We start from the raw sequence: 57,671 nt of genomic DNA, 5'->3' as shown, positions 1-57,671 counted from the left end.
TAGATTGTCGGTTTTGGGGTTGTAAATAATACCCATTATACTTTTTCCAGCTTTATTGACTAAAGCAATAGAAACCGAAAACCCATCATTACCTTCTATATAGGATAAGGTACCATCCATAGGGTCAATGCACCAGAAAAAATCTTTTTTTAATCTACTTTCATTGTCTTGGCTTTCTTCAGTAAGCAAACCAAGATCGTATTTTAAGATCGTTGGGGTAAGTATTTCTAAAATTTTCTCCTGGCTCTGAAAATCAACTTCTGTTACTACTTGAGTAGCGTAACTTTGAAATTCATCTTTTTTCTCTACTTTCAGAGCTTTTCTGTCAAAATTAAGAATTAGCTTTCCTGCTTCTATTGCCGCTTCAATACCTTTTTGAAGAAGTAAATTGTAAGTTTTTTCTGAGAGTCCCATTTTATTGCAGTTGTTGAATTACGGATTGGGATAATTTTTCGCTGTATGAGTTGATTTTCCAATGTCCGGGGCTCCAACCTTTAAGAAAACGGTGAAAGTCGGTCCAAGCCACTTTGAATAAACCTTTCCATTCCTTTATGACTTCAGATGGATCAAGTTCGGGATGGTAGAGAGTTATTCCCTCTTTTAAATTTGAAAAGTAGATGTCTAGAAAATCTGCCTCGTACTTTTCACACTCTTCTTCAGACATACAACTACCAATAAAGTAAATTAGATCCTTCATTCCAACTCCTCCTCCAATATATTGAAAATCAATGGCTGAAACATTCTTTCCGTCTGCGGAAAAGCAGAAATTAGCGAGTTTGGCATCACCATGAACAATGGTTTTATATTTCGCTTGATTTAGAGTTTGGTCTATTTTTTCGGCTGTATTTTTTAAAGGCAGATCTTCTAATGCCTCCAATTCATCGGGCCTTGTATCAAGGTGCCAATAAGTCCCAATTTCCCAAAGTCCTTCGGTTTGATGATTCAAGAATTTTGCATGAAAATAAGCTAACCATTTTAAGCATGCATTAATCTCCGTCCAACCTACCTGATGTAACCTTTCCGGAAAACCAATTTGATCCAAGTCTTCCATAATGATCAATACATCACCATTGAACTCATCAAAAGCGAGACATTTAGGAATAGTCATGTTATCATCACATAAATGACTATAGTGCTGATACCAATAAGTCTCAACTTCATAAGACTTTACTTTCCTAAGGTGAGAAAGGTTCGTGTTCCAACCTCTTGGATGATTTTTTTGTGAAGATAGTTGTACATGTTTCACCACAACACTTTTCATTTCACATCCTTCTACACTGTATCTTTTAATACTTCCATAGCCACTCCAAAGCTGTTGAATCATTTCCACTTCTTCAATATGAGTAGCATGAATAAGTGCTTTAATTTTTGATAGTAAATCCATAAGGTTGTTGTGTTAATTTAGAAGGTTGATTTCGTAAATGTCTAAAAATTCAGATTTCGAAACACCCCCTGGGTTTAGTCCTGCTTTACCTTCCGGTATTTCATACTCCAAAGTTTTAAAGTAGTCTACCCATATAGGAAAGAACTCATTGGTGTCAGGATCTTTATAAGTCATAGGGTAGAGTTTAAAAACCTCTTGATCATTATTTGCCTCTTTGTAAGTCTCATAAATCAATTCAGAGCAATAATACTTGTCGTTTTTGATATCAAAAACTTCATCATATGATTTCCCAAGGTACTGGAAGGCATTTTTAGCGGCTTTTGGTGCAAGATCACTATACTCTGCTTTCATTCTTCCAACCAATGTTCCTCCTTCTCCAGTTTGTTTTGCAAAAAAATCGTCAAAAGAAGTTTTAACAACACCTTTTCCAACAGCCTCAATAATAAAGAGAGAATCACCCTCTTGAGCCACTATGGCACAATGAGAGAAGTTTTTTCCATTCACCCCAGAAGTTACTTTGTTGATAGCATCACAAAAAGGACCACAATCAACGTCTTGAAATAGGATATCACCTTCTTGTAGATGAGCAATATTTAGAGGATCTTTTTCAGCGGTACAAGAAAAAAATGCCACCAAAACAATGATGGAGAAGAAATGTCTGATCATGGTTCTTGAATATTTTTTTGCAAAAAGAATAAATTCATGGCTATATAACAAAAAAGCATCTACCTTTTCAGATAGATGCTCAAATATATAAACTTGTTAAGTTTTATTTTGTCCACTTTTGGTAAGGGTAAACACCGTTTGTTCCTCTTTCCAGTTGTTTTCCTGCTTCCACTTTGTTGGCTTCTGCCAAAGTATTGACACCCGCTTTGTTTTGAATGTGGTAAGCACCCTTACGTTTTTTAGCTGTTACTTTCACGTCGCTATTTGTTTGAATACGTGCCTTTTGAACAGTCGTAGTCTTATAGCCTTTACGCAGCTGATTTTTGTTTTTAATTGGATTATCTGCAAATGATGCTACAGAAAAGCTTGCAACTAATAAAACAGCGCCGATGAATTTTTTTGTTAATGACATAAGTATTAATGTTTAATGTGTGATTGATATGTAATTGTTATGGTTTTATATATGTGAAGCAGTTATTATTTTGCCCACTTTTGGTAAGGGTAAACACCGTTTGTTCCTCTTTCCAGTTGTTTCCCTGCCTCTACTTGATTGGCTTCAGCTAAAGTGTTAACTCCTGCTTTGTTTTGTATGTGGTAAGCACCTTTACGTTTTTTGGCTGTAACTTGCATATCACTATTTGTTTGAATATTTGCTGTTGTTACAGTCGTAGTTTTATAATTTTTACGAATATTATTTTTCTCTTTAATAGGGTTGTCATTGGCAAATGAAACAACTGAAAAACTTGTAGCTAATAATAAAGTTCCGATGAATTTTTTTGTAAATGACATAAGTATTATAATGTTTATTGTGTGATTGATATGTAAAGTGTATTGTAATTATGAGCAATTATTATTTCGCCCATTTTTGGTAAGGGTAAACACCGTTTGTTCCTCTTTCCAGTTGTTTCCCTGCTTCTACCTTATTTGCTTCCGCTAAAGTGTTTACACCTGCTTTATTTTGAATGTGGTAAGCACCTTTACGTTTCTTCGCTGTAACTTGTACATCACTATTCGTTTGAATATTTGCTGTTGTTACAGTTGAAGTTTTATAATTTTTACGAATATTATTTTTTTCTATAATTGGATTATTAGTTGCAAATGAAGAAATAGAAAAGCTTGCAATTAATAAAACTGAACCGATAATTTTTTTTGTAAATGACATAAGTATTATAATGTTTATTGTGTGATTGATATGTTATTGTTATGGTTATATATACTGTTAATTCCGGCTTTGGTTACCCTCTAATTCTTAATGATATTTAATAATTTTATTTATTCAAATATAGTGATTTAAGTGTGTTTGTTTTGGTGATGTAGGTCAATGAGTGCAACGTGTTAGTAATGTTTTTGACCCTATTAGGGTATATTTATATAATTTTCACAAATTGACTTTAATGATTTTTAACTATTCGGTTTAAGTGAGATTACCAATTAATTTATGTCGATTTTCATAAAAATGTGTTAAAAATACACTTTTAGTAAATAACAATAGTGTTAAGAGATAAGTTTCAGCCATTATTCTTTATGTGAAAAATAGTAATTCCCTGTATTTTGAATGAAATGTTTTGTGATTTTACATTTGTACATATTAAAGATAATTTCAAAACATGTTATTTAGCCTATTATTTTTCCAAAAATATCATTATTGATTTAAGTGTTCGAAATCTAATGGCATTTAAAAGTCATGAGGTTTCTATTGAGAGATAGAACACAAATGATATCCCTACCAATGAGTTCTTTTAGTTTGATAGCTCTTAATTCAGTCTTGAAAGGAGTCGTGAGGTGAATTACCAGGAGAGAAGAAGAGTGTCTCTATTCTAATCTAAGTTTTCGAATATTTATGGTGTTTAGAAATCAGGAGATTTCTGATGATCAGTGGGACACGAATAACGCTTATGCTTAACATCCGCGCCAGTAGGCTTTCTATCATTTTAGTTTATTAGTACTCCTTCTCTCCGGCCTTGAAGGGAAAAGCGTGAAGAATTTCATGGATTGAGCCGTTAAAATCATTTAGGCGAGAGAAATGGAATTTAGCTTTTGCCTTCTAAGCCTAGGTTTTTTGCTTCGTTTTTCATCAATAGAAAAATGAAAAATAAGGAAGCTTGAAAGTAGACCTTATTAAATTTAGTAGAAATATGGGTTGAAAGTTAATTGTAATTTAGTCAACAATGTTCTTAGCGTCCTATTTACTTATAGTCACATAAGAAAGTAAATAAGGGTTGACTTGATGTAAAATATCAACTAATCAATGTGTTAGTGTTCTTTCAATTGTTGCTCTAAGTATTGCTTGATTCAAAATGTTGCTTTGTGTACGGATTGAAACATTATTTTAATGGAAAACAACCCCTCAAGATACCCTCTGCCATAGTTTTGTAACTGTTGATTACGAACTGAATTTTTTTAATAGAACTAACTTCTTGAGTGTAATAGGCAATGTATTTATTCATCTTAAATGAAAATGAGTGATCCATATCAAAATGCAATTCAAGAAACAGTAAAAATGAAATAGAAATGAAAAAACTAATAGCAGTGGCTTGTGCAGCATTACTTTCGCAGTGGTCTGTTGCACAAGATAAAGGGATTTTAGGGCAAGAGAATACACCTAATGTAAAACTGAAAAGCATCAATATAGGAGATTGTAAGTGGACCGAAGGTTTTTGGGCCAATAAGTTTCATGTAGCAGAGCACTCAATGGTGCCTTACATGGGAGAAGTATTAACGGGTGATGTTGGACATGCATTAAATAACTTCAAGATTGCTGCAGGCATGAAAGAAGGTAAACATAAAGGAATGCGTTGGCATGATGGAGACTTCTATAAGTGGATGGAAGCTGCAATGTATGTTTATGCTCAAAATGGAGATCAAAGTATTTTAGAAGAGATTGACGGTTATATCGAAATCATTTCAAAAGCTCAAGAAGAGGATGGATACCTTCAGACTTTTGTGCAGTTGACAGATGCAGTGGATCGTTATGAGAATCGTAAATACCATGAAATGTACAACTCAGGTCACTTGTTGACATCAGCATGTATTCATCATCGTATTACAGGTCAGCGTAACTTCTTGGATATTGCAATCAAGCATGCGGATTTATTGTATTCGATCTTCAGTCCTGAAACAAAACAATATGGTCGTTTTGGTTTTAACCAAACACAGATCATGGGATTGGTGGAGCTGTACAGAACAACGAAAGATAAGCGTTACCTAAATCTAGCAGAGGTATTTATTAATAATAGAGGAAAGTATAAAGTTGTAGATCATTCAACCACTGAGGGGTACCCAATTGGTGATATGGTGCAGGAGAGAACGCCTCTAAGAAAATCATCAGAAGTGGTTGGTCATGCTGTTTTAGCACTTTATTATTATGCAGGAGCAGCAGACGTTGCAGCAGAGACAGGAGAACAGGCCTTGGTTGATGCTTTAGATAAACTTTGGGAAAATGTAACGGAACAGAAGATGTACGTTACAGGTGCTGTAGGACAGGCCCACTATGGTGCCTCATCGCATAGAGATAAAATTGAAGAAGGTTTTATTGATGGATACATGATGCCAAACATGACAGCCTACAATGAAACATGTGCCAATGTTTGTAACTCAATGTTCTCTTACAGAATGCTGGGTTTACATGGTGAGTCTAAATATGCTGATGTAATGGAATTGGTACTTTATAATTCCGCACTTTCAGGTATCTCTATTGAAGGAAAAGATTATTTCTATAGTAACCCTTTAAGAATGGTACATGGCTCACGTGATTATTCACAACATAATACAGAGACTCCTCACCGTTTACCTTACTTAGAATGCTTCTGTTGTCCTCCAAACTTAGTGAGAACGATTGCAAAATCTTCAAATTGGGCATATAGTTTATCCAATAACGGTATTGCAATTAACCTTTATGGAGGAAATCGTTTAGATACAAAACTAGAAGATGGTTCTGCTTTAATATTGAATCAGGTGACGAATTACCCTTGGGAAGGTTTGGTGAATATTTCTGTAGAGAAATGTAAGAAAGAGGCCTTTGATATTATGGTCAGAATTCCAGATTGGGCAAATGGAACAACCGTGAAGGTGAACAATGAGACTGTAAATGCTCAAGTGACTCCCGGTAATTTCGCGACCATCAATAGAAAGTGGAAAAAAGGAGATATCATCTCTATTGACATGCCTATGAAAGCAACTTTAGTGGAAGGGCATCCAAGAATTGAAGAAGCAAGAAATCAAGTGGCTATTAAAAGAGGTCCTGTAGTGTACTGTATGGAAACGCCTGACATTCCAAAAGATGCAGGAATCCTAGATGTATATATACAAGGAAATGCACCATTATTGGCTTCTTACGATAAAGATTTATTAGGGGGTGTGACTACGATCGAAACTACATTGCTGTTAAGAACGAATCAATCGGACAATAAAATGTACAATACAGTTGACAAACCAGTTTTTAAGCCATACAAGACCAAATTGGTACCTTACTTTGCTTGGAGCAACAGAGGAGATGCTGAAATGACGGTCTTTATGCCTGTGGTGTGGAACGACTTATAAACAGTAACATGCAAGTTGGCCTTTTACTTGGGCAACTGCTTTAATAAGAATAGTGTGAAAGAACTGCCACTCTTGTGGCAGTTTTTTAAACCCCAATTGGTTTTTAAAACTGATTTTTTGAAATGAATAGATAACTATTATGAAACTAAAATTTATTACTGTTCCATTATTACTCCTTCTCGCTCAAGCACTCTACGGTCAGACCAATGACTGGGAAAATGAATTGATGTTTGAGGAAAATAAATTATCGTCAAGGGTGCCTACTTACTCTTATTCTTCCACTGAACTAGCTTTAGAAGATGATAGAAGCAAAAGTAGAGTACTATTTCTGAATGGTCAATGGAAGTTCAACTTTGTCGAAAAAGAAGAAGACCGCCCATTGGACTTTTATCAAAACAATTACAAAGCAAAAGACTGGGCTGAAATTCCAGTGCCTTCTAATTGGGAACTTCAAGGCTACGGTCAGCCGATCTACACTAATATTATTTACCCTTTTACTCCTAACATTGTAGAGTTGGCCAAGAAGTCTATTAAACAGTCAACTTATTTAGGCCCTCAACCTCCAAAGCCTCCTTATATCTACAGAGATAATCCAGTAGGGAGTTATCTAAAGGAATTTGAAGTGCCAGCAGCATGGGAAGATCAATCCGTTATTCTGCATTTTGGAGGTGTATCTTCGGCTTTTTATGTGTGGGTCAATGGAGAGAAAGTAGGCTACAGCCAAGGAAGTAGATTGGCGGCAGAGTTTGATATTACATCTTATTTGAAGGAAGGCAAAAACCGTTTGGCGGTGCAAGTATTCAGATGGTCTGATGGCAGTTACCTTGAAGATCAAGATATGTGGCGTTTGAGTGGTATTCATAGGGAAGTAATGCTTTTGGCACAACCCAAAATTGCAGTCGATGATTTCTTTGTCAAGACAAAATTTGATGCTCAATTACAAGATGCTACGCTATCCATCCGTCCAAGAGTATGGGTGAAATCTCCAACCGCTTCATTAAAGGAATGGACCGTTAAGGCACAGCTTTATGATGAACAACAACGTCCTGTATTCAAAGAGAAATTACAGATTTCTGTAGATGAAATTTATAATGAAAGATGGCCTCAACGAGATATCAATAAGTTTGGAATGTTGGAAGCCAACGTTCGTCTTCCTCATAAATGGTCAGCAGAAGATCCCTACCTCTATCAATTGGTTTTTGAAATGACAAATCCAGAGAATGAGGTTGTTGAAGCGAGAACTCAAAAGATTGGTTTCAGACAAGTAGAATTCGGAAAAAATAATGAATTATTAATCAACGGTGAGGAAGTGAAAATTATGGGTGTCAATCGTCACGACCATGACCCTGTCAGAGGAAAAGCTTTGACGAGAGAAGATATCAAAAAAGATATGGAGTTGGTGAAACAGTTCAACTTTAACGCAGTCCGAACTTCACATTACCCTAATGATCCTTATTTCTATCAGCTTTGTAACGAATATGGTATTTATGTGATGGATGAAGCCAACGTTGAAGCACATGCTTTGGGTTCTTATATTCCTCAAAACCCTAGATGGCCTGCAGCTATTTTGAATAGAGTGATCAGAATGGTAGAAAGAGATAAAAACCATCCTTGTGTGATTTCTTGGTCGCTGGGAAATGAAGCGGGAACAGGACCTGCTTTTGCAGCCGCTTCTGCTTGGGTGAAAGATTATGACCCTTCAAGATTTATTCATTATGAAGGAGCACAAGGAGACCCGACACATCCGAATTATAAAGACGATAAAAAAGCCATTAAAGCGATCAATAGGGCACCGTTTATGGCCAACCCAAGAGATCCTTCTTATGTTGATGTAATCAGTAGAATGTATGCTCGAATTGATCAAATTGAAAACTTGGCCACTTCACCTTATATCAATCGACCAATGATTCTTTGTGAATATGTTCACGGTATGGGGAACTCATTGGGAACGTTGGGTGATTACTGGGATGCTATACGTTCTCATAAAAATCTGATCGGTGGATTTATTTGGGATATGATTGATCAAGGTTTGGTGAAAAAGGATAAAGAGGGTAACGAATTTTACGCTTATGGTGGAGACTTCGGTGATTTGCCAAACGATACTAATTTCTGTATTAATGGAGTTTTCTCTCCAGATAAAAAGCCTAATCCTCATGCTTGGGAAGTAAAATATGTCTTCCAGCCTATTGTATTTGAAAGATCTGAGTTAGCGCTTCAATCCATTAACGTGATCAACCGATTTGATTTCACCAACTTAAATCAATATGAAATCAGATGGGAGTTACAAGAAGAAGGTAAAGTCGTTCAATCAGGCAACTTATTGAATATTGACCTTGCTCCAAAACAAAGCAAAGCTATTGAAGTGCCTTTTGATGCGAACAAAATCAAACCGAACAAAGAATATTGGTTAAGATTAACGTTGCACGAAACGAAGGATAGAAAATGGTGCAAGAAAGGGTATGAAATTGCTCATGAACACCTGCAATTACAAAGTGTAGACGTATATCAACACGTTTCAAAAAGCAAGTCTGCGTTAGAAGTACAAAAAGCAGATCATGGAATTACATTCTCTGGGAAGAATTTTAAGATTCAATTTGATGCTGAAACAGGTCATCTTAAAACATACAACAAAGAGGGTATTGATGTGCTTTTAACACCACTTAAACCTAATTTCTGGCGTCCATTAACGGATAATGATTCCCGTTTTAGAAAATTTCAATACAAGATGAAAGTATGGAAAGAGGCCTCTAATAAAATGGAAACAGAAAAAGTGGAATTAGTGAAGGTTGACAATAACACACAACAAGTAATTGTACATCAAAAACATACTGAAAAGATCCATTTGACAACAACCTACACTGTTTTCAACGATGGAAACATTGGAGTAAAATTGGATTTGCAAGCAGATGAAAAACTTCCAGAACTTCCAAAATTTGGTGTAACAATGGGTGTTTCAGGACAGTATAACAGCACTGCTTATTTCGGAAATGGTCCTTGGGAAAGTTATGAAGATAGAAAACGTGCGGTGAAGGTTGGTTTATATTCTCAACCTACAGATGAGCTATTCTATAACTATGTAATGCCTCAAGAAAATGGAAATCACACAGATGTAAGGTGGCTAAAGCTTTCTGCTCAAAAAGGAAAGAGAAACTTGATGGTCAAAGGTTTATTCAACTTCTCAGTATGGCCTTACACCATTGAGAATATTGACGAGGCAAAACATCCTTTTGACTTACAGAAACAAGATTACTACACTTTAAATATAGATTTGTTTCAAGCGGGAGTTGGAGGCATGCAGGCCAAACCTCTTGCTTATCAGAAACATCCGTCAGGGAACTACACTTTAGAATTTACTCTTGGAAGTAATTTAAACACAGACCGATTAAGTCAGTAATTGGAGCTGAAATCGGATCAAGACAAACATTTTTTAAGCAAAAAAGAACATTGAAATGAATTTACTAGCAATTATTCTTATCCTTTGTGCCAGCTTTTTTCAAGGTACATTTGGTTTGGGCATGAAACATATTTCTCCATTGAAATGGGAAAATTGGTGGATCCTCCACGCTACTGTAGCAATGATCATTTTCCCTATGGCATGGTCAGTAATCGCTATACCTGACACGTTTAACATCATTATGGAGACCAGTAACGACGTTTTAATGATCGCTATGTTCTTCGGTTTCTTGTGGGGAATTGGAGGTATCCTATTCGGAATGAGTGTTGAGTACACAGGAATCAGTATCACTTACGGTATTGTGATGGGATTAGCAGCTTCAATGGGTTCATTGATCCCGTTAGCACAGATGGAGACTTTGCCAGAAAACTATACCATCGTTTTAGCAGGTGTTGCCTTGTTGTTAGTGGGAGTTGCAATTACTGCTTATGCTGGAGTACAAAGAGATAGATTGTCGAAAGTGGAGGAAGTAAAAGAGGTAGAAGATTATGAAGATGGCGATACGTTAGTTGCTCCTGAAGTGGCAGTAACCACAGTCAAGAAATCGATCAAAGTAGGAGTTATGATTGCAGTGGCATGTGGTGTTCTTTCAGCCTTGTTGAATGTAGGATTCTCCAATGCCTCACCAATTGTAGACATCGCAGTCAATAAATATAATGCAAACGCTACAGATGCAAGTTTAGTGGCATGGGTAGTGGTATTAGTTGGAGCTTACATCATGAATGCAGGTTATGCCATTTATCAATTGGTAAAAAACAATTCATGGTCTGGTTTCAGTGTAAAAGGAAGCGGAAAAGCTTACATGTGGTCCATTCTAGCAGGCTTATTCTGGTTTGCTGCATTAGGAGTGTACGGTCAAGGTGCTGCTTTGATGGGTAAGCTTGGAGCTGTAATCGGATGGCCAATGATGCTGGGTATTTCTCTTATCATCAGTAATGTCTGGGGTTATAGAATGGGAGAATGGGATGGTGCTCAAAAGCCATTCAAACAATTATTAGGTGGATTAGCCGTGTTGATTTTCGCAACATGCATTTTAGGCTACTCCAACATTTAAAACGAAGCCAATATGAAAATAGTAGATATTATACCTTATGTAATAGCACAGGACTTAGAGAAGCCTTTTTACTTCTCGCAGTGGGATTACAAAGCAAGAAAAATCTGTTTAGTAAAGATCATTTTAGAAGATGGTACTTACGGTTGGGGGGAAGGCTACGGACCTGCTGATATGATTGAAACAGGGATCAATTTCTTAAAGCCATTTGTGATTGGGGAAAATGTTTTGGAGAACGAGAAGATCTGGCAAAACATGTATTTGAGAACGTTGGATTTTGGTCGAAGTGGAATTTTCAATGCGGCGATCAGTGCCATTGATGTAGGAATTTGGGATTGTAAAGGAAAGGTTTTGAATCAGCCTGTCTCAGTGTTATTGGGAGGCGTAAAAAATGAAATTATCCATCCATATGCAACAGGATTCTATTTCACAAATTCACCCACTTTGGATGATGATCTGAGAGAAGAAGCTCAATTCTATAAAAGAGAAGGGTTCAAAGCAGCCAAGATGAAGGTTGGTTTAGGATTAGAAAAAGACCTGCATTATATCCATCTCTTAAAAGAAGAATTAGGAGATGATGTACGCTTAATGATCGATTCCAACCATGCTTACAATTATAGAGAAGCATTGGAATTGTGTAATAAGATAGAGCATTTAAATATTGGGTGGTTTGAAGAACCAGTTCACCCCGAAGATTATAAAGGGTACGCTAAGTTGAGGGAAAATACTTCCATTCCAATTGCAGGAGGTGAATGTGAGTACTTAAAGCACGGTTTCAAAAGATTGTTTGATGCCAATGCTGTAGACATTGCTCAGCCAGACTTGTGTGCAACTGGTGGACTGACAGAAATGAAGCGTATTGCTACACTAGCATCAAGTTATCACAAAGATATTGTACCTCACTCATGGGGCACTTGGATTGCCATCAGTGCGGCGATTCACTTTGTTTCCAACTTAGATCAAAACCCTGGGAGAATGTACAGAAACGCTCCAATGATAGAGCTGGACCGTACGGAAAATCCATTACGTGACGATGTAGTAACGCACGCCATTAAAGTGGAAAATGGGGAAATTAAAGTTCCTCAACTTCCAGGATTAGGAATAGATGTTAACCAAAATTATTTAGAAAAATATGCAATCAACAATAGAAGAGAAACAGCTACAGTTTGGTCATAAAAAACTATATATAAACGGTAGATTGGTAAACGGACATTCCAATGAAGTATCTTCATTAGTATGTCCTGCCAATAACCAACCGGTGGCTACTTTGGCACAAGCTACTTTAGAAGATACTCAATATGCATTAAAAACAGCACAAGAAGGTTTCAAGTCTTGGTCTCGTTTGTCAGTAGAGGAACGTGTGGGATGGATGATGAAATTGAGACAGCAACTGATAGATAATGCGGATTTATTGAGAGAAGCTGTTTGTCATGAGATGGGTAAAACATGGGCGGCATCAGAAGAGGATATCAATAGTATCACTGACGCGTTGGAGTTTTATGCAGAGGAGATTAAAGTAAAAGAAGGATTTGAGATCAAAGACAGACAAGGTACACACACGCATCAAATGGTCTATCAGCCATTGGGTGTAGTTACTGCATTTTTAGCATGGAACTTCCCTTTATTGAACTTAGGGTTCAAATTGGGACCAGCTTTAGCGGCAGGGTGTTCTATCATTATTAAAGCTTCTGAATCTTCGGCCATTTCAGCTTCCATTATTGCTGAATTAGCTCATGAGATTGATTTCCCAAAAGGTGTCATTACCGTATTGCATGGCAATAGAAAAAATGTAGGTATTCCATTGTGTGAAAGTACAATTCCACAATTGATTACTATGATTGGGTCAACTTTTACAGCTCAGAAATTAATCGAGCAATCTATCAAAACATCTATCAAAAGATACTCTATGGAGTGTGGTGGCAATGCACCGTTTATCCTTTTTGAAGATGGTAATATGCAAGATGCTTTAGATATTACAGCAGCGATTAAATTTGGTGGGAATGCAGGTCAAGTATGTGTGGCGCCTAACCGTTTTTACATCCAAAACAGTGTATATGATAGCTTCAAAGAGCAATTAGTACAACGTGCAATTGACACGAGAGTGGGTTATTATAAAGAAGAGGAAGTGGACATGGGACCATTAGCGAATAAAGCCCAATTAGAGTCGGTTCAGCATTTTGTGAGTGAGTGTGTAAAAGAAGGAGGAAAGATTTTAGCAGGAGGAACAACTCTTGATAAAGCAGGATGTTATTATGCGCCAACAGTGATAGAAATGACAGACAGAAATGCTTATATCTTACAACATGAAGTTTTCGGCCCAGTGTGCGTAATCATGAAGTTTGAAGGCAAAGAAGAAGTTCTGGAATACGCTAATGACTCTACTGCTGGTTTGGCTTCTTATATTTTCTCTGAAGATGAGGCTATTTTAGATGAATTTGCTCAAAAGCTTGAGTTTGGTGAAGTACAGCAAAATGGTGTGAAATACGATATCAATCTTCCTCATTTAGGTGTGAAGAATAGTGGTATAAGCATGGATTGTTCAAAGTATGCTTTGGATGATTATTTGATTTTGAAACGTATTTCTAAAAAGATATAGGCCATGAGTAGTTTACCTAAACAGTTTGTGAGTTGTGATTGGGGTACTTCTAATTTTAGATTACGTCTGATTGATACAGACTCTTTGGATGTCGTAAAAGAGCACAAAACGAATAAGGGGGTAAAAGCATTGTATCAAGAGTTTTCTGCAAATTCGACCACGAGTCAATCTCAATTTTTTTCAGAGTATTTGACGAAGCAATTAAAGGAAATTGATGAGGAAAGACAGAGTAACTACATCGTTGCTTCAGGCATGGCTTCATCATCGATTGGGTTGCAGGAATTGAGTTATGCTCAAATGCCTATTGATGCGTATGGTCAGAACCTATTCAGTAAGTCCATCACTTTAGAAAAAGACCTTTCATTAGTATTAGTTTCTGGTGTGAAAACCAAAACTGATGTGATGAGAGGGGAAGAGATACAAGCTGTAGGTCTGACGGATTACTTGCCCATCGAATCCAAAGGGGTTTTATTACTGCCGGGTACGCATAGTAAGCATATTACATATGCAAAAGGCATTTTTAATGATTTCAAAACGTTCATGACAGGAGAAATTTTCGACTTAATTTCTTCTCAAAGTATTCTGAGTGTTTCCATTCAAAGAGCTTCTTTTGATCAAAAATACAAGCCTGCATTTGTTGCAGGGGTGAAAAAAGGAATGGAGGGTAATTTGTCTTCCTCACTCTTTTCAATTCGAGCAAAAGACTTAATGCAAAACGACTACTTTGAGCGTAATGAAAGTGTAAATCCTCAGAAGGTTAAAATTGAGAATTACTACTTCTTAAGCGGATTGATGATTGGCGAGGAACTGACTTATTTGAAAGAAGTAGAGGAACACATCAGCATGGCGGCAAATGGTGTTTTAGGTAAACTATATCGCATTGCTTTAGAAGAAGTAATGCAAAAAGAGATTCAATTCATCAAGGATGAAGTACTCGAAAAAGCATTACTAATTGGTCAACGAAAAGTTTTAAATAATTATGTCTAATACTCAATTTTCTCAAGAACGATTTCAACAGGCACCTGTAGTGGGCATCTTAAGAGGTGTGGATCATGAAACCTTAGACAGAATCATTCCGATCTATATCAATGCTGGTTTTTCAACAATTGAAATCACAATGAATACGGAAGGGGCTACGGAGATGATCCAAAAGCTTTCTGCCGAATATCCTCAGCTAAATGTTGGAGCAGGTACCGTTTGTGATATGGAAGGCTTAAATAAAGCTTTAGAAAGTGGAGCTCAATTTATTGTGACTCCAGTTACGAATGAAGAAGTCATCAAAAAGTGTAAATCGCTTGATATACCTGTTTTTCCTGGGGCACTAACACCAACGGAAATTCATAAAGCATGGACAGCCGGGGCTACTGCCGTAAAAGTATTTCCAAGCTCTCAATTTGGGATAGGGTACATTAAAGATGTGATGGCACCACTGAATACAATTCCGTTGTTGCCTACAGGAGGAGTAGATTTAAATAATATTACCGATTTCTTCCAATTGGGAGTTGTGGGCGTTGGGATGGGAAGCTCTCTCTTTCCTAAGCAATTCATGGCAAAGGGGTACGAACAACAACTATACGATCATTTGAAGGCAGTGAAAAGTGCTTATGAGTCTGCTTTTCAAACTGCATGATATAAAATACTACAACAATGCATCAATTTTTATATAAAGCTTTACTCTTTCTTTTATTAGGTCTTTTAGGGGCTTGTAGCTTCAAAAAAATCGATCAAAAAACGGAAGTACAGCAACCAAATATTCTTTTTATTTCATTTGATGACCTCAGACCTGAAATGGGGACGTATGGTTCTGAAGTGGCAAAAACACCTAATATTGATCAATTGGCTAAAAGAGGACTTCAATTTAATAAGGCCTATTGCCAACAATCTATTTGTAGTCCATCAAGAGCTAGTTTGATGACAGGTGCTAGGCCAGAGACCATCAATGTGATTGAAAATTATACTTACTTCAGAGATGAAAACCCTGATATCATTACGCTTCCTCAGCACTTCAAGGAAAACGGTTATGAGACTGTCAACTGCGGAAAAGTGTATCATGGTAAGTTCTCAGATCAAGAGAAATCTTGGTCAATGAAACCCGATTACAATGCACTTGGTTACAAAGTGAATGCCTTAGTAGAGAAATTTGTGGACCCTGACAACATCAGAACTTTTAAGGAAAACAAAGCAAAAATGAAGGCGAAATACGGTGACCAACATGGTTTGGGAATGGGTCCTGCATTTGAATGTGTAGATGTTCAAGATAACGCTTATATCGATGGTGTGAATACGGATATGGCCATTCACATCATGAAAGAGCACAAAGCTTCAAAATCCAAAAAACCGTTGTTTTTAGGGGTAGGATATATTGCAGCACACCTTGATTTTCTAGCTCCAAAAAAATATTGGGATATGTATGATCAAGAAGAGATCAAACTAACAAACCAGATTAAAGGTCCAATTGATGGTGCCCCAATGGGATTGCATGCTTCTTTTGAATTAAGAGTGCGTTCCAACATTCCAAAATATGGTGAAATTCCTGATACTTTAGCTCGCGACCTTAAACATGGGTATTTGGCAACAGCTAGTTATATCGATGCTCAAGTAGGTAAGCTATTGGAGGCATTGGATGAATTGGAAATGTTAGACAATACGATTGTAATGTTATGGTCTGACCATGGTTTCCACTTAGGAGAAATGGGTGTGTGGTGTAAAGCGACCAATTATGATATAGCTACAAGAGTTCCATTGATCGTTTGGACACCTGATCAATCTGAAAAAAGTAGAGGAGTGAAGACTGATGCTTTGGTGGAGTTGGTGGATATGTACCCGACATTGTGTGATTTGGCAGGGTTGGAAAAGCCAGAACATTTAGAAGGACAATCTTTCGCTCCATTATTAGAGAATCCAAATATGGAATGGAAATCAGCAGTATTCTCTGCTTTCCCTAATCCAGCGTTAAGAGAATGGGCCGCTAATCCACTTTCAAAAGGAATGAGAGAAACTTACTTTGGACCATTGATTGAAGACGTGGAAGCCAACATCAAGGCGGTGATGAAAGACAAATGGAATAGAAAGTTTTTTGAAAATGACTTGATGGGGTATGCGATGAAAACGCAACGCTACAAGTTGGTATTATGGAAAGATCGAAAAAATAAAGACAAGGAACCTTTGTTTATCGAGTTATTCGATCATGAAAAGGACCCTAAAGAAACTGTGAATATTGCCAAGCAGCAGCCTGAATTGGTAGAAGAGTTAGTCGCTCAATTCAACAAAGGTTGGGAAGGTAATAAAGCCCAAAATAAAGAAATATAAGACTTTGTAAGTATCGTACTTACCTACTCTGTACTTGAACGTGTGTGTGACTTAATTATAGCTTAGAAGGGCCTCTTTTCTTTTAAAATGGGCCCTTTTTAATCATTTTAAATCAATCGTAGAAATGTGCTTTTTATCGGCTTATTGGATAAACTTTACAGGACTGCATAAACCTCAATTGCTCAATGAAGACAGTTTTAAATGTTTTATTACTATTATTTTTTTGCCACTTTAGTCACGCACAAGCTATTAAGAAAGTGGACAATTACAAAGGTTGGAAGTGGGAAGAGACCTACGTTTTGACCAACGAGTTTATTAGTCTTGCGGTCGTTCCAGACGCGGCAGGTAGAGTCTTGGAGTACAATCTAGGAGACATTCAATCTTTATGGATCAACCCAAAGGAGTTTGGCCAAAAATACTCCAACTCTGAAAAGGTGAAAATGAATGAATGGAGAAATTTTGGTGGTTATCGCTTGGTACCAACACCCGTAGAAAATTGTGCTTTAGGTAAAAATGGGGATCGCTCAAAAAGGTGGCCACCTCCTGTAACTATTGGCGATGCTCCTTACTCAATTACTGACATAAAGGAATTGGAAGACAAAGTAGGGATTACGGTGAAATCAGGTGAACAACATTTACCAGTTCCTAAATGGATTCCTAAAGACAAAACATTTACAAAGCCTTCAAAAGTGGAAGAAGCTTTCACCTACGAACGCTCATTAATGATTGAGAAAAACTCAAGTAAAGTGTATTACATTCATACATTAACAAATGTAGGAGAGGAGACCATCAACAGAGGGATTATGACCACAAGTCAGCATCAATCATGGTCGGATGTAAAACTACAAGACGGCGAAAATTTTGTGGCCTATATTCCTTTCAGTCCAAAATATAAAATGAAAGATGGAGAGCAATACCATATCGGAGTGACTCCAGAATCTCATTGGAGATATGTCAATAGAAACCGTTTCCCTTTAGATAAAAACAACCCTGAACATGTGGAGAAGTACTATAATATCGGTACAAATTGGACAGGTGAAGTAGCTCCGGGTATTTTTGAAATTCATTTTGATTATAACCTGATGGGTGGTTTCCATATGATCTCATCTGAATCATGGATTGCTTATGCTAATAAATTAGAAAACACTGTTTTTGTCAAAACGTTTGAGAAATACAATCCTCAATTAGAGTATGATCATGGAGTCAACATTGCAGTATTCAACAGTGGTATGGCTACTGGATATTTAGAAACTGAAGTGAAAACACCGATTTATACTTTAAAAGGAAAAGAAACTGTTACATTTAAAGAAACGCATGCAGCCGCAAAAGTTTTAAGCCTTCCTTTACTTTCAGTCAATGAAACTGGAGTAATCACAAAGCGACTTCACTTTGATAAACAGACAAATCACATTACAGCCCAATATGGCACTTTTATAAAAGGTGAGTTGTATTTGATCGCTTTGAATGATCAAGAAAAAATCATAGAGGAAATGAAGGTGAAAACTGTATCTCCCTTAAAAGGTATTGATGTTGATATAGCTTTAGAGAAATCTTTTTCTCAATTGAAAGTTGTGGTCAGGGATGAAGAAGGAAAAGAGTATATTTTGGATTCTTTTGTTGTAGGCGATTTGTAGAATATTCCTTGATGATTATATGGTGGTTTGTGAGACGAAATGCATTGCGTCTCACGAACCATCTATCTTATTGTTATTAAGAAATCCACTCTTTAAAATCCTTCACTTTATCTCTACCCACAATGATTTCTTTGTGAGTTTCAATAGCTAGGTCCACCAAAAGACGGCTATTGGAGTGCTTTTGAATATTGGTAATCGAATTTCTATGGATAATGAAACTTCTGCCCGTTCTATAGAATTCATTTTGATCTAACATTTCCTCCAACTGTTCCATTTTGAAGTCGACAATATAGCGTCGGCCTTCAGTGGTATATAAAAATGTATCCCTACTTTCTGCCCCAAAAGCTGCAATTTCTTCGGTTTGAATACTTTTAATATTATCACCTACTCTTACCATAAATCTTTTCTTGAACTTCTGATTGTAAGTATCTAAAAGAGCATCAATTTGTCCTGTAGCGGTATGGTCTTGGTTGTTTTGGAGTACCTGAAGTTTTTGAAGTGCTTTCGTTAAAGCTTCGTAGTCTACAGGCTTTAAAAGGTAGTCAATGCTATTTACTTTAAAAGCATCTAGAGCATACTCATCATATGCTGTAGTGAAAATAATAGGCGTTGTAACGGTGACGTTTGAAAGAATATCAAAAGCAATTCCATCAGTAAGGTGGATATCCATAAACACCAAATCAATGCTCTCTTGCTGTTCTTCTAGCCATGAGCAAGCCTCTTCTACATTATCAATAGTATCTACAACTTCAATATCAAAAGGAGTTTTAGAGAGTTGTCTTTTAAGTTTAGCTTGAGCGGGCTTTTCGTCTTCAATTATTAAGGCTTTCATATTTCGATGTTATTTAATTTAGTTATTGAAAGAGAGATTGGTCACCGGTAGATACTTGTGCATCACGATCTTTTTTCCAATTTTTATTTTCAACTTGAAATGCAGGAAGTTTAATTAGGCATTCTTTTCCTTTTTTGATTCTCAATATAGGTGTTTTGGTATAAATTCGGAATGTTTCTTCCAAAGATTGCATTACCTCTTTTAAAGCATCGGGTTTGTCAATTTTTTCATTGCAACTGTGAGCAACGACAAGCAGAGACTCTTCTTCAATGTAAAATTTTAGATGTAATGGTTGGATTGGAGTGGCAATATGATCACTTGCAATGGCAACTACTAAACGAGATAAAATAACGGGAGGAATAACCAATTCTTCCGACAATTTTTCATCTACATTAAATTCTGCTGTTATTCCCCCCGAACGTGCATCTGTCAGAAGCTGCAATACGTCTTTTGTGGTTTTTACTGCTTCTTTGATGGATACAAATTCTTCTTTCCTATTATTGATTGTATTCCTGTACACTTTGGCGAGTTTTTCAGCATAATCCTCCGCATGATCTGGATCTTTATAAGCCAGTCCAATTAAGGTTTCTAATGTTTCATAGAGCAAAGGAAGGTTGGCATCTTCTGCAAATAATCGCATTTCTTTTGAGATATACGCAGCTCTACGATCCTCTTCCTTATTAATCGTTTCATTTTTCAATTCAATTAATGTTGCTCCCCACCAAGCACATTCATAAATAAATGTCTGAAATAAAAACAACCCCTGAAGCACGTACATCTCAGAGAGGAAATTGTCAATACTAGTATATCCAATGAGATAATAGAAATAGGAATAAATTACAATGCCTATAATAATGCTACTAAAAATAGAAACACCAATGACATGATATGTAACCTGTTCTGTAATGGAGGAGATAAACTTGATTTTCTGCCCAATAAACCGAGAAGAGATAAGTACAGAGGTATTCCAAAAGTATGCAAAAACAATACAGACTAGCCATTCCGCTCTAAAGTAAGATTCAGAAAGCTCTCCAATTCTATTGAAGGTCAGTAATAACAAAAAATACGTAACACTACCCGAAAAAAAAGGATAGAATATTCTGTAATAGATAGCTGATTTATTCCAAATATGGTGTAACATAATCTAAGAACTTAAAAGAGGAAGTTGCACAGTATATTTTTCAGGTAATTTATGGATAGTGATTTGATTTTGATTCATCAAAGCATATCTCTCTTTAATATTTTCAAGACCTACTTTTGTAGAACTCCGTTTTCGAGGTGTCTTTGTGATGTTATTCGAAACGATAATTGATTTTTCTTTCTCATCGTATTTTATGCTGATGTAAACAGGAGCTTTATCGGAGAGTACATTGTGTTTTACCGCATTCTCTACCAACATTTGAATAGAAAGAGGAGGTATATTTCCACTGATAAGGCTTACATTGTTATCAATATCAATAGAAACACTTTCACCATGACGGGTTTTTAATTGAAATGCAAAAGCTTTGACTAGTTGTATTTCCTCTTGAACAGAAATCAAAGGCTGATTGGCATATCGCATCACATATTGATAGGTTTTTGCAATGCTTCTAATATATTTCTCAGCTTGGTTTGCATTACTTGTGACAAGATACGCTACAGTATTGAGACTATTGAATAAATAGTGTGGACTTAACTGATCTTTCAAAGCTTCTAATCTAAGTTCGGAGGCCTTTCTTTTGTTTTGTATCACATAAATATGTTGTGATGAATATTCTTGATAAGCAATCACCAAAAACTCTATGACCAGTATAGCGATTAAAAGTACTGTGAATAGGATGATGATTTTGGTGGAAATATCAAAAATAAAAATTGGCTCAAAATATTGCTTCATAAAATAACGAAGACTGTAATAAAGCGGTATAAAAACGATAATAGAACCAATTCCTCTAGAGATCACTTGATATAAAATACTTTTCTTTCTGTAGAGATAATTAGGAATAGCACCACCAATCACAAAGAGTGTCGCCCCAAAAGCAAACCACAAAAATGTTTCAATATCATTGACAAAAGGAGCGACTTGTGGTTCTGGGTCATATAGAAAATAAGTGTATAAGCTTATACCTAACAGAACAAAGACGATATTGGGAGTTATATTTTTCATCTTTCAAGCGCCTCCATCGCTTTTTCTCTGTCGTATGAAGAAGAGATTAATTTTGCTTTTTCTTTATAAAGTTGAATCAAGCCATCATCTTTTGACTTCATAATGAAAGGAGCGATTTCTTCTAAAGCATCTCTCATATCATAACTTGATGAGATAGAGGTCGTCGCATTCAAGTATTCTTCATAGTGACCTACATGGAAGTAATCTGAAGAAGCAATGTCTTCCAAAACACTAGATAAGTCATAACTACTAGTAATACTTCTTACAGACATATAAAAATTATGGATATTACTCTTATGCTCAATTTTATAATCTTCTAATTCGCTTAATAACGATGACTTATCAGAGGAAGAGGAAATAGTAGAAGCAACATGGAAAAATATATTTTTTGTTTCTTCCGACCAGTATTTCCAGCTTTCTAACGCTTCTTCTAAAGTGTTTTTTAATTCATATGATGAGCTAATACTCTTTGCCGCTAATAATAAGGCATTGTTTTGGTCTTCGCTCCATTTTTTACGGTTAGCTTCTGAAAAAGCAGCTTCAATGGTATTCGCTTTCTCATAAGAAGAACTGATATATTTAATACTCTGTTCTAATGTGCGAGCAGGCATTCCAGTTGCATCATGGTTGAATGCTTCTTGTAATGTTTTTGCCATTTCATAAGAACTTGTGATACTCTGAGTTGTTTTTAACCAAAGTTCCCAATGTTTCTCATCAAAATTTTCTCTGATGTCTTTTGTTTCAATAATCTCTGTTAAACAATCCGCTTTTTCATAAGAAGAAGAAATTTGTCGAATACCATTAAAATAGGCATCTATTCCTTTTTTATTGTTGTAAATGGCAAAGCTTTCCTTAAAGTAATCAGATAATTCACTTGAAGAAGAAACATTTCTTGTGACGTCCTTTGTAATTTTGATCAACTCATCAGCACTGATGTCTTTTCTACTGATCAATAAACGGTAGAACGTGATTTTGTTGTTTTGACCTGAAATCTCACTGATGTATCTCAATGCTTTGTCTACACCACCTTCTCTCATTTTATTGTTCAGTCGACTTTCGGCAGCTATTGTCGAACTTTTAATTACTTCAGGAAGAATATCCGTTAACCATTTTTTTCCATCGGGATCAAAAGGTACTTCGCTATTGCCAACGTAGAATTTATAAGTGAGCTTTCCATTTTCATCTGGTTTTATGCTTACCTTCCTTTTATTACCAAATGTACTTTTTGAGATGACAAACTTTCCGTCTTTAGAGATGCTTTTGATTTCATCTTCATCCTCAGAGAGGGCTATTTTACCATTGTAATCCAACTTAAAGGATGAAACAAAGTTAGTATACTCCATTCGATGGTAAGGACGTTGAGCCTCTCTAGCAGCACGTTCTATTTCTGCTTGATGCATTTTAACTTGAGCTTCAGCCTTTCGGATTTGAGCTTCAATAGCTTCCTGATCAATATGAATCTCTATTTCCTCTAATTCTGGAGCTTCTACCATGATTTTGATAAACTCCTCCATCTCTTCCATTTGCACCTCTGCTGCAATTTTTTGAGCTTCCTTGGCAATTCTTTTCGCTTCTTCTTTGATCTCCTCTATATTAATGACAATCGTACTGTCTGATCCGGGGATCTCTATTACCTTAATTTGTGCATTAATAGATGAAGTAAATGAAGTAAGTAAGTAGATGAATACTGAAAATAATATGTTGCTAAAAAGTTTTTTCATGTTTACTATATTAATTTGACACTAGTAGAATGTTGATGATACAATAGTAATGGATGGTATAAGACGAAAAAAATAAGATGTAGTGAAATGTAGTTTTTGTGTAGTGAAATGTAATTTGCCTTTTATGTATATTCTTTTTACACAAAAAAAGCCACCTTCATTATAATAGGTAGCTTTCATTGATTGGAATTAATAGTATTCCTTATTTTTGATCTGATGGAGTGTTTTTAAAATCATTTTCAACACTTGCAATCCAATTAGCAGGTCCTCCTTTCACATACCCAGTTTGAATCATTTTTTGACCCTTAATCATAAAAATAGTAGGGTATCCTCTCACTTGAAACTCTTGTGCTAAATATTGGTTTTGAGATCTTAATAAATCACTTTGTTTGATTCCTTTAGGAAAGTCAAGTTCCAGTAAGATGACATTATTCTCTTTTACCCAAGCTTTAAATTCTTTAGTATCGAAAATTTCTGATTTGATTTTTTTACACCAGCCACACCAATCGCTTCCAGTAAAGTTTAATAGAATAGGATAATTTTCTTTCTCCACTAATTGAAAAGCCTCATTCGCATCATTGGTCCAACCCTCATTACTTACCTTATCCGTTATTTTTGGAATCTCTTTTTCTTCTTGTGCTGAAACGTAGCCCGCTAGTGAAAAAGTAAATAGTAATATTAATAATAATTTCTTCATCATCTGTTCAATTTAAATGTATGTGCTAATCAAAAATGATTGATAAATTTAAAGATATAGTCACATCTGTTGAAACAAATATAAGAGATAAATATGAGTTTTTATATCACTCTTAAAACTCATTTTTAAAATTGTATTTTTTAGTGAACAAGTGTAAATATATCTCTATTATAATAGGTGTTAAATAACACCATTTACTAACACTGGAAAAGATGATGCAGGTCATCTAAAAAAGAAGGTCTAAGTCATGTAAAATCAAGACTTTAGATATCTTTTGTAGTATGTTATTTTAGAATCATTCTATATTAGGGAAAGATGATTTTAAATCTACCAATAATGAAAAGGATTATTCATATTTGTTCTGTAGATAAGATAAAATGCTACTGTTAAGTATTCAATACAAATAATGAAGAGAATTATCTTTTATGTTTAACAAGTTAATACCTCCTAAGCAATGGCAACCTGTCGTCTTTGTTTTAGTAGGGGCAATTGTAGGTTTAGCACTTTACACGGCACACATAGCACGTGTAGATTCTTACCTCTCAGATGACCCTACAACATGCGTCAATTGCCATGTGATGACTCCTCAATTTGAGAGTTGGAAGCATAGCTCACACCGTGAAAGAGCTACGTGCAACGACTGTCATGTTCCACAAGATAGTTTTGCTTCCAAATATTACTTCAAAGCAAAGGATGGCATGTATCACTCTTATGTTTACACAACTCGTGGCGAACCTCAAGCAATTATTATGCATGAGGCTGGCAGAGAAGTAGTACAACAAAATTGTATTCGATGCCATGGTGATCAAGTGACCGATGCAAAGACTGTCGCTTGGGTGCCTTCCAATTTTCATGATAGAACGGATAGGGCATGTTGGGAATGCCACCGTGAAGTTCCTCATGGACGCGTAAGAAGTTTATCTTCTGTTGGACTGGGAATTGAGCAACTACCAGTTCAAAATGTTAAGAAAAATGTTGTACCAAACTGGCTGAAAGACGCCTTAAATAATAAAAAATAAATTCTATGAGTTCTAAAGTGAAGAATTGGCTATTATTTTTTGCCACTCTTTTAGTCGTGGTCCTTTTAGCAATGTTAGGGAGTAACATCGCTGACCGTAAAAGCGAGTCACAATTCGCTTACCAACCTAAAGTAAAAGTTACAAAGTTTGAACCTCGTAACGAGCTTTGGGGAGAAAATTATCCTCGTCAATACCAGTCATTTACTAAAACAGAAGAGGAAACTTTCAAAACAATGAGCAACGGTAATATCCTTACTGATGCGTTAGAAGATACTCCAGAGTTAGTTGTGCTTTGGGCCGGTTACGGTTTCTCTAAAGATTACAACCAACCAAGAGGTCACCAACATGCAGTTGAGGATATCAGAAATACATTAAGAACAGGTGGTCCTACTGGTCCTGGTACAGGTCCAATGCCATCTACTTGCTGGACTTGTAAATCTCCGGACGTTCCAAGATTAATGAACGAGATCGGTATTGCAGAGTTCTACGCTGGTAAATGGGCAGATAAAGGTGCTGAAATCAACAACGCTATTGGTTGTGCGGATTGTCACAACAATGAAACAATGGCTTTACAAATCTCAAGACCTGCTTTGATCGAAGCATTTGAGTCTATGGGTAAAGATATTTCTAAAGCTTCTCACCAAGAAATGAGATCTTTAGTTTGTGCACAGTGTCACGTTGAATACTACTTCAACAAAGACGTTCCTCAAAAAGGAGTTCCTTACTTAACTTTCCCTTGGAAAAACGGTTTAACTGTAGACGATGCTGAGAAATACTACGATGATATCGAATTCTCAGATTGGACGCACAGTATGTCAAAAACTCCAATGTTGAAAGCGCAACACCCTGGTTATGAAATCCATGAGCAAGGTATTCATGCGAAGAGAGGTGTTTCTTGTGCTGACTGTCACATGCCTTACAAAACTGAAGGTGGACAGAAGTTCACTGATCACCATATCCAATCTCCTTTAGCCAACCCTGCTAACTCTTGTCAGGTTTGTCACCGTGAGGAAGAGAAAGAATTGGTGGAGAACGTTTATTCTAACCAAAGAAAAATCAAAGAAGGTGCTAAGCGTTTAGAGAAATTATTAGTTAGAGCTCACGTTGAAGCGAAAAAAGCGTTAGACTTAGGAGCAACTCCAGAGCAAATGAAGCCTATCCAAATGGATATCCGTCACGCACAATGGAGATGGGATTATGCAGTAGCGTCACACGGTGGTTCATTCCACGCACCAGTTGAGGTGGGTAGAATTGTAAACACTGGTACTGACAAAGCGCAAGAAGCTCGTATCAAATTAGCTCGTTTATTAAGCGATCTTGGTTTCAAAGGTGAAGTACCTTACCCAGATATCGATACAAAAGCGAAAGCTCAAAAATATATCGGTTTAGATATGGAGAAATTAGAGGCTGAGAAAGAAACATTCAAGAAGAACGTTCTTCCTAAATGGTTAAAAGAAGCTCAAGCTCGTGAAGATGCATACGGTGTAGAAACTGTATCTAGCAAGTAATATAAAAATATTACAATCTTACTTAAAGTGCTGTTGTAGGGGAATATAACATTCCTCAACAACAGCATTTTTTTATCCAATATATTAGACTTAAAATAGTCTATGTGTTAATTTTAAGCATGCGAAAAATATTTACATTCTTATTCTCCAATAAGTTGACATTAGTTTGCTTATTGATCTACGGGTTTGCCATGGCTTACGCCACATTTGTAGAAAATGATTTTGGTACTCCCGCAGCTAGAGAGATGGTCTACAATGCTACTTGGTTCGAAATTGTACAAGCTTTATTAGGATTAAATTTCATTGGGAACATCTTCAAATACAAATTGCTACGTGTTGAAAAATTAGGTGTTCTTACTTTCCATGTCGCTTTTATCATTATCCTTTTAGGTGCTTTCGTAACAAGATATTTCGGATATGAAGGAAATATCAGAATCCGTGAAGGTGCCAGCAGTAATCAAATTATCTCTCTTGAAAGATACTTCCAAGCTCACATTCATGGAAATGGAATGAATGAAGAGTTGAAAAGAAAAAGTATTTTCACTCAAATCCACCAACCAAATTTTGAATGGGAACAAACAAACAATCAAGACGAAATTGTAATTAAACCCACTTCCTTTGTACCCGATGCGGTGCAATCAATTGTAGAAGGTGAGGTAAGTGATGCAGTGATAGAGATTGTAACAAGTTCAGGTGATGGAAGAAACTCTGTTTTCCTTGAAAAAGGAAAGAGTATGTTCCTCCAAGGACAAGAAGTTACCTTTGATAATTATAAAGAAGGAGCAATTAATATTAAGGAGACTGCGAATGACTACGCAGTTCATGCCCCTGAGAGAATGTCATACTTCATTATGGCAAGTCAACAAAGTGGTGCAACTCCTGCTCAGACAGAAGAAAAATTACAACAACAAGCCTTGTACACAATGGGGACGTTGAAGTTTGTAATTAAAGATATATATGATGGAATGAAGTTGGGTTATTCATCGGCGACTACAAAGAAGATGAAAGCTCAAGCAGCCGATTTACTTTTTGTGGATGTAACAGTCAATAATGAAACAGAAGAAGTGATTCTTGCCAGCTTAGAAGGTGTAGTTACACCGTTTAAAGATGTGCATATTGGTGGGTATGATGTGGAACTGTCTTATGGTGCTGTAGTTACAGAACTTCCTTTCTCATTATTCTTAAATAATTTTGAGATGGAAAAATATCCAGGTTCGGATAACCCATCAGCTTATTCAAGTGAAGTGATTGTACAGGATGGAGATTTAACTTTCCCTTATACAATCTTCATGAACAATGTATTGGATTATAAAGGATATCGTTTCTTCCAGTCTTCATTTGACCAAGACGAAATGGGTACTATCCTTTCAGTAAATCAAGATAGACCAGGTACATTTATAACTTACATTGGTTACACACTTATGACGTTAGGTATGTTATTCTCATTCTTTGAAAAGAAATCTCGTTTCAGACTTGTCAGTGGTAAACTATCTAAGCTAAAAGCACAACAAAAGAATTTTGTCATTTTGCTGGCAATGCTTTTAGGATTTGGAGCCAATAAATCTTTTGCTCAAACTGCCGAAGAATTAGAGCAGCACCGAATAGAAGTGAAGTCAAGATCTCAATATATTGACAAAGAACATGCAGAGAGTTTTGGTAGATTATTAGTTCAAGATATGGATGGTCGTTTAAAGCCCATCAATACTTTGAGTTCAGAATTCCTGAGAAAACTGTCACGTAAATCGAAATATACTTTAGTAAAGCCAGATGGTTCTAAAGAAAAGATGAACAGTGATCAAGTTTTCTTGTCAATACATATTGATCCAGCTTACTGGCAGACTGCACCAATCATTAAAATTGATAAAGACGCAGGCGGAGCGATTTTTACTCGTATTCAGAAGAAGTCAACAGATCTAGTTTCTTTTGATGATTTGATCAATAATGAAGGAGATTATCTTCTAAGAGGTATGGTGGACGAAGCTCAGAAGAAAAAACCATCGGAAAGAGGAGAATTAGATAAAGAAGTTATTAAAGTTGATGAACGTTTTAATATTCTATTTCAAGGTTTATCAGGAAATTATTTAAAAGTATTCCCAGCACCAAAAGATCCCAACAATAATTGGTACAACGCTAATTTCGTAGGGTCTCCATTTGTTGCCGAAGATTCTGCTTTTGTGAGAAATATAATGAAGGTTTATTATATGGAAATCATCAAAGCAAGAGAATCTGGTGATTGGTCTGAAGCGGGTACAAACCTTGAATATGTAAGAACTTTCCAAAAGGTGATGGGTGAGAAGATTTACCTTTCAGATGATGCCATCAAATGGGAGTTGTCATACAATAAGATGAATATCTTTAATAACCTTTTCCCTATTTACTGGTTATTGGGTGTTTACCTTTTAGTTTTCGCATTGTTAAAAGTATTCTATAATAATAAAGGAGTACGATTGGCTTATACTGCCGGTATTGGTATTGGGTTCTCCGCTTTTATAGCCTTTACATTTAACTTAGCTTTGAGATGGTATATTGCACAATACCCACCTTGGACTAACGGCTATGAAATGTTGATTCTAGTAGCTTGGTCATTGTTCTTGTTTGGATTTATCTTCTACAGAAAGAGTGATTTTATTATGCCATTGGTCTCTTTATTTGGAGGAACACTATTATTTGTGAGTTTCTTAGATTGGTTAAATCCTGAAATCACTAACCTAGTTCCAGTATTGAAATCGTATTGGTTAAAAATCCACGTGGCAATTATTGTAAGTAGTTATGCACCATTAGCACTTTCTGCTTTGCTAGGGTTTATCAATTTGATTTTTATGGTAATCCAGAATAAGAAATTTAAGAACCCTATTTTAGAGTTAACTTACATTAGTGAGTTGTCTATGACAATAGGTTTATATATGCTGGCAATTGGTACCTTCTTAGGAGGTGTTTGGGCCAATGAGTCATGGGGTCGTTATTGGGGTTGGGATCCAAAAGAAACTTGGGCCTTGATTTCAGTGATTGTTTACTCTGTAGTATTGCACTTAAGGCTCGTTCCAGCTTTAAAAGGAGCTTATATTTTTAACTTAAGTAGTTTGGTTGCTTTCTCGTCAATTGTAATGACATCATTTGGCGTGAACTATTATTTAACAGGTTTGCACAGTTATGCAACAGGTGACCCAGTGCCAATCCCAACATTTGTGTATTATGTTGTGGCCATGGTCATCATTTTAGGTGTGACAGCTTATTTTAGAGAAAGTAATACAAAAATTAAGTCAAAATAATAATATTGATTCTCAGTTAAATAGAAGTTGTAGACAACGTGGATTGTAATTTTTTTTTTATTATTCATATAATTTTTATAACTTCAAATTGGGTAAAGAATCATAGATATTGAAAAATATCTAAAAAAAGTAATACTCCCCTGCAGTAAATTTTATTGTAGGGGTTTTATTTTGCCCAAAATTTGATGAACTCTTTTACTTAACGATTAAATCATCCTCTCAATTGTAAATACGAAATAACTTCTTATTCTGATCTGAACTCATATCTTTCATCTAACAAAGTGCAATCCAACACCACTCCTTTTTTTAAGGAGTTGATATATAGTTGTTTAGTGATTTAGGAATAGGAATTGCAATTGCAAATTATCAAATTGAATAATGCTAATAAATTATTGTACTTTTTTTGATTCAGATTAACTTCTTTCGCTCCTTAAATTGAATAAGCTTTACTTACAATATTGTCTAACCTGTTTAGTCGTGTTTTTTTGTTTGGTTACCAATACTGTATCCGGGCAAGATGCTCAACTATCTCAATACTATGCAGCTCCATTGTATTTAAACCCTGCATTGGTGGGTACCCCTGGAGACGGTCGGGCAAATATTAATTACAGAAACCAATGGGTTGGTGTCCCCTCCAACTATATGACCTTTATTGGAGGTTTTGATACTCCTTTAGCAAACCGACATTTATCCGTAGGTGGACAAATTCAACAGGATATAATGGCACAGAAAAGTGGTGCTGTTGTAGATCGGTTGGTGTTTAATGCCACTGGAGGTTACAAAGTAAAAGTGTCTAAAGACTACACACTCAGCTTTGGGTTGCAAATAGGATTTGAACAGTCTTCTTTAGGTTTTTATAAACTACTCTTTGGAGATCAAATTGATGATGATGGTCAGACAGGTAACCCTACTCAAGATAGGGTTGACCGAGAATCCAATATCTATCCAGATTTTTCTGCTGGTACTCTTTTTTATGGAAAAGACATGTGGTTTGGGTTATCCGTTTATCATATCAATCAACCTTCTATTACCAAATTCAATCAAGGAACGGACTATTTACCATTACGTTTTTCATTACAAGCAGGCTACAGAATTCCCCTTACCTACCGTTGGCATGGCAGTGTGGCTAACTTCGATGATAAGTTTGTCAGTTTTATGATGCATTATCAGTCTCAAGGGAAACAAGATCAATTAAGTACAGGAGTAAATTTAGATTATCACCCCATCGTATTTGGGGTGTGGTATAGGGGTTTGATTTTAAAAGATAATGAAGACCCTAGTACATTTAATCATGATGCCATCGTAATTATGAGCGGAGTGAAATTAAAGAAACTACTACTAGGTTACAGTTTTGATATGCCCATTGGAGGGTTAAGAATGTCAGAAGGCAACTCACATGAAATATCCCTTCGTTACCAATTCAATTTTTATCCTAATTATAGAAAAAAGAAAAAGAAATCAAACAACAGTAACGGGCCAACCGACAAATGTCCTACACCAAGTTTATAGCACATTAAAGAATTAGATGATGAACAAAATATATACTATACTAACATTCTTGATCACAACCTTCTTTACGGGGCAAGCATTCGCACAGCAAATTTGGGTTAAAAATGATGAAGATAATAAGGATTATAACTTAAGTGGAGGAGATGAATTAAAAGCTTGTGATAGAGTGAGTGGAGAGTTTAGGTTAGAAGGTGCTACACCACTTTATTGGATTATAGAAGGCAATAAATTACCTCCTGCACCACCCAAATATTTATTCTCAAAAGAAGGTGTTCATGATATATCAGCCATATATGAGGATGGAGGAACGGAGAAAACAATCACTGTAAGTGTAGAAGTACTTGCTACTCCTACGTCTTCTGATTTTGAACTATCCGCTTACGAGGGGTGTATTGGAACCACTGTTCAATTCTCTTCGAAAGAAAGTGATCAATATGCTTCATTAAGGTTCTTGATTAATACACTTGGAGCGGAGATCAATGATGGTGGTAGTTATACTTTTACAAAAGCAGGAACGTATGAAGTCGTGATGGAGGGTGTGACAGTTGATGGTTGTATTGTTGATGTCAAAAAAACGGAAACCATTGAAATTATTGAAGACTTCGATTTTACGATTGACCCAGTCTTTGCCCAAAGCTGTAGTGACCGATTGACCCAACAGTTTAATGTAAACTTTCAAACGACCACCGGTATTACTTATTCTTGGGATTTTGGAGATGGTTCAGCACTTCAGAATGGTGAAACGGTTAATCATAATTTTGATGATACTAATGGAGATAACTATACAGTGACTGTAACGGGAGAAAAAAATGGTTGTACAGTCACAAAAACAGCTGATGTTACTTTGAATGTAGCACAAGACCTTTTTCAAGTGATTACACCATCCACCTATTGTGATACTTATACCTTACAATTTAGATCTAATTTACCGGCTTCCTTAAATGGCCAAAGTATAACGTGGACAATTACAGAAGACGGAGTGCCTACAACGATTACAAGACAATTACCTTCTACATTAAATAGAACTTTTACAGCAGGAGGAAAAAATATCACTGTAGAGGCTGATTTTGGAGGATGTAACGATAGTGAAGCGATAGCGATTCCAAATCTCTTGCCTACAACAATTGCAATAGATACAAAAACAGAGTATTGTGAAGATGTATACGATGTGAATCTATCGATTCTGAATGAATCTGATCTACCCTCAGGTTATACTTTAAGCTGGAGAAGTGGTACGGATATTCCTAACAATGCAAATCCCATTTTTACATTTAACGATAAGAATCCTCATGTCATTGAATTGGTAGCAACAGGCAATGGTATAGAATGTATTTTAGATCAGGTGACAGTTCAGTCTCAAGATTTATTTGCTACGATTAGCAGCAATACTCCTTTGAGAGGTTGTGAAGGGTTAAATTCGATATTTACATCAAGAGTAACCCATTTTGGAAGAGTACTAACAGACGCCGAATTACAAAATGTAAAGTGGTCAGTCATCAAAGAGGGAGGAGCCACTGAAGAATTTTTCACGGATGATCTTAACTATACCTTCAATGAACACGGTACCTATACAATTCAATATGAAGTGGAAAATTTAGATGGATGTGAATTAGATCCAGTGGTGACGGAGACCGTATTGATAGGTAAGATTATAACTCCCACTTTTACAATCGATCAAAATCCTATTTGTAATGATGATGAAAACTATGCAACATTCACCAATACTACAGATTTGGTAGGATTGGGTATTGATCCTGATCAAATTCAGTTTCAATGGGACTTTGGGGGAGGCTGGGTAAATGCCTACGATGGTTATAATGGAAGAAATAGATATACCAATTATTCTCCTGGCGATTATGAAGTTTTATTGAGAGCAATTTACAATGGTTGTGAGAGTGATATTACAAGAGAAACAATAACGATTGAACCACCAAGAGCAGACTTTGAATTCGATATTGAAGATGAATGTGATGTGAATACGCTTGCTGTTATTAATAACTCAGAGGGAGACGTTAATCTAATGACCTTTGATTGGGAAGTAACTGTAGGAGGGGATACGTATAATTTTACTACTACCGATAAAGACAAGTTTTACCTCTCCAATAAAATAGGGGTTAATCTTACAAGTGGAGCAAACTATACTGTCACTCTTACTGCAAAATTAGCGACTTGTGAAGATATTTTTACTGATGCAATCACTCCACAAGCAAAGCCAACAGTAGATATTTCCAGTAAGGATTTAGTTTGTAAAGATGAAACGATTACATTTTCTCCTGGTGCAGGGATTCACGATGGAAACGCCACTTTTGAATGGACTTTTAAAAAAGACGGAATAGATTATGTTTTTCCAGATGATCCAATCACTGATGCAAGTCCATCGATTACATTTACAGAAACAGGAGAATATGAAGCCACTGTAAAAGTTATATTTAATGATGGAGGATGTGAATTTACGGAAACAAAAGGAGGTATAGATGTAGTAGACCTTTCAGTTTCAGATATGACAGGCGTGAACTCAATTTGTCTGAATGATACAGGGATTCCTTCTACACAAACTTTTTCTGTGGATACGGAAGTCTTGGGAGATCTGACTAAAATTCCAAATTTCAGATGGAGATGGGAAGTATACGGCGATGGTAGCGTTCCATTGTTGTATAAAAGTGGAAACGACCCTACAGCTATTACGGAAAGTATTGTTTATGATTTTATCGCACCAAGAAATAATCAAAATAATAGGTATCGAATCTATTTTACAGCAGAACTTGATAGTACTGATGGGAATGTATGTGGCTTTACCAAAGAAATAAGGGTTAGAGTGACCGCACCAACCATTGATTTTGGAACAGAAAGCGATAACATGTCTTATTTCTTTGCTTGTGACAAAGTGGTTGCCACTCTAAATCCAAAACTCAGCAGAGCAAAATTACAAAACCCTCAAGATAGAGATTATACTTTAGTGTATTTGGATGCTTTAGGAAATGAGACAGCAATTACAGATTATACAGAAGATAAAAGCGAAAGTCATAATGTGAAATTTATCATTAATGACTTGCCTTCTGGAGTGGGTAAAGTGATACTTTCAGTAGAGGATGCCAACAGTTGTAGTGTTTCTGACACTTTGGATGTTGATGTTCCTTCTTTACCTTTTTCAGAAGCTGATTTTACTCCATTTTCTACACAACTTGTACAAGTGGGAGACGAATATGCAATGGCTTGTAGAGGATCTATTGCTTTTACAGATAATGCCGATAATACAGCAGGGAATTCTACCCCTAGAACAGATGTTGATGGCAATGAAATTACAATAAGTAAGTGGTTTTGGATCATTAAGAGTGATTTGGATGGAGATACAAGCGTTGAAACGGATAATGGAAGATTAGATTATTATTTTGAAGCCGGAAATTATGAAGTGTCATTAATGGTAGAAGATGCCCAAGGATGTACAATGATTACTGATTCTAAAAAAATTACAGTAGGTGGTGTAAGAGGTGACTTTACAATCTCAAAAAGAATAGGGTACGCTCCTTTCAGCTCTACTTTTAACGGCACACCATCGTATACTAGTGTAAACTCAGGAAATATCAGTTATCGTTGGTTCTCTGGAGATGGTAGAAGTGAAGTCGTTGGAAATACAATTACATTCCTATACGATAGTATTTTGAAAGAAGATCGAAGAGCCACTCCTGGTGTTATTTTTGAAGATGAACAAGGATGTAGTTACCCTGCCAATCCTCAAGGTGATATTATAATTTTAAGAGTTCCTGAAAGAACAGTCAACGATATTCAAAAATGTATTACAGAGGGCGAAACAGTACTTAATGTTTCTGATCCTACATTTACGCCAATTAATAAAGATACCGTTGAATACAGTTATACTGCTGAGGTATTTTATCAGTGGTATGTGGATGGAGTCGAAATTGCATCAACAGATGGAGGAACGTCAGAAGAAGTGACCTTTTCTTACGAAAAAGATGGAAATCCATTTACAATTGATCCTGATTTGGAAGATGGGAGAACTTACATTATTAAATCATGGATTGAGGCTGATTACATAGATAAAATTGATGGTACAAATTCCCTTTCGGAAACTGTAGCCGTAAGAGCCGATACTTTTAAAGTCATTTATGAACCTCAATCTATTGCTAAATTAGATGATTTTGCAGCGATATGTGTTAGTGATGTACTGACTTTGGACGGTTCATTAAGTGACTTTGAGGATTATAGTAGAGGAAATATTACTTCTTATCATTGGGAAATAAATAATTGGGGAGATACGACAACCACTGAGCCGGTAATCAATGTTCAATTAGAAAATGCTGGTGATTATGATATCAAATTAACAGTGACATCAGATAATAGTTGTTCATCTACTTCAATTGAAAAAACACTATTGGTGAATCCTCTTCCTGTTGTGGCATTTGATGTTACTGCCGTTTGTTTGGGAGAGACGAATGCGTTTACAAATCAATCTATTTACAATGGAATTAATATCAATGATGATCCCTCAATAATTCAAACTGTAAAATGGTATTTTGATTATGGAGATCCACTAAAGGAGGTAATTGTAGAGGACATTTCACCTAATTATACTTTTGATGAAGTCGGCCTACATAAAGTGAAATTAGAGGTGTACTCATTAAGTGGTTGTTTGGATTCTGTGATTCAAGAGGTGGAGATCTATAGTCTGCCAGAGGTCGTGATTTCAGAAGAACAATTTATTTGTATTGGTGAATCAATTGAATTATCAGCAAGCGGAGGTGTGAAATACCTATGGAATAATGGGGAAACAACTGATAAAATTATGGTGTCTCCTACAGCGGATACTGTTTACACTGTTCAAGTTACAAATGCTACCAATTGTGTAGAATATGATTCAGTAAGAGTAAACGTTATTCCATCCTTTAATGAAACGACGACTTTCTTTGAAGCTTGTGAGGGAGAATCCATTACTCTAAATGGGGAATTGATAGATTACCCAAATACAACCGAGGATATACTTTGGTCAACAGGTGAAACGACTTCATCGATTGTGGTGACGACAAGTGGTCTTTATACGGTTTCCAATACAGTAACTCATACTTCTGGGAAGACTTGTACGTTCACGAAAGACATAGAGGTGATTTTTAGAGAAAACCCTGGAATGCTAAGCGCTGATACCGTTTTTTGTTTTGATAAAGGTGATTTAACGCTAACAGCACCAGCAGGAAGCAATTTCACCTACTTATGGGATAACAATCAAACTACGCAATCCATTCAAGTCACAAAGGCCGGAATTTATACGGTGACAATTGTAGATAATTCGCATCCAACCTTATGTGCAACTACTTCTTCTATTGAAGTTAAAACACCGATTACAGTTGCCAATTTTGTGGCCACGCCTGTATGTTTAGGAGAAACAATTTTTATGGATGCATCAGGGTCCACAAGTGATTATGATGATCTTCCAACAGAATATATTTGGGATTTAGGGGTTTATGGTGATACAATTACAACAGAACCGAGTTTATATTATGATTTCCCTGATCATGGTACGCATTCTGTACAACTCATCGTTCAGCCAATTGGCGGTTGTCCTTCAGAAGTATTCTCTTCAGATGTCGAAATTCATAATTTAGTAGATACAAAGTTCACGGTTAACAATATCTGTCGTTATGATTTTGCTGAGTTTATCAATGAGAGTACTTACTATGGAACGTTAATCAGCAGTGATAATGCAGGAATTCAATCTGTACAATGGGACTTTAATTATGATGGTACAACACCAAATTATACAAGTCCTGAAATTTCACCTTCCCATCAATATACAGAGGCTGGTACTTATGATATTTATTTAGAAGTAACAACAGAAAATGGTTGTGCAACATACTATCAAGCTTCTATTACAGTACACGAATTGCCTGAAATTACAATTTCTGAAGATATCTATATTTGTGAGGGAAGTAGCACAGAATTGATGGTTAGTGGCGGAATTGCTTATGAATGGTTGACTACTTCTCAAACTACAGAAAAGATAAACGTAAGCCCTACAGAAGATACTATGTATAAAGTGAAAGTGACCAACGAACATGGTTGTATTGCTTATGATTCGGTGAACGTATACGTGATTCCTGAAATTGAAGATGAGAAAACAGAAATTCAAATTTGTTTGGGAGAGGAATACACATTAGATGGAAGTATTGGTGAATATGAAGGAACGGTAGAAAGTTTTGTTTGGTCAACGGGAGAAAACACACCAACTATTGATGTGTCAACCCCAGGAGAATATATTGTAACAAATACCGTAAGACATATCAGCGGAAAGGAATGTACTTTCTCTAGAGCCTATACACTTTATGTAAGAGATAATCCACCTGAGTTTACCACTTCAGATACAATTTTCTGTTTCAGAACAGGAGGGGAAATTGAAATTACTGCTCCAGGAGGTGATAATTTTGTTTACTATTGGGAAGATTCGGGTGAAACAACTCAAACCGTAAAAAGAGACGACCAAGGCACTTTTGAAGTAAGGATTATTGATACAACTTATGAAACAGAATGTGAATTGTATACCTCCATCAATGTAGTAGATTTATGCCCACCTCAATTATTTACACCAACAGCAATGACACCAAATGGTGACGGTTTAAATGATGAGTTCCTTATTCGATCTCGATATGCAATTAATATTAAATTGAACATCTACAACAGATGGGGAGAAATTATTTTTAGCAGAGAATACAAAGACTCCAGTGAAGCGAGACAAGAAGGAAACGGTTGGGATGGTATGTATAGAGGCAAACTTGTTCCGGGCGGTGTATATACTTATACGATGGATTATGTCAGTGAACTTGATGGCAGTATTCATAGAGATGCTAATTCACTCACCGTTATTCGATAGCAATTTGCAGTAAGATTTCAAAGAAAGCTCATGATGAAAATTTATGGGCTTTTTTTATGTTTTTTTCTCAAAAATAAATTCTTCAATAATGTTACTTATTAATTTAAATGTTACTATATTAGTATCACATTCAAAAATAAGTAACATCATTGAAAGCGAAAGATAAAATATTAAAAACGGCACAAGATCTTTTTTATGCACAAGGAATTAAGAAGGTCAGTGTAAGTGAAATCTATGAGACAGCAGGTGTTTCCAAGATGACGTTTTATCGTCAGTTTAGTAATAAAGAAGATTTAGTATTAACCATACTCCGTAATCTATTTAATACTTCCATGTTGGAGTATAACACAATTGTGGAGGAAAGTACCTCTTTTAGAGAAACCCTTTTGAGATTGACAGAGATGAAAATAAAGTATTCTAAAAGTATGAGTAAGATATTTTTAGAAGAGTTTCTTCAAATGTTCAATGAAAAGGTGGAGGTGATGAAAGAGTTACAAGACATGCAACATGAGGGAAGGTCTTTGTTTGTGCAAGAAATAATGAAAGCTAGAGCTTCCGGAGAAATCAGACAAGATTTAAGTATTGAATTGATGTTGGCAATGCTTGATCATATGCAGGCATTTATTGAAGATCCCAAAAATATAGTGCTGTTTGAATCTTCTGAAGATGTTACGAGAGGTATCATCAACTTTTATTTTTTTGGTATATATGGTCCCCAAGAATAAAAACTAATGAAAAAGCTTCAAATCCTACTTTTGTTGTTGTTGTCCAATACCATTTACGGGCAATCTGAATTCGATTTTAATGGTATGTTAGTGGGTTTTACAACCTACTCTCCCGAAGCGGAACAGCTCAATTTATGGAGTGGTGGACGTTATATTCCAGAAGTGAAATTTGAGCATCAATTTGATTCTCTAAATTCCTTTTCAGCCTTTGCTTCTGCCAATATTTACGGTTCAGTTCAATACGCAAATGGAACTCCGGTTTGGGATGGAACGGTTTTACCTTACAGAGGTTGGGTACGTTATGCTCACGGCAATAGTGAAGTGAGAGTAGGACTTCAAAAAATTGATTTTGGTTCATCTACTTTATTAAGGCCCATGCAATGGTTCAATCAAATTGACCCTAGAGATCCGCTGGGTTTGACTAACGGTGTCTATTCTGCCTTAGCGAGATATTATTTTAAGAATAATGCAAATATTTGGTTTTGGGCTTTATATGGAAATGAAGAGCAAAGGGGGTATGATGCTTTACAATCCGTGAAAGATATTCCTGAACTAGGAGGTAGAGTGCAGTTGCCTACTCCAAAGGGTGAAATTGCGTTTTCATACCATCACCGAAAAGCTGTTTTAGATACAAGATGGAACACCGATAATCCAATGTTCATTGAAACGCCTGAAAATCGAATTGGGGTTGATGGAAAATGGGATTTGTTACTCGGAGTTTGGTTTGAAGGAACTTATACCAAGACCAATAAAAATGTAGGAATCCTCACAAATCAAACACTATTGGACATTGGTATGGATTATACGTTACCGATTGGTAGTGGGCTAAATATAGTAGGAGAACACCTTTTTACCTGGTACGGTGAAGAGTTTAATAATGCTGATTACAAGGGTAATACTACGGCAATTTCGATGAATTATCCGCTATCATATTTTGATAACATATCCGTGATGGTGTATCGAGATTGGACCAATAGCGGAACAGGTTTTTTTACGACTTATAATCATGATTTCGATTTGTGGACAGGGTATTTTATGATCTATTATAATCCCACAACAGATATATCCTCACCCATCGCCACCAATGATTTAAACCAATTTACTCCAGGTTTCGGGGTGCGATTAATGGCTGTATTAAACCATTAATCTCAAAAAGGAATAAACGCAAAAACCATATTAATATGAATACAAACAACATCATCGAAATTCAAAACGTAACTAAGCGTTTTCCGGTAGGAGAAACAGAGTTTACAGCTTTGAGTGACATCAATTTAAAAATCAAGAAAGGTGAATTTACAGGGCTGATTGGTCCTAGTGGATCAGGAAAAACAACCTTATTAAACCTAATTGGAGCATTAGATATTCCTTCAGAAGGAGAAATATTAATCAGTGGAAAAAACGTTGCCGTAAAATCAGACGCAGAGTCCGCACTACTTAGAAACGAACATATTGGTTTTATTTTCCAAAGCTATAACTTATTGCCTGTCTATAGCATTTTTGAAAATGTAGAGTTCCCTTTACTATTACAAAAGAAATCAAAAGCAGAAAGAAAACATGCCGTAATGCAAGCTTTAGATTGGGTAGGGCTTTCTGATATAGCAAACAAGAAACCTTCTCAAATTTCAGGCGGACAAGCGCAAAGAGTGGCCATAGCAAGATCCATCGTAAAGAAGCCCGATATTGTATTAGCAGATGAGCCGACGGCAAACTTAGATTCCACCAATGCTTACAAGATCATGGATATTCTAAAAAAACTGAATGAAGAATTGGGCATCACTTTTATGTTCTCTTCTCATGATAGTAAAGTAATAGAATACCTCAGAAGAGTCATCACTTTGGAAGATGGAAAAGTAAAGAACGACGAAACAAAATAGAAAATGGATACTTTATACAACATAGGGTTGAGTTTTCGATTAGCGTTCAGAAACATCATCAGTTCTGGCTTGAGAACTTGGCTCACTATAACCACATTATCCTTAGCGTTTGTCATGATTTTGTTTTTCAACAGCATGTACACTGGTTGGGAATATCAAGGCATTAGAGATCAGGTCAATTGGGAATTTGCACAAGGGCAAGTGATCCATCCTGATTACGACAAATTGGACCCTTTCACTATTGAAAGTGGACACGGGAACTATGAAAAAGATGCTCATCTGACTCCCGTCTTAATTCGTCAAGCAAATATTTATCCCGATGGGAGAATGGTGCCGATCTTACTAAAAGGCATTCCAGCAGATCAACAAATTGTAGAACTTCCAACTCAGCTCTTAAAAGAAAGCAAGGTCAATATTCCTGCTTTGATTGGGTTAGGAATGGCTCAGGACAACAACCTAAAAGTAGGTGATGCAATACTGATGCGTTGGAAAGATAAAAACGGAACTTTTGATGCTCAAAACATCACCATTGCAGGCATTTTTGAAACCAATGTACCGACCATTGATGCAGGTCAAATTTGGATTGATTTGAATAGAATGAATCAACTGACAGGGTTGCAACAAGAAGCTACCTATTTATTGGCAGATGCCGAATACAATCAAACCACAAATGCTTCTTGGAATTACAAAGACAAAGAGGCATTACTCAAAGAATTTTATGAACTTATCGAATTAAAAAGAGGAGGTTCATCTTTCCTTTATGGTATTTTGATGCTGATTGCTCTGATCGCCATTTTTGATTCACAAGTGTTTTCCGTTTTCAAAAGACAAAAAGAAATAGGCACTTATATCGCATTAGGTTTTACCAAAAAAAGAGTGACTTTCTTATTTACATTGGAAGGAACTATGTATGCATTTATCGCAACGGTGGTAGGTTCTATCATAGCGATACCACTTTTGAGTTGGTTGCATGAAGTAGGTATTCCTATGACTTCTAACGTGGATCAATCCAGAAAAATGGGGATTACTGTAGGCGAATATATTTATCCGCTAATGACGCCGGAACTGTTTACAAAAACAGTTTTTTGGGTAGTGGTACTTTCGGCAGTCATCAGCTACCTTCCCGTTCGCAAGATTGCTAAAATGAATACTGTAGACGCTTTAAAAGGAAAGAAATAATGTTTGAATTTTTATTTAAAGGTCTCATCAGAGACAAAAGCAGAAGTTTACTTCCTGTAATTGTAGTGAGCTTGGGAGTGTCCCTTTCCGTTTTCTTCGTGGGTTACATTGAAGGAATGATGGGGGATATGGTCGATCAGAATGCACGTTTTGGAACGGGGCATATGAAGGTGATGACAAGAGAATATGTCAAAAATATAGCTCAAAAACCATTGGACCTTTCTATACTAGAAACAGGTGAGGTAATACAAGATTTAGAGAAAAGGTATCCTGAAGCAGACTGGGTAAAGCGATTCAATTTTGGAGGTATTTTAGACGTCCCAGATGAAAATGGTCAAACTAAAACACAAGGGATTGCAGGCGGGATGGCTTTTGATATGACAGAAGGAAATTCAGATCTGAAGAGGTTGAACATCGCCAATAATATTGTAGAAGGAAGAATGCCTAATGGTCCCTTTGAAATACTCTTAGGGCAGGGATTAGCCAAAAGAATGAATGTGAAAATTGGTGATCAAATTACCTATTTCGGTTCAACAATGGATGGAAGCATGTCGTTCCAAAACTTTACTTATGTTGGAGCAGTACAATTTGGACTGTCAGTGATGGACGACAAAACTTTTTTAATTGATATAAAAGATGCAGAGCAAATTCTTGATATGGAAGATGCCGTTCAAGAGATTTACGGTTACCTACCCAATGATATTTATGATGATCAAGCAATAGAAGAAATCAAAAATAGTTATAATCAATCCTTTGCCAATGATGATGATGAATATGCACCTCAAATGTTAGCCTTAAGGGATCAGAATGGTTTGAGTACTATGTTGGATATGGTCAATACGATGAGTAGTGCATTCACCTTCTTTTTTATCATTGCCATGTCCATCGTATTATGGAATACAGGATTACTTGGCGGTTTAAGAAGATATACTGAGTTTGGTATTAGAATAGCTATTGGAGAATCCAAAAGAGACATCTATAAATCACTCTTATTAGAATCAGTAATCGTTGGAGCTATAGGATCAGTTTTCGGAACTATTTTAGGCCTGCTATTGACCCTTTACCTTCAAGAAGTAGGGATAGATATGTCAGAAACATTAGGAAATAGTAATGTATTATTTTCTAATGTGATTCGAGCGAAGGTCGTTCCCACTCAATTTTGGATAGGTTTCTTCCCTGGAGTAATGGCTACTTTCTTAGGTGCATTATTATCTGGAAGAGGAATTTTCAAACGTCAAACATCAGAGTTATTTAATGAATTAGGTGTTTAGGATTAATTGAAAGAATACGGTAGTGTAGAGATGCAATGCCTATTAATGTTTCAAGTGTTAAGCGAAAACGTCACTTGGAACTACATATTGGCGAAGTCTCCTGACTTCGAAACGAACAAATACAATTAGGCTATTCGAAGTCGGGAGACTTCGCCAATGATAAATCACAAGTGACGCCTTTCGGCTTAACACTTGCGATATAAAAAGAATTAAAACAATAAAGAAATATGAAAAAAATATTCACCATTGCATTTTTACTTATAGGCTGTACCTTAATGGCACAAGATCCCGTAGCAATGCTTCAAAAAATTGATGAAAATATGTATTCCAGTACAAAAATCACTAAATCAAAGATGATTGTATATGGAAAGAGAAAGAACAAGGAAATTGTGATGGAAGCCTATTCCAGAGGAACAAAAGACACTTTCTCAGAATACCTTTCACCCGCTAGAGAAAAAGGGACTAAAATGTTGAAGTTAGACGATAAACTTTGGATTTACTCTCCATCATCAGATCGTACCATACAAATTTCAGGTCATATGTTGAGACAGTCTGTCAATGGTTCGGACATGTCGTATGAAGATATGATGCAGGAGAAGAAAATGGTGGACATGTACACACCAACGATCAAAGGAGAAGAGCAGATGAACGGAGAAGACTGTTATATATTACAGTTGGATGCTAAAGTGGACGATATTTCTTACCCTAAAGTAAAGATGTGGGTAGAAAAGAAAAATTATGTACCCATGCGTCAAGACCTATTCGCTAAAAGTGGACAGCTTTTAAAGACGATTAACATGGAAGATGTTCGCCCGGTGAATGGAAGGTTTTATCCTTTCAAGATGAATTATAAAGATGTATTAAAAGATGGGAAAGGGACAGATTTTATTGTGATTGAGATGCAGGATAATGTGCCGATTTCTGATAATGTCTTCAACAAAGCGAATCTGAAAAAGTAATTCGAATAGTTGTATAAATCAAAAATGACGTTATTATTTACAGCTCAATATATGTAAATAATAACGTCTTTTTGCTTTTCGATCTTTTAAAATCCTCCGATTCTAGCTAGGTTGGAATTTTGTAAATTTCAAGCTTCCTTCCAAAGACCTTTGTATGAAATTAGTTCGGCTACCATTTACAAGGTACACCTCAATATCTTCATCAAAACAGATTTTAGCAGCACTAACTTTTGAAGTCATTCCGCCAGTTCCCAACCCATTTTCTCTTTCTTCAATAAACTGCTTGATTTCTTCCAAGTCTTTAACAACTGGAATCAATTCAGCATCATCATGAATATTGGGGTTTTTCGTAAATAAACCATCAATGTCAGATGCAATAATTAACTTATCTGCTTTGACAAGTGAAGCCACAAGTGCAGAAAGTTTATCATTATCACCTAAAATCAATTCTTCCACTGCCACGGTATCATTCTCATTAAAAATTGGAATAAACCCGTGTGTGAGTAGTTCATTGACAGTGTTGAGTGTGTTTGTTTTTGATTCATTATTGTCAAAGTCCTTATAGGTCATCAGACACTGTGCGACTTTTAAATCAAAATCACCAAAAACCTCAGCGTAGATCTGTAATAATTTAGGTTGTCCAATTGCTGATAAAGCTTGTTTGGAATGCACCATATTATTTTTCAATCCACTAATATTTATAAACTGTTTGGCCGTGGCAACTGCACCAGAAGAAACCAAAATAATATCATATTGGTCTCTTAAAGCAAGTATTTGACGCCCAATGTTTTCGATTTTACCTCTGGAAATCATACTTGTTCCAGCAGTAAGGGTAGACGTCCCTATTTTTACCACTATTCTTGGTTTCATATTAACCTCTCGTTTGCCCGTTACCTTTAATAAACCACTTGTTTGAGACTAATTGCGCCAATCCAACAGGGCCTCTGAAGTGCAGTTTCTGAGTACTGATTGCGATTTCAGCACCAAAACCAAACTGTCCACCATCAGTAAACCTTGACGAGGCGTTGTGGTAAACTGCAGCACAATCTACTTCATATTGGAATAAAGTTGCACTCTCCTCATCTGTTGAGATGATGACAGCAGAGTGTCCTCCAGAGTATTGGTTGATTGTTGCAATGGCTTCCTCTAGTCCACTTGTAGCAACAAATAATATCTTCTCCGAAAGGAATTCCTCAGGCATTAATGCTTCCACATCAGCAACTTGAACTTCATTATTTAAAGAAGCAATTTTCTGATCACCATGAATATCCAATCCAATTTCTTTGGCACGAGCTACTAAACCTTGAATCTTTTCTTCTAGTTGAGGAATACTTTCATTGAAAAGCACTTTGTCAATTGCATTACAAACACTCAAACGGCTCTTTCCATTAAGGATAACCTCAGTAGCCATTTCAAAGTCGGCATTATCATGCACATAAACGAAGTTATTACCTCGACCACTGATCATCAATGGAACAGAGGTAGTTTGCTTGATGTAGTTGATAAGGCCTTCGCCACCTCTAGGGATGATAAGGTCTAATTTGTGCGTGTTTTCTGCTAATAACTTTTGCGTTGTTTCACGATCTATATCAAGGTACTCGACATAATCTTCACTTACGTTATTTTGGCTCAGTGCTTTTTTCCAAAGGTCAACTAATTGTAAGTTAGACTGACGAGCCTCTTTTCCACCTTTTAATAATATCTTATTTCCTGATTTGAAGGCACTTACAGCCGCTTCAATAGTTACGTCAGGACGAGATTCGTATATAATTAAAATTTTCCCAAAGGGGACCACTCTATTTTCCACTTTCATTCCGTTGGGGTGATCGTACGAAGACAAAACTTTCCCCTCAGGATCTTCTAAACCAATTACTTCGTGTACTGAAGCAACCATCCCTTGCACTTTTTTCTCATCCACTTTTAGGCGGTCTACAAGCGTCGGATCCAAATCGCCCGCTTTTTCAAGATCACTTTTATTGGCTTTAATGATCTCTGAAGAATGATCAGCAATTAGCGTTGCTAAATCATTTAATACCGCATTTTTAGTTTGTGTTGAAAGTATCATAAAAATCTAATAGAGTGTTAGTACTAAACTTCCACAATCGCTGTGGTTTCTATTAATTTCTGCCATAATGCATGAAATAATAGATAAAAAGCAATATACGACGATAATTTTAATTGAATAATAGATTGGGTGAGTTTTTTATAATAGATACCATAAAGTGTTGATAATTTCGTAATTGAACTTGATGTCACTTTAATTTATTTGAAGGGGAAAGCAATTTACTTCTCTAATTTAAACCATTAATTCTAAAGAATTAACTCATAAGGTTGTATTAAAATTGGATGTTTCTTGGAAAATGTAGATAAAAAAGAAATTAACAATTACACCTTGAGTTTAAGCCCACTTAATTGAAATAAATGACTAATTGCTAACCATCGATAGGTCAATTTTCAAAATACACCTTCTCTCATTCTTGATTTATCTCTTAATAATACTTAAGAATTAATAATTGTAGTATCAACACATTGCATTTCACCCAATACAAGAATATCTTGCAAGAAATTGCTCGTTTATGCATGTTTTTGCGATTTTTAAGAACCGACATACAGTTTACAAAAGAGATGAAAAAAATTACTTCAATAGCTTCAATACTAGTACTTTTTCTAATTACAGTGGGTTGTAAAGAAGAAAAGAAAGTAGTAGATGTAAGCAAAAAACCGATTAACTATGTAGATCCTTTTATTGGAACAGGCGGAATTGTGCATACATTTCCTGGAGCAACCACGCCTTTTTCCATGATTCAGTTGAGCCCAGATACTGATACAAAAGGATGGGATCATTGTGCAGGATACCATTATGATGATGATAATATTAAGGGATTTAGTCATACACATCTAAGTGGTACAGGATGGTCAGACCTTGGGGATATTTTACTAATGCCTACCGTTGGAGAATTGAAGTTAGAAGCTGGTGCTATTGAAAATCCAGATGAAGGTTGGAGAAGTCGTTTTTCTCATGAGAAGGAACAAGCAGAGCCAGGTTATTATCAAGTGTACCTTGAAGACTACGATGTAGATGTACAATTGACAGCAGGCAAAAGAGTCGGTTTTCATAAATATACTTTCCCTAATACAGATAACGCCAATATCATTTTTGACCCTACTAACATAATTTTTGGTCAAGTATTAAAAACTGAAATTCATTCTGAAAGCAATGAAGAAGTAACAGGTGTATGTTTAAGTAATGGATGGGGAGGTAAAAGAAATGTGTATTTCGTAGCAGAATTCTCAAAGCCTTATGAAACTTTTAAAGTAGCTAAAAACGGTACTATTACAGATAAGCAAACAGCTTCAGGAAAGGATGTAAAAGGCTTTGCTACATTCAAAACTACAGAAGGAGAGGCTATTGAAGTGAAAGTGGGTATTTCTGCAGTGAGCTTAGAAGGTGCAAGAAAGAACTTGAATGCTGAAAAAGGAATGAGTTTCTCAGTTGCATTAGACAATGCACAAAAGGAGTGGTCAAATGTTTTGAATAAATTTGATATTGAAGGAGGTACTGAAGAACAAAAGACAATTTTCTATACAGGTGTTTACCACAACTTTATTGCTCCTAACTTATCAATGGATGTAGATGGTAAATACATTGCGATGGGAAAAGAACTAACAGCAGATAACTTCATTAATTACTCATCATTTTCAACTTGGGATACTTTCAGAGCAACAAAACCTTTAATTAGTTTCTTAGAAACAAGAATGTCTGAAGAGTTTTCAAAGACATTAATTTCTAGATATACAGATGCGAATGAGCATTTACCACTTTGGGAGCTTTGTGGTGTAGACAATACTTGTATGATTGGCTATCCTTCCGTACCGGTGATATATGATGCGATACAGAAAGGAGCGAATATTAATAAAGAAGAGGCTTTTGCTGCAATGGACGATATTGCCCATTTTAACAAAGTATCGAGTTCTGATGGAGATGGTGGATTGAATGAATACATCAAACTAGGATATGTTCCGGCAGAAATTCCTAAAAATATCTCAAAGACATTAGAATATGCTTATGAGGATTGGGTGATTGCTCAACTGGCTAAAGAACTTGGGAAAGACAAAGAGTACGAATACTATATGAAGCGTGCTCAAAATTATAAGAACGTTTTCAATGAAGAAAGAAACATGTTCTGGCCTCGTAGAGCTAACGGTGAATGGTTTGGAGATATTGTCATGGATGAATGGGAGCCACTGCAAGAGCATTGGATTTCAGGTAATAAATGGGCTTATGATTACTTCGTTCCTCATGCGTTAAATGATTTTATTGAAATGAAAGGCGGAAGAGAAGCATTTGGAAAAGAATTGGATCATTTATTCAGTACAGAATTACATATGAAGGGTGAAGAACACGTGGATATCTCTGGTTTTGTGGGTGGTTATGCCCACGGTGATGAGCCAGGACACGCTAATACTTATTTATACAATTACGTGGGAGAAGCTTGGAAGACACAAGCAATGGTGAGAAGACTTATGGATGAAATGTATTCTGATCAACCTGATGGAATGATCAACAATGAAGATTGTGGTCAGATGTCGGCTTGGTATATCTTCTCAGCAATGGGCTTTTACCCAGCTTGTCCGGGATCACAAGAATACATTATTGGTTCGCCAATTTTTGATAAAGTGAATATGGATTTAGCTAATGGCAAATCATTTACAGTAGTGGCCCATAATCAATCAGCAGAGAATATGTATGTGCAATCGCTTCACTTAAATGGAGAGCCGATTACAAAATCATATATCACACAATCACAAATAGAAGAGGGTGGAGTTCTCACTTTTGAAATGGGACCTCAACCTAACAAAGCTTTTGGAGCTTCTTTGGAAGATCAGCCATTATCAAGTTTGAAATAGATTCAACTATACAACAAAATATTTATGAGATTATTTAATTACTTTTCACTTCTATTAGCACTCCCGCTGATGTACTCTTGTGCACAAAAGGAGGAAAAACCACAATTAGAAGATTTTACAAAATATGTGAGCACACAAGTAGGTTCACTATCCGATTTTAGATTATCTACAGGTAACACTTATCCGGCAGTAGCTACACCTTTTGGTATGAACTTCTGGACACCTCAAACCAATGAAAACGGTGATGGTTGGGCGTATATGTACCAAAAAGATAGTATTAACGGTATCAAACAAACACACCAACCAAGTCCTTGGATCAACGATTATGCGGCATTTTCAATATTCCCAATGACAGGTGAGGTGAAGTTTAAAGAGAAAGAACGTCAGTCGAAATACTCTCACGATACTGAAATAGCCAAACCACATTATTATAGTGTGAATTTGGATACGTATAAAACGAAAGCGGAAGTTGCTCCAACAACTCGTGGTGCAATTTTCCAATTTACTTTCCCTGAAACAAAAGATGCGATTGTTTTAGTAGATGCTTACCATAAAGGTTCTTCGGTGAAGATTATTCCAGGAGAAAACAAAATCGTAGGTTATGTTAAAAATAATAGTGGTGGAGTACCGGATAATTTTGCTAATTATTATGTGATTGAGTTTGATAAGCCTTTCACAACACAAGGAACTTGGAACGGTAAAGAGGCTTCTGAAGCATTGGAAGTAAATGCTGAAAGAACAGCAGGTTATGTGAAGTTTGATACTAAAGCAGGTGAAGTTATTACTGCAAAAGTAGCTTCATCATTTATTTCTGCCGAACAAGCACAAATCAACTTAGATAGAGAGTTAGGTAATAAAACATTTGCTCAAGTAAAACAAGAAGCTAAAGACGAGTGGAACACGGAGTTTAATCGCTTAAAAGTAAAAGGTGGATCGGAGAGAAGCATGCAGAACTTCTATACATCAATGTACCGTACTTTACTTTTCCCTCGTAAGTTTTACGAATACGATAAAGACAATAAATTGGTACACTACTCACCTTATAACGGAGAAGTATTGCCAGGTTATATGTTTACAGATAATGGATTCTGGGATACATTTAGAGCCGTTTTCCCATTCTTCACAGTGATGTATCCTGAGTTGAATAGCCATATCATGCAAGGTTTAGTGAACACTTACAATGAAAGTGGTTGGTTGCCAGAGTGGGCTTCACCAGGTCACAGAGATTGTATGATTGGTTCAAACTCAGCTTCATTGATTGCTGATTCTTACTTAAAAGGAATTAGAGGATACGACATCAATACATTATATACTGCCATTATCAAAAACTCTAACAATCACGGACCATTAGGTTCAGTAGGTCGTATGGGTGTTGATTATTACAATGACTTAGGTTATATCCCTTACGATGTTGGCATTCATGAAAACACTGCCCGTACATTAGAGTACGCTTACGCTGACTTCACAATCATGAAATTAGCCGAAGAGTTAGGAAGACCTCAAGAAGAGATCGACTTATTCGCGAAAAGAGCACAGAACTACAAAAATGTATTTGATCCATCAACCAACTTTATGAGAGCAAAAATGAAGGACGGTTCATGGCAAACACCTTTCATCCCTGAAGCATGGGGTGGAGCATTTACAGAAGGTTCATCATGGCACTACACTTGGTCAGTATTCCATGACCCTGCAGGTTTAGGAGACTTAATGGGAGGTCAAGAAGCATTCGCTGCTAAAATTGACTCTATCTTCTCAACACCATCAATTGCTAATCACGACTACTACGGATTTGAGATTCACGAAATCACAGAAATGAAAGTAGCAGACGAGAAATACGGAACAGGACAATACGCTCACGGTAACCAACCGATCCAGCATGGTATTTACCTTTACAACTACGCTGGTCAACCTTGGAAAGCACAAAAATGGGTACGTAAAGTATTGAAAGACCTTTACAGCCCAACACCTGACGGATTGTGCGGTGATGAGGACAACGGTCAAACTTCAGCTTGGTATGTATTCTCAGCATTAGGAATGTATCCAGTAGCACCAGGTACAAGCGAGTACGTAATCGGTTCACCAGAGTTTGGAGAAGCTGAAATGCAATTGGAAAACGGAAAATCTTTCAAAGTAATTGCGAACAACAATTCAGAAGAAAACGTGTACATCCAATCGGCAACATTAAACGGTCAGCCTTTCAACAAAACCTTCTTAACACATGAGCAAATCATGGCAGGTGGAGAGATTGTATTTGAAATGGGAGCAACACCAAATAAATCATGGGGTACAGCTGCTGACAGTGCACCATACTCTATGTCGAGAGAAAAAAGATAACATTTATATATAGCTTTTGTAACCTCTTGGGAAGTGCCTTTGGTATCTTTTCAAGGGGTTTTTTATTTTTAGATTTCTATCTCAGTAATACTTTATAAGCAATTGCCTTTTGTGAGTTATGGCTTGTTTTCTTTTTTGATTACAACCGATTGAATGCTCTTATAACAATCCATAGCATTAATAATTTATAATAGAATAATAATCTTTTGTGCTTGTTTGTTTAATGTTGTTAACTATCTTGCGAGTTGAATTGTGATTTTGTAACGAGTGAATGTCATAACACAGCAAAATAATTAATGTGACATATGGTGAATACTGAATGTTATTAACTAGGAAAAATGGATCTAACAACTTTTAAGTACGAAATAATTAAATTCTCATTTCAGCTTCTAATAATTATCATAATCGGAGGGATATTTACCCAGTTGATTAATTACCATCTGAAAAAGAAAGAGCTAAAAAAACGATTATTAAGTGATTTCTCTAAATTGCACGGGAAGTTTATCTCTTTAAGATATAGAAATAATTCATTCTATGTTCGAGGCCATCATAATACAGGAGTCGCTGAAACACACCCTTTGCTTATCAATGAGGTACAAATAAGTCAAGAAAAATGGTCGCTCTATCAAGAGGCTTGTGACTTACTGGGTGAGTATGAGGCATTAAAAAATATGATGGTGTTGACTTTTCCTAAAGTTAAAAAAGAGATCGTCAATCTTTTTGTTTTTTACCAAGAATGGAAAAGAATGATCGGAAAAGATACACTAATTATGCAAACTGAAACGGGAGAGAACACAGAAAAATATAAAACTACTAAGGATCTCTACAGAGATATAATCTTGCATGTAAAAGATGATATTTAAAGCAACAACTTAATGAAATAAAGAAATCCCACATTAGACTTTTCGATTTATTGAGAAGTCTTTTTTTATTTTACCTTTTCTGACTCTAACTTTAAGAGAAAGTAAAGATGATAGTTTTAATTTATATCCAGAACGTTACTTTGTAGACATATAAAAGCCATGCAACTTCAATTATGAAAAAGATAATAACTTCAATAACAGTCATTTTCCTCAGCTTAAACTGTTACTCTCAAAACGATAACTCCGCTCATTTACACTATTTGAATCAACTTTTAGAATATCCTTTTTCAACGGAAAAAAATATACAAGGAATTTGCTTCATTACCCCTTCAAATGATTTTGATTATCACCAAGACTCCATTATTCTTAATGATAAAGATAATAATCCAATTGTTAGAATAGCTTTTGATGATTCTCTTGGGGTCGTAACTAATTTTAACGGAAAAGTATTTAAATCTTTTGATTCTTCCAACCCCTTTAGCCCTTGGCTTTGGGTAGATAATCCTGACTATTTCAGACTTTCTTTTGAGTGTACAGATTCTACAGAAAATCTATATAAAGTAAAACTGAATGAAAATGAGTTTGGATGGATAAAGAAAAAAGATAAAAACTTTAAGAAAGAAACCATCAAAGAATTTATACTCAAATGGACAATGGAACCAATGCATCTTGATTTTAATCGAGTAACTAATCCCTTGAAAAAAGAACCTAAATACAGTAGCATCGTAATTGAAAATCCAAAAGTGAGCAAATACAAAATATGGAAAGCAGAATCAATAGATATGGAGGGCGATTGGGTAAAAGTAAAAACTGTATTGGGGGAAATAGGTTGGATAAGATGGCGTGATGGAGAAAAAGTTTTGATTCGAATTGATTATGCCTGTTGATTCAAAAACTGTCCTAACTTCCTTTTTTGAACCTCGTTTTATGAATTAAATTGATCTGGAATAAAAACGTTGTGTTAAGTGTTATATTTTTCTTTGTGATACAATAGATAATCACTAATTTCAAGCCCGGAAAGTTTGAGTCATGCCTTTTTGAAATGCATAAATCATTTTTAACCTATTAAAATATACTTTTGAGAGGAGGATACTTTCTTTCCATAATTTTAGAAAAACAAGCTTCACTCTTTCACCTATTATCTCTTTAATACCTAATTATCAATTAGTACTAAGTCAAAAATAAATCATAGTTAGTTTTGAATTTATACTTAAAATCAATCAAGATTTCAAGGCAAGAGATTACGGTCTTTAACTAGTGTCACTTTGTTTAAAATGATGGTGTTCCATACGTCAGGGTACTAACCGATTGTATGGAATTTTCTAACATTTAAAATAGCTAATTCTTTTGAATCCAAATTCCGAATACATTCCTAAAATGTATTACTAAATAATAATCAATTAATATGAAACTAAGAATCACACTTCCATTTATCTTTTCATTTTTTCTACTTTTGATTTCTTGTGAAAAAGATGAAATCGAAAAAGCGTCTATCATCCCAACAATCAAAGAATTTAAATTTGAGGCCGTCTATAACAGTGGTCTTTCCGAAGACATCTACGGAGTAATCGATTCGGAGGAAAAGGTCATCAATGTAACTTTTCCGGCTCTCACATCCCTTTCAAATTTAAACCCAACAATAAGTGTTGCGGAAGGGATAAGTATTACACCTAACACTATTGAGCCACAAGATTTTTCCAGTCCAAAGACGTATACATTGAGTGGTGAAGGGTATATCACAACGACTTATACCGTGAAGGCTTCCGTTCAGAAAAGTGATGTTGCGTCAATTATTTCTTTTAATTTTTTGACCAGTAACAACCCACAATTAGAAGAAGCTATATCCACTGAGATAGAAGGTTCTACAATAAAAATGCAAGTCTCTGATGCTGTTGATTTATCTGCTTTAGTACCATCCATTGAACTCTCTCAAGGTGCGTCTATTACCCCAGATCAAGGCCAAACAATAGACTTTACACAAGAAGTAAAATTTATGGTTACGGCTCAAGATGGGATAACAAAGGTAGAATACACCTTCCTTATTACTACTTTGAATAGTGATAAAAAAATCAAATCATTTGACTTCAAGGTCGATGACATTTTATATGAAGGGGAGATTGACCATGACAATTACGAAATTTCGGTGTCTTTACCTTATAATACTGATTTAAGGAACCTAACTCCAATTATTGAAATAAGCGATAACTCTACTATTTCTCCATCATTAAATACAGCTCAAGATTTTACTCAAGAAATTACTTATGAAGTAATGGCGGAAGATAGAAGCACGCAAGAATACAAAGTGAATGTGAGCTTAATGAAAGAAACTTCTTTAGAAAATGACAGAGCTGTTTTAGAAGAATTCTATACTATCAATAAAGCTTACAACACCCTTTTTACTTACTTAGATTGGGACTTGAATGCTGAATCTATGGAAGAGTGGCAGGGTGTAACAATCACAGATGGTAGAGTAACAAGATTAATTATCTCCACTATTTATGTGAATGAGATCCCAAAAAGTTTTGGTGAATTATCAGAACTTACAAGTTTAACAGTTGTAGGAACTGACTTGAAAGAGTTGCCAAAAGAGGTTTGTGACCTTAAGAAATTGGAGATATTGAGTTTATACGATAATAAATTGTCATCTATTCCTTCCGAGATTGGAAAACTTAAATCATTGATGATTTTTCATTTGCAATATAATGAACTCACTGCACTCCCAATAGAAATAGGGGACATGAATAATCTTTTGAGTCTGAGCATTCAAAATAACAATATTAACGAGCTTCCAAATGAGTTGGTTAACTTGCCAAGATTGATTACACTGAATATACAAAACAATCCACTGACAGAGATTCCTCCAGGATTGTGTGATAAAAAGAATGAAATCAACAATCTAAATATTGTGATCACAAAAGACGAGGAGGATGTTTGTAACTAACCTTTAGGGTTGACCTTGGTTTTATTTATTAAACTGTCAAAACCTGATTTTACCTCATCAGTCGTTTACTTTATAACTTGTAGACGAATGATGAGGTAATTTGTTATTATAATAGATTGTGTAAAATGTTATAATGTAATTCTCATAATACTATTTGATAGGTAATGATATGAGGTTATATTTAAGAGCCTAAAATGGTCATGCAAAACTAACGCAATGTTACTATACCACTTAACTTAAAGCAGAAGTACCATTGTTTTATATAACTTTTAGCTCTTATTAATTTAAATCATTTTGAAAATTTCAATCGAAGACCTCATCGTCGTGACTGAACTTCCAGAACACGACAAACTACTGTTAAAGAGACTACCTAGCGTTCAGCATCGTAATATTAATGTTGAACAACTGTTTGCAGAAAATAAGTTTTTTGCTGTCAAGCATAGAAAAACAGGGAAGTTAATGTTAATCACTTTTTATCATGATTTTGGAGATTTTACCTATGCTCATACTACAATAGGAAGGGACGAAGTAAAAGAACTTGTATCTTATCCTTATTTGAAAGCAGCAACAAGAACTGCCCCTTGTTATAGTATTATGTTTAATTCTGAAGAATCAACCCGTAATCTTGAAAGACTTGGAGGAAAAAGAGTTAGTATCTCAGAAGTAGAAAAAAAAGTCCCGACTTTCATCGAAAACGTGAATAAGCTAACAGGTTCTCGTTTTTATAAATCGGATCAATTTCTTTTTGATCACAATGATCCTGAAGAAATAGATAACCCTATTTATATCATTACGAAAGAGACTTTTATTGATAATCCATTACTCGAAACAAAAAGCTAAACGATGATGTTTGAAAGAAATTTAGGGTTAATTACTGAGATGCAACAAGCAAAACTTTCTGAGGGTTCTGTACTGATAGCAGGTGTTGGAGGTATGGGTGGAGTGGCCGCTGAAGTGCTCGTTAGAATGGGAGTTGGTAATATTACAATCTGTGATTTTGATATTTTCGAAGCGTCAAATTGTAATAGACAATTGCATTCTAATTCGACAACTATTGGTCAACACAAAGCGGAGGTTTTGAAAGAAAAGTTCTTAGAAATTAATAATGAACTGAATATTCGAGCCTTTAATGAACCGGTGCAATTGGCTAATGTTGAACAATTATTGGAGAATGTAGATGTGATCATTAATGGCATGGATGACATGTTCAGTAGTATTGTATTAGAACGTACGGCTAGAAAGAAGAATATTACTATTGTGGATGCTTGGTTGACGCCTTATGCAAGTGTTTTTGTAATGAAGCCGGATAGTCCCCATTGGGAAGATTATTTAGAATTACCTACGGCAGGGGTGCCAATTGAGGCAATCACTGAAGAAATGTGCACTGAAGCTGTCAAAAAAGAAGTAGAGTATACTTTTTCTCACTTTTCACCATTTTCCATTATTGATAAAGATTGTGTAGATGATGTTTTGAACGGAAAACGTCCAAGACCAAGTTTAGCACCTGTGGTTTGGCTGTCCGGTACGCTTATGGCCAATGAGACATTTAAAGTTTTAACGGACCAAAAGCATACTGACAATAAGGGAATATTTATGGATCAGTACGATTATGCTATTAAAAAAGGATAGATCGTATAGAAATTATACATTGAAGACTTCTCATTCATTTGGGAAGTCTTTTTTTCTTAATAAGTGTAGAATATGAAGTATTTCTTTGGTAGAAAACAGTTAACATCTAATTATTATACGAGCTGTTTCATTAATTTCTTTTGTGTCTTCACACTTAAAAATGTAAATTAGAAATTCGTTTTGGCATTAACCCACTTCTATGAAAATTCGAAAACTGTACTTAAATTCAACACATCTTGAAGACCAACTACATTTCTATCAGAATACATTAGGGATTCCCCTTCTGAGTAAAAACGAAGAAAATATATCGCTAAAAGTAGGGGCATCAGAATTAGTTTTTCAAAAATCGGAAGAAAGTAAACCTTACCACTTTGCCTTCAATATTCCATTTGAACTCATTGAAAAAGCAGTGATTTGGTTAAAAGAAAGGGTTACAATATTAAAAGAAGGAGCCTCAGATATTCAAGATTTTTCAGCTTGGAAAGCAAAAGCAATTTATTTTTATGATAAAGATAAAAATATAGTAGAATTGATAGGAAGGGAAGAAGTGTCAGGAAATGGAAATGAAAACTTTGAAGCATCGTCTATTATCTCTATCTCTGAAATAGGTGTTCCATCAAAAGACATTGAAAAAGTGTATCAATCTATCCTTCGGTCTACCGATCAATCAATGCCTATATATGATGGTTCATTTCAACGGTTTTGTGCAGTTGGGAATCCAGAAGGCTTATTTATCTGTATTAATAATGATAAAAAAGGAACATGGTTTCCTACTGAGGA

The 57,671-nt window shown here is 35.8% G+C and carries 41 protein-coding genes (2 of these 41 cut by a window edge); 28 read left to right on the top strand and 13 right to left on the bottom strand.

The window, feature by feature from the left end:
• From IC221_RS13020 to IC221_RS12995, 6 genes are all read right to left on the bottom strand, one after another.
• Positions 1-414: the start of a 3'(2'),5'-bisphosphate nucleotidase CysQ gene (locus IC221_RS13020; RefSeq protein WP_188169382.1), read on the bottom strand. It extends 456 nt beyond the left edge of the window; 414 of the gene's 870 nt are visible here — the first part of the coding sequence; its start codon is at positions 412-414; the stop codon falls past the left edge of the window.
• Position 415: 1 nt separating this feature from the next.
• On the bottom strand, positions 416-1,384 hold the full coding sequence (locus tag IC221_RS13015) for an oxidoreductase family protein (RefSeq protein ID WP_188169381.1): 969 nt from the start codon (positions 1,382-1,384) through the stop codon (positions 416-418).
• A 12-nt stretch (positions 1,385-1,396) separates the two neighbouring features.
• Positions 1,397-2,050, bottom strand: a complete 654-nt coding sequence (locus tag IC221_RS13010) for a YiiX/YebB-like N1pC/P60 family cysteine hydrolase (protein ID WP_188169380.1) — start codon at positions 2,048-2,050, stop codon at positions 1,397-1,399.
• A 103-nt stretch (positions 2,051-2,153) separates the two neighbouring features.
• Complete coding sequence (locus tag IC221_RS13005) at positions 2,154-2,462, bottom strand: hypothetical protein (RefSeq protein ID WP_188169379.1); 309 nt, start codon at positions 2,460-2,462, stop codon at positions 2,154-2,156.
• A 65-nt stretch (positions 2,463-2,527) separates the two neighbouring features.
• Positions 2,528-2,839 carry a hypothetical protein gene (locus IC221_RS13000; protein ID WP_188169378.1) on the bottom strand — a complete coding sequence of 104 codons (312 nt, stop codon included), beginning with the start codon at positions 2,837-2,839 and terminating at the stop codon, positions 2,528-2,530.
• Between the two features lie 61 nt (positions 2,840-2,900).
• On the bottom strand, positions 2,901-3,212 hold the full coding sequence (locus IC221_RS12995; protein ID WP_188169377.1) for a hypothetical protein: 312 nt from the start codon (positions 3,210-3,212) through the stop codon (positions 2,901-2,903).
• 1,349 nt (positions 3,213-4,561) lie between these two features.
• On the opposite strand from IC221_RS12995, the gene IC221_RS12990 reads away from it, so the two are divergent.
• From IC221_RS12990 to IC221_RS12950, 9 genes are all read left to right on the top strand, one after another.
• Complete coding sequence (locus IC221_RS12990) at positions 4,562-6,589, top strand: glycoside hydrolase family 127 protein (RefSeq protein ID WP_188169376.1); 2,028 nt, start codon at positions 4,562-4,564, stop codon at positions 6,587-6,589.
• 139 nt (positions 6,590-6,728) lie between these two features.
• A complete protein-coding gene (locus IC221_RS12985) occupies positions 6,729-9,983 on the top strand; it encodes a glycoside hydrolase family 2 TIM barrel-domain containing protein (RefSeq protein WP_188169375.1) in 3,255 nt (1,084 codons plus the stop codon).
• A gap of 55 nt (positions 9,984-10,038) precedes the next feature.
• The gene (locus tag IC221_RS12980; RefSeq protein WP_188169374.1) at positions 10,039-11,097 is read left to right on the top strand and encodes an L-rhamnose/proton symporter RhaT; all 1,059 of its coding nucleotides are present in this window, start codon (positions 10,039-10,041) and stop codon (positions 11,095-11,097) included.
• A 12-nt stretch (positions 11,098-11,109) separates the two neighbouring features.
• On the top strand, positions 11,110-12,270 hold the full coding sequence (locus IC221_RS12975) for a mandelate racemase/muconate lactonizing enzyme family protein (RefSeq protein ID WP_044205907.1): 1,161 nt from the start codon (positions 11,110-11,112) through the stop codon (positions 12,268-12,270).
• Positions 12,227-13,690 (top strand): aldehyde dehydrogenase family protein, encoded by a 1,464-nt coding sequence (locus IC221_RS12970; protein WP_188169373.1) that lies wholly within the window; start codon positions 12,227-12,229, stop codon positions 13,688-13,690. The genes IC221_RS12975 and IC221_RS12970 overlap by 44 nt, the downstream gene beginning before the upstream one ends.
• A gap of 3 nt (positions 13,691-13,693) precedes the next feature.
• Positions 13,694-14,677 carry a 2-dehydro-3-deoxygalactonokinase gene (locus IC221_RS12965; protein ID WP_188169372.1) on the top strand — a complete coding sequence of 328 codons (984 nt, stop codon included), beginning with the start codon at positions 13,694-13,696 and terminating at the stop codon, positions 14,675-14,677.
• A complete protein-coding gene (locus tag IC221_RS12960) occupies positions 14,670-15,320 on the top strand; it encodes a bifunctional 4-hydroxy-2-oxoglutarate aldolase/2-dehydro-3-deoxy-phosphogluconate aldolase (RefSeq protein WP_188169371.1) in 651 nt (216 codons plus the stop codon). Before IC221_RS12965 ends, IC221_RS12960 begins: the two co-directional genes overlap by 8 nt.
• Before the next feature lie 17 nt (positions 15,321-15,337).
• Positions 15,338-16,999 carry a sulfatase gene (locus tag IC221_RS12955; RefSeq protein ID WP_188169370.1) on the top strand — a complete coding sequence of 554 codons (1,662 nt, stop codon included), beginning with the start codon at positions 15,338-15,340 and terminating at the stop codon, positions 16,997-16,999.
• A 185-nt stretch (positions 17,000-17,184) separates the two neighbouring features.
• On the top strand, positions 17,185-18,633 hold the full coding sequence (locus IC221_RS12950) for a hypothetical protein (RefSeq protein ID WP_188169369.1): 1,449 nt from the start codon (positions 17,185-17,187) through the stop codon (positions 18,631-18,633).
• 76 nt (positions 18,634-18,709) lie between these two features.
• On the opposite strand, the gene IC221_RS12945 is transcribed toward IC221_RS12950, so the two are convergent.
• The 5 genes from IC221_RS12945 to IC221_RS12925 form a co-directional block, all read right to left on the bottom strand.
• A complete protein-coding gene (locus IC221_RS12945) occupies positions 18,710-19,465 on the bottom strand; it encodes a LytTR family DNA-binding domain-containing protein (RefSeq protein WP_188169368.1) in 756 nt (251 codons plus the stop codon).
• Between the two features lie 22 nt (positions 19,466-19,487).
• A complete protein-coding gene (locus IC221_RS12940) occupies positions 19,488-20,606 on the bottom strand; it encodes a histidine kinase (protein WP_188169367.1) in 1,119 nt (372 codons plus the stop codon).
• 3 nt (positions 20,607-20,609) lie between these two features.
• Positions 20,610-21,608, bottom strand: coding sequence for a sensor histidine kinase (locus IC221_RS12935; protein ID WP_188169366.1), 999 nt, complete (start codon positions 21,606-21,608; stop codon positions 20,610-20,612).
• A complete protein-coding gene (locus IC221_RS12930) occupies positions 21,605-23,329 on the bottom strand; it encodes a hypothetical protein (protein WP_188169365.1) in 1,725 nt (574 codons plus the stop codon). The genes IC221_RS12935 and IC221_RS12930 overlap by 4 nt, the downstream gene beginning before the upstream one ends.
• 202 nt (positions 23,330-23,531) lie before the next feature.
• Entirely contained in the window at positions 23,532-24,029 is a 498-nt protein-coding gene (locus IC221_RS12925; protein ID WP_223241371.1) for a thioredoxin family protein, read from the bottom strand.
• A gap of 422 nt (positions 24,030-24,451) precedes the next feature.
• On the opposite strand from IC221_RS12925, the gene nrfH reads away from it, so the two are divergent.
• The 11 genes from nrfH to IC221_RS12870 all read left to right on the top strand — a co-directional run bounded on the left by nrfH (position 24,452) and on the right by IC221_RS12870 (position 44,216).
• Entirely contained in the window at positions 24,452-25,045 is a 594-nt protein-coding gene (gene nrfH / locus IC221_RS12920; protein ID WP_044205878.1) for a cytochrome c nitrite reductase small subunit, read from the top strand.
• A gap of 5 nt (positions 25,046-25,050) precedes the next feature.
• Complete coding sequence (nrfA, locus tag IC221_RS12915) at positions 25,051-26,553, top strand: ammonia-forming cytochrome c nitrite reductase (RefSeq protein WP_223241370.1); 1,503 nt, start codon at positions 25,051-25,053, stop codon at positions 26,551-26,553.
• Between the two features lie 119 nt (positions 26,554-26,672).
• A complete protein-coding gene (gene ccsA, locus IC221_RS12910) occupies positions 26,673-29,822 on the top strand; it encodes a cytochrome c biogenesis protein (RefSeq protein ID WP_188169364.1) in 3,150 nt (1,049 codons plus the stop codon).
• Between the two features lie 435 nt (positions 29,823-30,257).
• Positions 30,258-31,331 carry a type IX secretion system membrane protein PorP/SprF gene (locus IC221_RS12905; protein WP_223241369.1) on the top strand — a complete coding sequence of 358 codons (1,074 nt, stop codon included), beginning with the start codon at positions 30,258-30,260 and terminating at the stop codon, positions 31,329-31,331.
• A gap of 19 nt (positions 31,332-31,350) precedes the next feature.
• Complete coding sequence (locus IC221_RS12900; RefSeq protein ID WP_188169362.1) at positions 31,351-38,208, top strand: PKD domain-containing protein; 6,858 nt, start codon at positions 31,351-31,353, stop codon at positions 38,206-38,208.
• A gap of 149 nt (positions 38,209-38,357) precedes the next feature.
• A complete protein-coding gene (locus IC221_RS12895; RefSeq protein ID WP_188169361.1) occupies positions 38,358-38,933 on the top strand; it encodes a TetR/AcrR family transcriptional regulator in 576 nt (191 codons plus the stop codon).
• Positions 38,934-38,939: 6 nt separating this feature from the next.
• The gene (locus IC221_RS12890; RefSeq protein ID WP_223241368.1) at positions 38,940-40,079 is read left to right on the top strand and encodes a hypothetical protein; all 1,140 of its coding nucleotides are present in this window, start codon (positions 38,940-38,942) and stop codon (positions 40,077-40,079) included.
• Between the two features lie 35 nt (positions 40,080-40,114).
• Positions 40,115-40,807 carry an ABC transporter ATP-binding protein gene (locus IC221_RS12885; protein ID WP_188169360.1) on the top strand — a complete coding sequence of 231 codons (693 nt, stop codon included), beginning with the start codon at positions 40,115-40,117 and terminating at the stop codon, positions 40,805-40,807.
• A 3-nt stretch (positions 40,808-40,810) separates the two neighbouring features.
• Positions 40,811-41,986, top strand: a complete 1,176-nt coding sequence (locus IC221_RS12880) for an ABC transporter permease (RefSeq protein WP_223241367.1) — start codon at positions 40,811-40,813, stop codon at positions 41,984-41,986.
• Positions 41,986-43,257, top strand: coding sequence for an FtsX-like permease family protein (locus tag IC221_RS12875; protein ID WP_188169359.1), 1,272 nt, complete (start codon positions 41,986-41,988; stop codon positions 43,255-43,257). Before IC221_RS12880 ends, IC221_RS12875 begins: the two co-directional genes overlap by 1 nt.
• A 227-nt stretch (positions 43,258-43,484) precedes the next feature.
• Positions 43,485-44,216 (top strand): outer membrane lipoprotein-sorting protein, encoded by a 732-nt coding sequence (locus IC221_RS12870; protein WP_188169358.1) that lies wholly within the window; start codon positions 43,485-43,487, stop codon positions 44,214-44,216.
• 102 nt (positions 44,217-44,318) lie between these two features.
• Here the strand turns inward: IC221_RS12870 and proB are convergent, their stop codons facing one another.
• Together proB and IC221_RS12860 are read right to left on the bottom strand one after the other, a co-directional pair.
• Positions 44,319-45,086 (bottom strand): glutamate 5-kinase, encoded by a 768-nt coding sequence (gene proB, locus IC221_RS12865; RefSeq protein WP_044205859.1) that lies wholly within the window; start codon positions 45,084-45,086, stop codon positions 44,319-44,321.
• A 1-nt stretch (position 45,087) separates the two neighbouring features.
• Positions 45,088-46,281, bottom strand: coding sequence for a glutamate-5-semialdehyde dehydrogenase (locus IC221_RS12860; protein ID WP_188169357.1), 1,194 nt, complete (start codon positions 46,279-46,281; stop codon positions 45,088-45,090).
• Between the two features lie 560 nt (positions 46,282-46,841).
• On the opposite strand from IC221_RS12860, the gene IC221_RS12855 reads away from it, so the two are divergent.
• The 8 genes from IC221_RS12855 to IC221_RS12820 all read left to right on the top strand — a co-directional run.
• Positions 46,842-49,124 (top strand): GH92 family glycosyl hydrolase, encoded by a 2,283-nt coding sequence (locus IC221_RS12855; protein ID WP_188169356.1) that lies wholly within the window; start codon positions 46,842-46,844, stop codon positions 49,122-49,124.
• 24 nt (positions 49,125-49,148) lie between these two features.
• A complete protein-coding gene (locus IC221_RS12850; protein ID WP_188169355.1) occupies positions 49,149-51,458 on the top strand; it encodes a GH92 family glycosyl hydrolase in 2,310 nt (769 codons plus the stop codon).
• 338 nt (positions 51,459-51,796) lie between these two features.
• On the top strand, positions 51,797-52,321 hold the full coding sequence (locus tag IC221_RS12845) for a hypothetical protein (RefSeq protein WP_188169354.1): 525 nt from the start codon (positions 51,797-51,799) through the stop codon (positions 52,319-52,321).
• Positions 52,322-52,494: 173 nt separating this feature from the next.
• Positions 52,495-53,208, top strand: coding sequence for a hypothetical protein (locus IC221_RS12840; RefSeq protein WP_188169353.1), 714 nt, complete (start codon positions 52,495-52,497; stop codon positions 53,206-53,208).
• A gap of 518 nt (positions 53,209-53,726) precedes the next feature.
• A complete protein-coding gene (locus IC221_RS12835; protein ID WP_188169352.1) occupies positions 53,727-55,262 on the top strand; it encodes a DUF5018 domain-containing protein in 1,536 nt (511 codons plus the stop codon).
• Positions 55,263-55,556: 294 nt separating this feature from the next.
• Positions 55,557-56,102, top strand: a complete 546-nt coding sequence (locus tag IC221_RS12830) for a hypothetical protein (RefSeq protein ID WP_188169351.1) — start codon at positions 55,557-55,559, stop codon at positions 56,100-56,102.
• 3 nt (positions 56,103-56,105) lie between these two features.
• Positions 56,106-56,891 carry a ThiF family adenylyltransferase gene (locus IC221_RS12825; RefSeq protein ID WP_188169350.1) on the top strand — a complete coding sequence of 262 codons (786 nt, stop codon included), beginning with the start codon at positions 56,106-56,108 and terminating at the stop codon, positions 56,889-56,891.
• A gap of 199 nt (positions 56,892-57,090) precedes the next feature.
• On the top strand, positions 57,091-57,671 hold the 5' portion of the coding sequence (locus tag IC221_RS12820) for a VOC family protein (RefSeq protein WP_188169349.1). The gene runs 100 nt beyond the window's last position; only the first 581 of its 681 coding nucleotides appear in the window; the start codon lies at positions 57,091-57,093; the stop codon falls past the right edge of the window.

This window comes from Flammeovirga sp. EKP202 (assembly GCF_014534745.1).
Taxonomy (GTDB): Bacteria; Bacteroidota; Bacteroidia; order Cytophagales; family Flammeovirgaceae; genus Flammeovirga.
Note: the sequence above shows the minus strand (reverse complement) of the source record. Positions and strands in the feature narration are given on the sequence as shown.

Excerpts from the sequence above, each read along its gene's own strand:
- IC221_RS13015 (WP_188169381.1), bottom strand. The coding sequence starts at position 1,384 with ATGGATTTACTATCAAAAATTAAAGCACTTATTCATGCTACTCATATT.
- IC221_RS13010 (WP_188169380.1), bottom strand. The coding sequence starts at position 2,050 with ATGATCAGACATTTCTTCTCCATCATTGTTTTGGTGGCATTTTTTTCT.
- IC221_RS13005 (WP_188169379.1), bottom strand. The coding sequence starts at position 2,462 with ATGTCATTAACAAAAAAATTCATCGGCGCTGTTTTATTAGTTGCAAGC.
- IC221_RS13000 (WP_188169378.1), bottom strand. The coding sequence starts at position 2,839 with ATGTCATTTACAAAAAAATTCATCGGAACTTTATTATTAGCTACAAGT.
- IC221_RS12995 (WP_188169377.1), bottom strand. The coding sequence starts at position 3,212 with ATGTCATTTACAAAAAAAATTATCGGTTCAGTTTTATTAATTGCAAGC.
- IC221_RS12990 (WP_188169376.1), top strand. The coding sequence starts at position 4,562 with ATGAAAAAACTAATAGCAGTGGCTTGTGCAGCATTACTTTCGCAGTGG.
- IC221_RS12985 (WP_188169375.1), top strand. The coding sequence starts at position 6,729 with ATGAAACTAAAATTTATTACTGTTCCATTATTACTCCTTCTCGCTCAA.
- IC221_RS12980 (WP_188169374.1), top strand. The coding sequence starts at position 10,039 with ATGAATTTACTAGCAATTATTCTTATCCTTTGTGCCAGCTTTTTTCAA.
- IC221_RS12975 (WP_044205907.1), top strand. The coding sequence starts at position 11,110 with ATGAAAATAGTAGATATTATACCTTATGTAATAGCACAGGACTTAGAG.
- IC221_RS12970 (WP_188169373.1), top strand. The coding sequence starts at position 12,227 with ATGCAATCAACAATAGAAGAGAAACAGCTACAGTTTGGTCATAAAAAA.
- IC221_RS12965 (WP_188169372.1), top strand. The coding sequence starts at position 13,694 with ATGAGTAGTTTACCTAAACAGTTTGTGAGTTGTGATTGGGGTACTTCT.
- IC221_RS12960 (WP_188169371.1), top strand. The coding sequence starts at position 14,670 with ATGTCTAATACTCAATTTTCTCAAGAACGATTTCAACAGGCACCTGTA.
- IC221_RS12955 (WP_188169370.1), top strand. The coding sequence starts at position 15,338 with ATGCATCAATTTTTATATAAAGCTTTACTCTTTCTTTTATTAGGTCTT.
- IC221_RS12950 (WP_188169369.1), top strand. The coding sequence starts at position 17,185 with ATGAAGACAGTTTTAAATGTTTTATTACTATTATTTTTTTGCCACTTT.
- IC221_RS12945 (WP_188169368.1), bottom strand. The coding sequence starts at position 19,465 with ATGAAAGCCTTAATAATTGAAGACGAAAAGCCCGCTCAAGCTAAACTT.
- IC221_RS12940 (WP_188169367.1), bottom strand. The coding sequence starts at position 20,606 with ATGTTACACCATATTTGGAATAAATCAGCTATCTATTACAGAATATTC.
- IC221_RS12935 (WP_188169366.1), bottom strand. The coding sequence starts at position 21,608 with ATGAAAAATATAACTCCCAATATCGTCTTTGTTCTGTTAGGTATAAGC.
- IC221_RS12930 (WP_188169365.1), bottom strand. The coding sequence starts at position 23,329 with ATGAAAAAACTTTTTAGCAACATATTATTTTCAGTATTCATCTACTTA.
- IC221_RS12925 (WP_223241371.1), bottom strand. The coding sequence starts at position 24,029 with ATGATGAAGAAATTATTATTAATATTACTATTTACTTTTTCACTAGCG.
- nrfH (WP_044205878.1), top strand. The coding sequence starts at position 24,452 with ATGTTTAACAAGTTAATACCTCCTAAGCAATGGCAACCTGTCGTCTTT.
- nrfA (WP_223241370.1), top strand. The coding sequence starts at position 25,051 with ATGAGTTCTAAAGTGAAGAATTGGCTATTATTTTTTGCCACTCTTTTA.
- ccsA (WP_188169364.1), top strand. The coding sequence starts at position 26,673 with ATGCGAAAAATATTTACATTCTTATTCTCCAATAAGTTGACATTAGTT.
- IC221_RS12900 (WP_188169362.1), top strand. The coding sequence starts at position 31,351 with ATGAACAAAATATATACTATACTAACATTCTTGATCACAACCTTCTTT.
- IC221_RS12890 (WP_223241368.1), top strand. The coding sequence starts at position 38,940 with ATGAAAAAGCTTCAAATCCTACTTTTGTTGTTGTTGTCCAATACCATT.
- IC221_RS12885 (WP_188169360.1), top strand. The coding sequence starts at position 40,115 with ATGAATACAAACAACATCATCGAAATTCAAAACGTAACTAAGCGTTTT.
- IC221_RS12880 (WP_223241367.1), top strand. The coding sequence starts at position 40,811 with ATGGATACTTTATACAACATAGGGTTGAGTTTTCGATTAGCGTTCAGA.
- IC221_RS12875 (WP_188169359.1), top strand. The coding sequence starts at position 41,986 with ATGTTTGAATTTTTATTTAAAGGTCTCATCAGAGACAAAAGCAGAAGT.
- IC221_RS12870 (WP_188169358.1), top strand. The coding sequence starts at position 43,485 with ATGAAAAAAATATTCACCATTGCATTTTTACTTATAGGCTGTACCTTA.
- proB (WP_044205859.1), bottom strand. The coding sequence starts at position 45,086 with ATGAAACCAAGAATAGTGGTAAAAATAGGGACGTCTACCCTTACTGCT.
- IC221_RS12860 (WP_188169357.1), bottom strand. The coding sequence starts at position 46,281 with ATGATACTTTCAACACAAACTAAAAATGCGGTATTAAATGATTTAGCA.
- IC221_RS12855 (WP_188169356.1), top strand. The coding sequence starts at position 46,842 with ATGAAAAAAATTACTTCAATAGCTTCAATACTAGTACTTTTTCTAATT.
- IC221_RS12850 (WP_188169355.1), top strand. The coding sequence starts at position 49,149 with ATGAGATTATTTAATTACTTTTCACTTCTATTAGCACTCCCGCTGATG.
- IC221_RS12845 (WP_188169354.1), top strand. The coding sequence starts at position 51,797 with ATGGATCTAACAACTTTTAAGTACGAAATAATTAAATTCTCATTTCAG.
- IC221_RS12840 (WP_188169353.1), top strand. The coding sequence starts at position 52,495 with ATGAAAAAGATAATAACTTCAATAACAGTCATTTTCCTCAGCTTAAAC.
- IC221_RS12835 (WP_188169352.1), top strand. The coding sequence starts at position 53,727 with ATGAAACTAAGAATCACACTTCCATTTATCTTTTCATTTTTTCTACTT.
- IC221_RS12825 (WP_188169350.1), top strand. The coding sequence starts at position 56,106 with ATGATGTTTGAAAGAAATTTAGGGTTAATTACTGAGATGCAACAAGCA.